Source organism: Mycobacterium sp. MAC_080597_8934 (assembly GCF_000523975.1).
GTDB lineage: Bacteria > Actinomycetota > Actinomycetes > Mycobacteriales > Mycobacteriaceae > Mycobacterium > Mycobacterium avium.
On record NZ_JAOS01000029.1, the window covers coordinates 114,469 to 169,828 of the forward strand.

Consider the following 55,360-nt stretch of genomic DNA (forward strand, 5'->3'; position numbering starts at 1 on the left):
CGGACAGCTCCAGCACCGCGTCCAGCGCGTAGACGGTCGCGGCGATGAACGACAGCTTGCGGGCCACCGCCTCGTGCTCGGCCAGCGGCTTGCCCCACTGCACCCGCTCGCCGGACCATTCGCGCGCGATCTTGAGCGCCCACTTCGCCGACCCGGTGGCGCTCGCGGGAATCGACAGCCGCCCGGCGTTGAGGGTGGTCAGCGCGATCTTCAGGCCGTCACCCTCGCGGCCGACCAGATTCTCGCTGGGCACCCGAACCCGGTGCAGCCGGGTCACGCCGTTCTCGATGCCGCGCAACCCCATGAACTTGTTGCGCCGCTCCACGGTGATGCCCGGGGAATCGGCCTCCACCACGAAGGCGCTGATCCCGCCGCGGTGTCCCTCGGACTTGGGCACCCGCGCCATCACCACCAGCAGCTCGGCGACCACACCGTTGGTGGTCCACAGTTTCACGCCGTTGAGTTCGTAGGCCTTGCCGTCGTCGACCGGGGTGGCCGTCGACGCCAGCCGCGCCGGGTCGGAGCCCACGTCCGGTTCGGTGAGCAGGAACGCCGAGATGGCCCCCGCGGCGCAGCGCGGCAGGAATTTACGCTTCTGCTCGGGCGTCCCGGCGAGCTTGAGCGGCTCGGGCACTCCGATCGACTGATGCGCCGAAAGCAACGCGCCGAGGCTGGGATGAACCGACGAAATCATCATCAGCGCCCGGTTGTAGGCGACCTGGGACATGTTCAGCCCGCCGAATTCGGACGGAATTTTCATGCCGAAACAACCCAGGTCGGCCAGGCCCCGCACATACTCGGCGGGAATTTCGGCGTCGCGTTCGATCACGCTGCCGTCGACCGTGTCCAGAAATTTCCGCAACTGGTCGAGGAACGCGCGGGTGCGGGCCTCGTCGGCGTCCGAGGGTTGGGGGAACGGGTGGATCAGCTCCAACGGAAAGCGACCCAAAAACAGTTCCTTCGCGAAGGACGGTTTGTCCCAACCGGTCTCGCGCGACTCCTCGGCGAGCGCTCTCGCCTGCTCCTCGGTGACCTGCGTTTGCTGTGCCATCGCAGCCTCCCTGCTCGCCGGCCGTCAATGGGGTGTGAGTACCCCGTGCGCGGCCCGCCACCACGGTCAACTGCAAACAGGCGCTGACAAACGATGTGTCAGGCGTCCAGCTCGCGGGCCACCGCCCTGACCACCTCGGAGACCCGGCGCGCGGTCTTGCGGTCGGGGTAGCGGCCCTTGCGCAGCTCGGGTTGGACGGTGCTTTCCAGCAGCGTGATCATGTCCTCGACCATGCCGTGCAGCTCGTCGGGGCTGTGCTTGTGTTCGGCAGGCCCCTCGCGCCGCGCCTTGGTCAGGCTCGGCGGCGGCTCAATCAGCTTGAGGCTCAACGCTTGCGGTCCGCGGCGGCCGGAGGCGATGCCGAATTCCACGCGCTGGCCCGCTTTGAGCCCCTCGACGCCAGCGGGCAACGCCGACGAGCGGACGTACACGTCTTCGCCGTCCTCCTGGGACAGGAAGCCGAAGCCCTTGTCAGCGTCGTACCACTTAACCTTGCCGGTCGGCACTGGTCTCACCTGCTTGTCTGACGAATCAATGAAATAGGCAACACAATAAGCGTCCCGCCTGCGCAGGACGCCGTATTAAGAGTCTGATCCTACTCGGGTGCGCGCCTCGCGAGCACCCCCGTTATTCGTCACTCGGTACGCTTGGTAATACCGCGGAGGAGATATGCGCCTGATTCTCAATGTCATCTGGCTGGTGTTCGGCGGGCTGTGGATGGCCGTCGGATACCTGGCGGCGGCGCTCGTCTGCTTCCTGCTCATCATCACCATCCCGTTCGGCTTCGCGTCGCTGCGCATCGCGTCCTACGCGCTGTGGCCGTTCGGCCGCACCATCGTCGACAAGCCGACTGCCGGCTCCGGCGCCCTGATCGGAAACGTCATCTGGGTGGTGCTGTTCGGCGTGTGGCTGGCGATTGGCCATATCCTCAGCGCGGCCGCGATGGCGCTGACGATCGTCGGCATCCCGCTCGCACTGGCCAACCTGAAACTGATTCCGGTGTCGCTGATGCCGCTGGGCAAGCAGATCGTCCCGGTCGGCTCACCGGTTCCGCACGCTCCGCCGGTGGCCGCATGACGCTGACCGCGCTGGGTCTGCCGACCATGCCGAGCCGCTTCGACGGCCCGGCCGCCGACGGCGCGCTTGCCGCGCCGGCGCCGTCGAGCGGCCCGCTGCGCGACACCTATGGGCGCGTCGCCACCGATCTGCGGATCTCGCTGACCGATCGCTGCAACCTGCGGTGCAGTTACTGCATGCCCGCCGAGGGCCTCGACTGGCTGCCCGGCGAACAGCTGCTGACCTCCGACGAGCTGACCAGGCTGATGCGCATCGCGGTCACCCGGTTGGGGGTCACCAGCGTGCGGTTCACCGGCGGCGAGCCGCTGTTGGCCCGCCATCTCGAAGAGGCGGTGGCCGCGGCGGCCGCACTGCGGCCCCGCCCGGAGATCTCGCTGACCACCAATGGCGTGGGACTGGCCCGCCGGGCCGCCGGGCTGGCCCGCGCCGGACTGGACCGCGTCAACATCTCGCTGGACAGCGTGGACCGGGAACATTTTGCGGCCATCACCCGCCGCGACCGGCTCGCCGACGTGCTGGCCGGCTTGGCCGCCGCCAAAGAAGCGGGTCTGACGCCGGTGAAGGTGAACGCGGTGCTCGACCCCGCCACCGGACGCGAGGACGTCGTGCAGTTGTTGCGGTACTGCCTCGAATACGGCTACCAGCTGCGCGTCATCGAACAGATGCCGCTGGACGCGGGGCACCAATGGCGGCGGGACGCCGCGCTGAGTGCCGACGCGGTGCTGGCGGTGCTGCGCAAGCATTTTCGGCTGCGTCCCGACCCCGCACCGCGCGGATCGGCTCCGGCCCAGCTGTGGCTGGTCGACACCGGCCCGGGAACGCCCGGCGGGAAATTCGGTGTCATCGCGTCGGTCTCGCACGCGTTCTGCTCGACCTGCGACCGCACCCGGTTGACGGCCGACGGGCAGATCCGCAGCTGCCTGTTCTCGACGCGGGAGACGGACCTGCGCGGGCTGCTGCGCGGCGGCGCAGCCGACGACGCCGTCGAGGCGGCGTGGCGCGCCGCGATGTGGGCCAAGCCCGCCGGTCACGGCATCAACGACCCGAACTTCATCCAGCCCGACCGCCCGATGAGCGCGATCGGTGGCTAGCCCGATGGGACGCGCCCCGGTCCAGGCCAACGGCATCTCGGTGACGGTGCGCTACTTCGCGGCCGCCCGGGCGGCGGCGGGCGCCGAGTCGGAGACGGTGGTGGTGCGGCCCGGCACCACGGTGGGCGAGCTGGTCGAGCGGCTCGCGGTGCGCGGATCCCGCCTGGCCGAGGTGTTGAGCCGCTGCTCCTACCTGTGTGACGGGATCGCGGTCCGCGACGAGACCCAGTCGTTGCGGTCCGGTGACACGATCGACGTTTTGCCGCCGTTCTCCGGCGGCTGAAACTGTGAAATATCTCACGTCACGGAATGATAACGGCGCGATCACGCGCCGGTCTCGCCCGTTCTGAGCTGCGCAAACGCTTTGTGTTCCTGCGGTTTTCGCAGATGGCTGCGAGGGAAACGCCGGGTTTCGCCAGACGTGACGAGACCAACAGAAACCGTTAACGTCTCCGAAGGCTCGCCAGCCATCCCGATTGGCGGACCTCCCCTCCCTATCGCGCCGAGCTCCATCCAATAGGCGGGGGCAACCGAACCACATGGATGGAGACGGGGGACCCACCGGTCCACCGTGATCGGACTGGAGCCGCCCGCGGCTCCTAGGGGTGAAGCCGACGTCGTCGCTTCGACGACCACGCCGGCCGGGTGGCCTCTCCAACCCGAACCCGACAGCTGACCTCGCAGGCGCGTGACGAGAGAGGAATACATCGGCGCGTATGAGTGGACGTCACCGTAAGCCCACCACTTCCAGTGTCAGCGTCGCCAAGATCGCCGTTACCGGCGCAGTGCTTGGTGGCGGCGCCATCGCCATGGCCGGCCAGGCGGCCGCGGCCACCGACGGCGAATGGGATCAGGTAGCCCGCTGCGAGTCCGGCGGCAACTGGGGCATCAACACCGGCAACGGCTACCACGGCGGTGTGCAGTTCAGCGCGAGCACCTGGGCCGCGCACGGCGGCGGCGAGTACGCGCCGTCGGCCGAGCTGGCCACCCGGGAGCAACAGATCGCGGTCGCCGAGCGGGTGCTGGCCACCCAGGGCCGCGGCGCGTGGCCGGTGTGCGGGGGGCCGCTGTCCGGCCCGACCCCGCGCGACGTACCCGCCCCGGCCGGTCTGGACGCACCCGGTGTCAACGGCGTCCGCAGGCCCGCCGCGGACGCGCCCCGCCGGCCCGGTGCAGCTCGCCTCCTTCGACCGGCGGCACCTCCGGACGCGCCGGCGCCCGACGCACCGCCGCCGGCTCCCGCCGACCTACCGCCCGCGCCCGCCGACCTGCCGCCCGCGCCCCCGGCCGACGCCACACCACCCGCACCGCCGGCGGACGCACCGGCCCCGGACGGCGACTTCCACGGTTTCGTGCCGGCCGGCATGCCCGACCACGTCTCGGAAGCCGGTTACACCCAGCGTCTGTGGGAAGCGATTCGCGCCCAAGACGTTCAGGGCAACGACGCGCTCGACGCCCTGGTGCAGCCCGCACCCAGCGCCTGACGCGCTAACCCCACCGGGATTCCCCACACGCCCCGAAAACCCTCCTGTCGGGGCGTGTTGGGCACGGCGCATCCAGGTCTCAGGCCGAGCCCACCCATTCGTCGGTGCCGTCGGCGAAGAACTGGTGCTTCCACACCGGCAATCGCGCCTTGACGGTGTCCACCAGCTGTGCGCAGGTGTCGAATGCGGCCTGCCGGTGGTCGGCGGCCACGGCGGCCACCAGCGCCGCCTCGCCGATGCTGAGCACACCGATCCGATGGCTGGCGGCGACGGCCCGCACCCCGCTGGACCGCTGCGCCACCTCGGCCACCACCTCGGCCATGACCTCGCCGGCGCTCGGATGCGCGGAGTACTCCAGCCGAACCACCCGCCGCCCGCCGTCGTGGTCGCGGATCATCCCGACGAACCCGACGACCGCCCCGGCCGACTGATGGCCGACCAGTTCCTCGTGCTCGGCCAGCACGATCGGGTGCTCGGTCACGACGGCGCGGACGACGAGCGTCATCGCGGGTGATCTTTACCGGCGAGCTGGTCGAGGGCGTGGTCGAGCACACCGGCGAGCACGCCCAGGCCGTCGCGCACCCCGCCCGGCGAACCCGGCAGGTTGACGATCAGGGTCTGCCCGGCCACCCCGCACACACCGCGGGACAACACCGACGTCGGCACCTTCGGCAGACCCGATTGGCGGATCGCTTCGGCCAGGCCGGGAATCAGGTAGTCGACGACGGCCACGGTCTGATCCGGGGTGCTGTCGGTGGGCGCGATGCCGGTGCCGCCGGAGGTGAGGATGACGTCGACGTCGTCGTCGATGGCCTTGCGCAGCGCCTCACCGACCGGCGACCCATCGGCGACCACCTCCGGCTGCGCCGACGAAAAGCCTTGCTGGGCAAGCCATTCGGTGATGATCGGCCCGCAGCGGTCCTCGTACTCTCCGGACGACGCACGCGTGGAGGCGATGATGACGCGGGCCGATCGGGTGGTCATGACCGTGTCCACATTCCGGTTTTGCCGCCTTCCTTGCGGAGCACTCGAACGTCGTCGATGCGCGCGGCCGGGTCGACCGCTTTGATCATGTCGTAGAGCGTCAGGCCCGCCACGCTGACCGCGGTCAGCGCCTCCATCTCCACGCCGGTGCGGTCGGTGCTGGTCACCGTCGCGGTGATCTCGATGTCCGACTCGCCCACGGCGAAGTCGACGTCGACCCCGGTGAGCGCCAGCTGATGGCACAGCGGGATCAGGTCGCTGGTGCGCTTGGCGGCCTGGATGCCCGCCACCCGGGCGGTGGCCAGCGCGTCACCCTTGGGCAGCCCGCCGGTCGAGATCAGCACCGCCGTCGCCGCCGAGGTGCGCAGCACCCCGGCGGCGACGGCGGTGCGCTTGCTGGGCGCCTTCCCGCTGACGTCGACCATGTGCGCGGCCCCCCGCTCGTCCAGGTGTGACAGGGCACCCGAGCGGGGTTCTCCCGACGCCCGGGTCGCCGAGGCTGTCGAGGCCTCAGGGGCCCTGGCCATCCGGCGACCTACCGATTGACGACGGTGACCGGGTGCAGGTAGGGCAGCTCGGTGGCGGGCAGCGGGAACACCAGCTCGCCGAACGGCGACAGCGCGCCGGTCCGGTCGGTCACGAGTTCACTGACCGCGTGGTCGTCGGGGTCGGTGGTCGGCCAGCCGTTGTCGACATACCTGTTCTTGCGTGCTTTGCCCTCAGCAATGTCAGCCACGGGTTCCATTCTGACAGGTGGCCTGGCAACGTCGCCGCAAGACCGCAGGTTCGGGGTTCCCAACGGGTCTCGGCCTGGCGCTCGCGGAGGTCTGCTGGCCACCCGTCACCTGCTTTACGCTGGTCAGCAATGACCGACAACACCCCGGACATCCCGCTGGGGTCGTGGCTGGCCGAGTTGTCCGACGAGCGGCTGATCCGACTGCTGGAATTGCGGCCGGACCTGGCCCAGCCGCCGCCCGGCAGCATCGCCGCACTGGCCGCGCGAGCCCAGGCCCGCCAGTCGATCAAGGCCGCCACCGACGACCTCGATTTCCTGCGGCTGGCGGTGCTCGACGCGCTGCTGGTGTTGCAGGCCGACGTCCAGCCGGTGCCCACCGCCAAGCTGCTGGCGCTGATCGGCGAGCGCGCCGCCGAAACCGAGATCCTCGACGCGCTCGACGACCTGCGGCAGCGCGTCCTGGTGTGGGGCGACGGCGCGCTGCAGGTCGCCGCGGACGCGGGCAGCGGCATGCCGTGGCATCCGGGCCAGGTCATCCTCGAGGACTCGTCGCGCAGCGCCGAGCAGATCGCGGCGCTGATCGATGACCTCGACCCGGCGCAGCTCGACGTGCTGGAGAAACTTCTCGAGGGCTCCCCGATGGGCCGCACCCGCGATGCCGCGCCGGGCGCACCCGCCGACCGGCCGGTGCCCCAGCTGCTGGCCATGGGGTTGCTGCGGCGCCTCGACGCCGAGACGGTGATCCTGCCCCGCCACGTGGGGCAGGTGCTGCGCGGCGAGCAGCCCGGCCCCCTGCAACTGAGTGCGCCCGACCCGGTGGTGTCGACCACGACGGCCGAGGACGCCGACGCGGCGGCCGCCGGCGCGGTCATCGACCTGCTGCGCGAGCTCGACGTGCTGCTGGAAACACTGTCCGCGGCACCGGTTTCCGAGCTGCGCAGCGGCGGGCTCGGGGTTCGTGAGGTCAAGCGGCTCAGCAAGACGACCGGCATCGACGAGCAACGGCTGGGCCTGATCCTGGAAGTGGCGGCCGCGGCCGGGCTGATCGCCAGCGGCATGCCCGACCCCGAACCTGCCACCGGCGAGGCGCCGTACTGGGCGCCGACGACGGCCGCCGACCGCTTCGCCGCGCTGTCGACCGCCGAGCGCTGGCAGCTGCTGGCTGGCAGCTGGCTAGACCTGCCCGGCCGGCCGGCCCTGATCGGCGGTCGCGGGCCGGACGGCAAACCCTACGGGGCGCTCACCGACGCCCTGTACTCCACGGCCGCCCCGCTGGACCGGCGGCTGCTGCTCGGCATGCTGTCCGAGCTGCCGCCCGGCGCCGGCGTGGACGCGACCTCGGCGTCGGCGGCGCTGATCTGGCGACGGCCCCGCTGGGCCAAGCGGTTGCAGCCCGAACCCGTCGCGGACCTGCTCCGCGAAGCCCACGCCCTGGGCCTGGTCGGGCGCGGGGCGATCAGCACCCCCGCCCGGGCGCTGCTGGAGGAGGACGCCGACCCCCAGGCCGCGATCGACGCGATGGCCCGGGCGCTGCCCAAGCCGGTCGACCACTTCCTGGTGCAGGCGGATCTGACCGTCGTCGTGCCCGGGCCGCTGCAGCGGGATCTGGCCGAGGAACTCGCCACCGTGGCCACCGTCGAATCGGCCGGCGCGGCAATGGTCTACCGGGTCAGCGAGCAGTCGATCCGGCATGCCCTCGACATCGGCAAGACCCGCGACTGGATGCACGCCTTCTTCGCCGACCATTCGAAAACACCGGTGCCCCAAGGGCTTACCTACCTCATCGACGACGTCGCGCGCCGGCACGGGCAGCTGCGGATCGGCATGGCGGCCTCGTTCGTGCGCTGCGAGGACCCGGCGCTGCTGGCCCAGGCGGTGGCGGCCCCCGCGACCGAGGACGTGGCGCTGCGCACCCTGGCCCCCACCGTCGCGGTGTCGCCGGCGCCCATCGGCGAGGTGCTCGCGGCGTTGCGGGCCGCCGGCTTCGCCCCGGCGGCCGAGGACTCCACCGGCGCCATCGTCGACGTGCGTCCGCGCGGCGCCCGGGTGGCCACGCCGCAGCAGCGCCGGGCCTACCGGCCCGTGCGCCGGCCCAACACCGAGAGCCTGCACGCGGTGGTCGCGGTGCTGCGCCGGGTCACCGCCGCACCGTTCGGCAACGTCCGCGTCGACCCGGCGTTGACCATGACCCTGCTGCAGCGCGCCGCCAAGGAACAAGACACCCTGGTGATCGGTTATCTAGACGCGGCGGGCGTGGCCACCCAGCGGGTGGTGTCGCCGATCAGCGTCCGGGGCGGCCAGCTGGTGGCCTTCGATTCCGCGTCCGGACGGCTGCGCGACTTCGCCATCCACCGCATCACGTCGGTGGTGTCGGCCACCGGCCGATAATGACAAGCAGAGCCAACGATGAGGAGGAGCGGCGCCGAACATGTCTGACGGACCGTTGATCGTGCAGTCGGACAAGACGGTGCTGCTCGAGGTGGACCACGAACTCGCCGGTGCGGCGCGGGCCGCCATCGCGCCGTTCGCCGAGCTGGAACGCGCACCCGAGCACGTGCACACCTACCGGATCACCCCGCTGGCGCTGTGGAACGCGCGGGCCGCCGGCCACGACGCCGAACAGGTGGTCGACGCGCTGGTCAGCTTCTCCCGCTACGCGGTGCCCCAGCCGCTGCTGGTCGACATCGTCGACACCATGGCCCGCTACGGCCGGCTGCAGCTGGTGAAGAACCCCGCGCACGGCCTGACCCTGGTGAGCCTGGACCGCGCGGTGCTCGAGGAGGTGCTGCGCAACAAGAAGATCGCCCCGATGCTCGGCGCCCGCATCGACGACGACACCGTCGTCGTGCACCCCAGCGAACGCGGCCGCGTCAAGCAGATGCTGCTCAAAATCGGTTGGCCCGCAGAGGATCTCGCGGGCTACGTCGACGGCGAGGCGCATCCGATCAGCCTGACCGAGGACGGCTGGCAGCTGCGCGACTACCAGCAGATGGCCGCCGACTCGTTCTGGTCCGGCGGCTCCGGGGTGGTGGTGCTGCCCTGCGGCGCCGGCAAGACGCTGGTGGGGGCGGCGGCGATGGCCAAAGCCGGCGCGACGACGCTGATCCTGGTGACCAACATCGTCGCGGCGCGGCAATGGAAGCGCGAGCTGGTGACCCGCACCTCGCTGACCGAGGACGAGATCGGCGAATACTCGGGCGAGCGCAAGGAGATTCGCCCGGTCACCATCTCGACCTACCAGATGATCACCCGCCGCACCAAGGGCGAGTACCGGCATCTGGAGCTGTTCGACAGCCGCGACTGGGGCCTGATCATCTACGACGAGGTGCACCTGCTGCCGGCGCCGGTGTTCCGGATGACTGCCGATCTGCAGTCCAAGCGGCGCCTGGGGCTGACCGCCACCCTGGTCCGCGAGGACGGCCGGGAGGGCGACGTGTTCTCCCTGATCGGGCCGAAGCGTTACGACGCGCCGTGGAAGGACATCGAGGCGCAGGGCTGGATCGCGCCGGCCGAATGCGTCGAGGTGCGGGTCACCATGACCGACAACGAGCGGATGATGTACGCCACCGCCGAACCCGAGGAGCGCTACCGGCTGTGCTCGACGGTGCACACGAAAATCGCTGTGGTGAAATCGATCCTGGACAAGCATCCGGGGGAACAGACCCTGGTGATCGGCGCGTACCTCGATCAGCTCGACGAGCTCGGTGAGCAGCTGGGTGCCCCGGTGATCCAGGGATCCACCCGGACCAAGGACCGCGAAGAGCTCTTCGACGCCTTCCGCCGCGGCGAGGTGAACACCCTGGTGGTGTCCAAGGTCGCCAACTTCTCCATCGACCTGCCGGAAGCCGCTGTGGCGGTGCAGGTTTCCGGCACCTTCGGGTCACGCCAGGAGGAGGCGCAGCGGCTGGGCCGGCTGCTGCGGCCCAAGTCCGACGGCGGCGGCGCCGTCTTCTATTCGGTGGTGGCGCGCGACAGCCTGGACGCCGAATACGCCGCGCACCGGCAGCGCTTCCTGGCCGAGCAGGGCTACGGCTACATCATCCGCGACGCCGACGACCTGCTGGGCCCGGCGATTTAATCCCTTACCGCCGAACGTGCACTGAGCGCGAGATTTTCGCCGATTTTTCGCAGTGGCTGCACGCTCGTGGACGACCGGGCAGGCGGTTCAGAGCGACAGGATGGTCGCCGAGGCGGTGCCGGGTGCGCCGTACACCTGGGCCAGGCCGACGCGCGGGTTGCCGGGCACCTGACGCTCCCCCGCTTCGCCGCGCAACTGGCGCACCAGTTCGTGCACCTGCCGCAGCCCCGACGCGCCGATCGGCTCGCCGTTGGCGATCAGCCCGCCGTCGGTGTTGACCGGCATCGAGCCGTGGATCTCGGTGGCGCCGTCGGCCAGCAGCTTCTCCTGCTCGCCGTCCGCGCATAAACCGGTCTCGGCCATGTGGATCACCTCGGCGCCGGCGTCGGTGTCCTGCAACTGCGCGACGTCGACGTCCTCGGGTCCGATCCCGGCCGCCTCGTAGGCCGCCCTGGCGGCGTACACCGTCGGCGAGGCGTCCTCGTCCAGCGGCGCCGACGTGGCGTGTACCTCGTAGGCGCCGTAGCGCCGGGTCCGAATCTCGCAGGCGCGTACGTACACCGGCTTGTCGGTGAACTTGTGTGCCAGGTCCGCGCGGCACATGATCACCGCGGCGGCCCCCTCGTCGGGCGCGCAGAACATGTACTGCGTCAACGGGTAGTTGAGCACGGCCGAGTTGAGGATCTCCTCGACGGGAATCTCCTTGCGGCGGAACGCATTCGGGTTCAGCGCGCCGTTGCGGAAATTCTTGTTGGCCACCCGCGCCAACGTCTCCTGCGAGATGTTGTGGTCGTGGATGTACTTGTTGGCCTTCATCCCGAAGAACTTGGTGGTGACGAACTGCCCGTTGTTGGCGTACCACTGCGGCAGTGCCAGCTTGGCGGGGTCGTCGGTGAAGGCGCCGCGCGGATGCTTGTCCAGGCCGATCGCGATGCCCAGGTCGTACTTGCCGAGCCGGATGGTGTCGGCGGTCTGCTGGATGGCGCTGGCCGCGGTGGCGCACGCGTTGAAGACGTTGGTGAACGTGATGCCGGTCAGTCCGACCAGCCGGGTCACCGCGTCGGGGTTGGACACTTCGTAGCTGCCGCCGAACCCGAACTGGATGTCCTTCCAGGCCACGCCGGCATCCGCGAGGGCCAGCTGGACGGCCTCGGCCCCCATCTGCATCGCGGTCTTGTCGAACCTGCCGAACGGGTGCAGGCCCACGCCGATGATGGCGACGTCGTTGGTCATCTCAGGACTCCTTATACCGGCTGGAACGCGAACGTCAGGACCTCGTTGCCGTCGTCGTCGGTGGTGAGCGGCACCATGGTGAGCTCGACCTCCTGGCCGAACTTCAGCTTGGCCGGGTCGTTCTCGGTCAGCCGACCCTCGACGCGAATGACGTCACCGAGCTGGACCAGGCCGACGCCGAACGGCACGAAGTCCTTGCCGGTCGGGCCCGCATAGGGGGCGCCCGGCGGGAAGCCCTGGGTGGTCCAGGCCACCAGCGTCCCGCGGCGCGGCAACAACACCTCGGACATCTCGCCGGAGCTGCACCGCGGGCACCACTGCTGCACCGGGAAGGTGGTGGCCGCGCAGCTGCCGCACCGGCTGCCGATCAGCTGCGGGCTCTCGTCGGGCCAGGTAGAGATCTCGGGGGCGAGCGCCTTCTGCATCGAGGGGTCCTCCAGGATCGTGCACGAATCCGCCAACAAAGCTTGCTCACCGAACCGTATAACAGCTTTCCGAAAAGTGGAAACCTCATTCTCCTGAGGGGTCCCGTCGGCCGTCCGACGGGCCGTCGCGGCGCAGCGATATGTTGGCGCCATGACGGTCACCGTGATACTCGAGCTCAGGTTCAAGCCCGACGAGGTTGCCGCGGGGCGCGAGCTGATGGGCCGGGCGCTGCAGGACACCCGGGCGTTCGACGGCAACGTCCGCACCGACGTGCTGGTCGACGAGGACGACGAGGCGCACTGGCTCGTCTACGAGATCTGGGAGACCGTCGAACACGACGAGGCCTACCGCGCGTTTCGTGCCGGCGAGGGCAAGCTGACGCAGCTTCCGCCGCTGCTGGCCGCGCCCCCGGTCAAGACCCGCTACGTCACCTCGGATATCTGACCCCGCCGCGTCGCGGCCGGACGGTCAGCTCAGCGCGGGAATGATCTCCCGCTCGAACAGCTCGATGCCGGAACGGTCGTAGGCGGCCTCGGGGAAGTAGCAGATGACGTAGTCGCAGCCCAGGTCGCGGAGCCTGGCCAGCCGCTCGATGACCTGTTCGGTGGTGCCCGTCGCCGAGTCCGCGCCGCTGGTGCCGGCGATCATCGCATCGGCGGCGGACTCGCCCACGTAGCCGGCCATGCGGTCGCGGATCCGTCGCAGCCGGTCGTCGACGTCGGCGCGCGAGGCGCCGACGACGGCGTTGACGTTGACCGAACGCACGATGGCGTCGAAGTCGGTGCCCACGTCGCGGCAATGCGCTGCCAGCACCTCGGACTTGTGGGCGAACGCCGCCGGCTCGGGCGTGAAGTTGGTGTACTGCGCGTATTCCGCGGCGATGCGCAGCGTCACCTTCTCCCCGCCGCCGGCGATCCACAGCGGAATCCCGTTGTCCTGCAGCGGTTTAGGCGCGACGATCGCGCCGTCGACCTGGTAGTGCCTGCCGTTGAAGCTGACCTTGCCGTCGCGCCAGGCGTCGCGCATGATCTGCACGCCTTCGTCCAGGCGGCCCAATCGCACACCCGCCGAGGGGAATCCGTAACCGTAGGCGCGCCATTCGTGTTCGTACCAGCCGGCGCCGATGCCCATCTGGATCCGGCCGCCGGAGATGATGTCGGCCGTCGCGGCGACCTTGGCGAGGTAGACCGGGTTGCGATAGCTCATCGCCGTGCACATCTGGCCGAGTTTGATCCGCGAGGTGACCGCCGCGTAGGCGGCCATCAGCGACCACGCCTCGTGGGTGGCTTCTCCGGTGGGCACCGGGACGGTGTGGAAATGGTCGTAGACCCACAGCGAATCCCAGCCGGCGTCCCGGTCCGCGCGCTGCGCCAGGTCGCGCATCACCGCCCAGTGCTCGTCGGGTTCGATGCCGACCAGATCCATTCGCCAGCCCTGCGGAATGAAAAGACCAAAGCGCATACCCCGGGACTCTAGCCGCACCGGCCGCACCGCAACGGTTTTCACCGCCGGGGCCGCTCTCCCAGCGCGTCGAGCGCGGCGGCGACCGACTTGTCGCGCAGCTCGGCCTGCGGCGCGTCGGGGAACTGCACGCAGCAGTCCTGTAACCCGCCGAACGCGACGACGGCGCGCGTGGATTGGGCGAGCGTGGGCCTTTTGCCGAACACCAGCGTGGCCAGCCGTTCCCGCCACGCCAGCACGGTGTCGATCAGGTCGAGGTCGATCAGCGTGGACAACTCGGTCAACAGCAGCACCAGGTCGCGGCGGTGCCGGTAGTGGAAGTCGAAATAGCCCTCCAGCAACTCGCGCGCCTCGGTGTGCTCGCGGCTCTCATGCTCGGCGACGAACCGCTCACCCTCCTCGATCAGCGGGACCAGGATGCTGCGCACCAGGTCCTCGCGGGACGGAAAGTGGTAGTACAGCGCGGGTTTGGTGATGCCCAGCCGGTCGGCGATGTCCTGCAGGCTGGTGCGCTGCACCCCGCGTTGGGAAAACAGTTCTCGAGCGACCTGTTGGATGCGCTCTCGGGTGTCCGACCGGGGCCTGCCCACCCCACCAGCTTAACTGACTTACCGATAAGTAAACCGGATGCTAGGCTTACCGAACGTTAAGTAAATCCGGGAGGTGGCCATGCGGATACTCATCTCGGGCGCCAGCATCGCCGGCCCGGTGCTGGCCTACTGGCTGACCCGTTACGGCTTCGAGGTCACTGTCGTCGAGCGTGCGCCCACGCTGCGCAAGACCGGCGGCCATGCCGTCGACCTGTTCCGCCCCGCCATGGAGATCTCGGCGAAGATGGGCGTCCTGCCCCGCATCGAGGACCTGGCCACCGGAACGACCCGGCTGACGCTGTATCGCGAGGGCCGGCCCCAGCCCAGCCGGATCGATCTGACCAAGATCTACGCGGCCAGTTCGGACCGGCACGTGGAGATCATGCGCGACGACCTCAGCGAGGTCTATTACGACGCCGCCCGCGACGACGTCGAGTATCTGTTCGGCGACTCGATCACCGCCATCGAGCCCGACGGGACCGTGACGTTCGAACATTGCGCGCCACGCACATTCGACGTCATCGTGGGCGCCGACGGGCTGCACTCCAACGTCCGCCGCCTGACCTTCGGCGACGAGGCCGGCCTGACGCGCTTCCTGGGCGGCTACCTGTCGGTGGTGTCGGCGCCCAAGACGCTGGTCGGGCCCGGCGAGATGGTCGGCCACGTCGGGGTCGGCCGGTTCGCCGGGATCTACACCGCCGATCATCTGGACGACGCCCGGGCGGTGTTCTTGTTCCGCAGCGCAGCGGAATTGGCCTACGACCACCGCGATACGGCGCGGCAGAAGGAGTTGCTGCGCGAGGCGTTCGCGGGGATGCACGACGAGGTGGACGGGTGGCTGGCCGAAACCGAACGCACCCCGACCTTCTACTTCGACTCGATCACCCAACTGCGCACCGACCGGTGGTCGCGCCGGCGGGTCACCCTGGTGGGCGACGCCGGATACTGCCCGGGCCCGGCGGTGGGCGGCAGCACCAGCCTGGCCGTGCTGGGCGCCTACGTGCTGGCGGGCGAGCTCGCCCGGGCCGACGGCGACCACCTGCGCGCCTTCGCCGCCTACGAACTGCAGATGCGCGAATCGGTGCGGCGCAGCCGATCCTTTGCCCGCGCCGCCGCCCGCGGCGTCATTCCCGGTTCCCGCGCCGGGGTGTGGGCGTTAACCCGTGGCGCCCAACTGGTCTCGGCGATGCCGACGTCGTTGGCCCGGGCGCTGGCCAAGCTCAACACCAAGGGCGTCCGGATGCACGATTCGATGCCGGTGCCCGACTACGCCGGCAGCGACGTCTGACAACATGGTGTGCGACGAAAGGTGACCGCTCGTGGAACTGACCGGTGTTGGAATCTGGAGCAGCCAGCTGCGCTACGGCGATCCCGCCGAATCCGCCGACGCCGCAGCGGAACTCGACGAACTGGGCTTCCCGGCGCTATGGATACCCGATGTCGGCGGGCCGGTGTTCGATGCGGTGGGCCATCTGCTGGGGGCCACCAAGCGGACAGTGATCGCCACCGGGATCCTGAACCTGTGGATGCACTCGCCGGCCGAGGTCGCCGAGTCCTACGCCACGCTGACCGCCGAGCACGGAGACCGCTTCCTGCTGGGAATCGGCGTCAGCCACGCACCGCTGATCGATGCCGGCCAGCCGGGGCGCTACCGCAAACCGCTGGCCGCCACGGCGAGGTTCCTGGACGGATTGGACGGGGCGCCGCGACCCGTTCCCATCGAGCGGCGGGTGCTGGCCGCCCTCGGCCCGAAGATGCTGAAGCTGTCCGCCAGCCGGGCCGGTGGGGCCCACCCCTACCTGGTCACCCCCGACCACACCGCTTCCGCCCGTGCGACTTTGGGGCACGGCCCGCTGCTGCTGCCGGAACAGACGGTGATCCTGACCGACAGCGCCGACGAGGCGCGCCGGATCGGAACCGATTGGCTGCGCGCCTATTTGGCGCTGCCCAACTACGCCAACAACCTGCTGCGCAGCGGATTCTCCGAAGACGATCTGTCCCAGGTGAGCGATCGGCTCTTCAACGCGATCATCGCCTGGGGCGATGAAGAGGCCGTCATGCGCCGGGTGGCCGAGCATCGTTCGGCCGGCGCCGACCATGTCTGCGTCCAGGTGCTGCTGGCCGACCCGAGGGCATTCCCGCGGGAGGAATGGCGGCGCATCGCCGCGGCCTCCCGATAACTTCCGGAGCCGATGACCGGCCGTGCCGATCGGGCCTAGGGTGGGCTATGGCTTCCAAACAGACGCTGTTCCGGATCTTTTACCGCATCGGCTTCACCCCGTGGGACGGTCATCCGCTGGCGCAGAGCCTGCGTGATCTGGTCGAGGGCACCGGCGACGCCGCGGCCCTTCCCGCCGGGAAGGCCCTGGAAATCGGGTGCGGCACCGGTGACTGCGCGATCTATCTGGCCCAGCACGGCTGGAACGTCACCGCCGTCGACTTCGTCGCCAAGCCCCTCGAGCGGGCGCGGGCCAAGGCCGGCGCGGCCGGCGCCGCGGTCGACTTCGTGCAGGCCGACGTGACGCGGCTGGGCCAGGCCGGCATCGGCACGGGCTTCGAATTGATCGTGGACAACGGCTGCCTGCACAACATGAGCGACGCCGACCGCGACGCCTATGTCCGGGAGATCACCGGGGTGGCCGCGCCGCAGGCCCGGCTGCTGATCGTCGCGTTCGTGCCGGGCGGGCGGTTCGGGGTGCGCGGCGTCGAGGACGCCGAAATGCAACGCCGGTTTACGGCCGACTGGACGCTGCTGGCGGCCGGGCCCGAACGCGAGCTGGACGGCGCCGAGAAGACCCCGGCGCGCTACTACCTGTTCCAGCGCCGGTAGCCGGCGAGCAGACGCGAAAGTCCCCCAAAACCCGGTGTTTTGGGGGACTTTCGCGTCTTTTCGCGCTAGGTGATGCGCTAGCTGGTGAGCGACGCCGGCGGCAGGAAGCGGTCGCCGTAGCGGGCGGCCAGCTCCTTGGCCCGGGCCACGAAGGCCTCCTTGCCGATGCCGTGTGCACCCTCGTAGCCGACGATGAACTGCGCGCTACCACCGGTGTACGGCGGGAAGCCGATGCCCATGATCGAGCCGATGTTCGCGTCGGCGGTGGAGGCGAGCACCCCCTCGTCCAGGCACTTCTGCGTCTCCAGCGCCTCGGCGAACAGCATCCGATCGATCATGTCCTGCAACGGAATACTGGTGCTGCCGGAGTTGAACGTCTCCTGCAGGCCGGGCCACAAGCGGGTGCGCTTGCCGTCCACGTACTCGTAGAAGCCGGCGCCCTTCAACCGCGACGGCCGGCCGATTTCGATCATCTTCTCGACGACCGCCTCGGCAGGGTGCGGCTCGTAGGTGCCGCCGGCGTCCTCGATGCCCTTGCGGGTGGCGACGGCGATCTTGTGCATCAGCTCCAGGTTGAGCTCGTCGGACAGCTGCAGCGGCGGCGCCGGGTAGCCGGCTTGCGAGCCGGCGTGCTCGATGCTGGCCGGCGCCACGCCCTCACCGAGCATGGCCAGCGCCTCGTTGACGAAGGTGCCGATGACGCGGCTGGTGAAGAAGCCGCGGCTGTCGTTGACCACGATCGGGGTCTTGCCGATGGCCAGCGTGTAGTCGAACACGCGGGCCAGCGCCTCGTCGGAAGTCTTCTCGCCCTTGATGATTTCGACCAGCGGCATCTTGTCGACCGGGGAGAAGAAGTGGATCCCGACGAAGTCCTCCTGCCGCTTGACGCCGGTGGCCAGACCGGTGATCGGCAGCGTCGAGGTGTTGGAGCCGAGCAGCGCGTTGGGCTCGACGATGTCCTCGATCTCCTGGAAGACCTTGTGCTTGAGTTCCTGGTTCTCGAACACCGCCTCGATCACGAAGTCGACGCCCTTGAAGTCGGCGGCGTCGGCCGTCGGGGTGATGCGGTCCAGCAGCGCCTTGCTCTTCTCCTCGGTGGTCTTGCCCCGCTGAAGTGCTTTGGCCTCAAGCTTTTCCGAGTAGCCCTTGCCCTTCTCGGCGGCCTCGAGGCTGACGTCCTTGAGCACCACGTCGAAGCCGGCCTTGGCCGAGACGTAGGCGATGCCGGCGCCCATCATGCCCGCGCCGAGCACACCGATCTTGTTGATCTTGACCGGCTCGATGCCCTCGGGGCGGGAGCCGCCGCCGTTGATGTGCTGCAGGTCGAAGAAGAACGCCTGGATCATGTTCTTGGCGACCTGGCCGGTGACCAGCTGGGTGAAGTAGCGGCTCTCGATGCGGCTGGCGGTGTCGAAGTCCACCTGAGCGCCCTCGACGGCCGCGTCCAGGATGGCACGCGGTGCGGGCATCGGGGCGCCCTTGAGCTGCTTCTTGAGCAGCGCCGGGAACGACGGCAGGATGCCGGCCAGCGCGGGGCTGGACGGGGTGCCGCCGGGCATCTTGTAACCCTTTTTGTCCCAAGGCTGTTCGTGGGCGTCGGGGTTGGCCTTGATCCACGCCTTGGCGGCGGGCACCAGTTCCTCGACGCTGCCGACCAGCTCGTCGACCAGGCCGATCTCCTTGGCCTTGTCCGGCTTGAACCGGGTGCCCTGGCTCAGGATGTTCATGAACGCGTTCTGGATGCCGAACATCCGCACGGTGCGGGTCACCCCGCCGCCGCCGGGCAGCAGGCCCAGGGTCACCTCGGGCAGGCCGACGACCAGCCCCTTGACGTCCGCGGCGATCCGGTGGTGACAGGCCAGCGCGATCTCCAGCCCGCCGCCCAGCGCCGCGCCGTTGATGGCGGCCACCACCGGCTTGCCGAGCGTCTCCAGCGCGCGCAAGTCGCGCTTGACGGCCTCGACGGTGTCGAACGCCTCACCGGCGTTCTCCGGGCCGAGGTTGATCATGCTCTTGAGGTCGCCGCCGGCGAAGAACGTCTTCTTGGCGCTGGTGATCACCACACCGGTGATCGAATCCTTCTCTGCCACAAGGCGTTCGACGGCGTTGTGCATCGATTCCTTGTAGTGCTCGTTCATCACGTTGGCCGACCCGGTCGGGTCGTCGAGCGTCAGCGTGACGATGCCGTCGGCGTCCTTGTCCCACTTGATGGTGTTCTCTGCCATGGTCTTAAACCCTCTCGATGATGGTGGCGACACCCATGCCGCCGCCGATGCACAGCGTGATCAGGGCGCGACGCGCGTTGCGGCGCTCGAGCTCGTCGACCATGGTGCCGGTGATCATGGCGCCGGTGGCGCCCAGCGGGTGGCCCATCGCGATGGCGCCGCCGTTGACGTTGAGCTTCTCGTCGGGAATGTTGAGGTCCTTCTGGAACTTCAGCACCACCGACGCGAACGCCTCGTTCAGTTCGAACAGATCGATGTCGTCGATCGTCAGACCGGCCCGGTCGAGCACCTTGCGGGTGGCCGGGGTGGGTCCGGTGAGCATGATGACCGGGTCCGAGCCGCTGGTCGCGGTGGCCACGATGCGGGCCCGCGGGGTCAAGCCCTGCGACTTGCCGGCCTTTTCGCTGCCGACCAGCACCAGCGCGGCGCCGTCGACGATGCCCGAGCTGTTGCCGCCGGTGTGGACGTGGTTGATCTTTTCGACCCAGTGGTACTTCTGCAGCGCCACGTCGTCGAAGCCGCCCATCTCGCCGACACCGTCGAACGCGGTCTTCAGCTTGGCCAGGCCCTCCATCGTGGTGTCGGGCCGCATGTGCTCGTCGTGGTCGAGGATGACCAGACCGTTCTGGTCACGCACCGGCACCACCGACTTGGCGAAGTAGCCTCCCGACCAGGCGGCGGCGGCCTTCTGCTGGCTGCGCAGCGCGTAGGCGTCGACGTCCTCGCGGGAGAAGCCCTCGAGGGTGGCGATCAAATCGGCGCCGATGCCCTGCGGCACGAAGCCGATCCGGTAGTTGGTCTCCGGGTCGGTGGCCCAGGCGCCGCCGTCGGAGCCCATCGGGACCCGGCTCATCGACTCCACACCGCCGGCCAGCACCAGGTCGTCCCAGCCGGAGCGCACCTTCTGGGCGGCGGTGTTGACGGCCTCGAGGCCCGAGGCGCAGAACCGGTTGAGCTGCACGCCGCCGGTGGTCTCGGGCAGGCCGGCGGCCAGCACCGCGGTGCGGGCGATGTCGCCGCCCTGGTCGCCGACCGGCGAGACGACGCCCAGAATCATGTCGCTGATCAGCGTCTCGTCCAGGTCGGGGTAGCGCCGGCGCAGCTCGTCGACCAGGCCTACCACCAGGTTGAGCGGCTTCACCTCGGTCAGCGAGCCGTTCTTCTGCTTGCCCCGCGGTGTGCGGATGGCTTCGTAGATAAAAGCTTCTTCGGACATGACGACTTCCTGTTCTGGCCTGTTCTGGCGAATAGGGTGCGAATCCGTCTTCAAGACAAGGTTCCGGCCCCACCCTAACAGGGCCCCCGTCCAACCTGTTGGTTGGGCACTTCCGCGCAGGTCAGCGAGGCCTTGGCTCTTTCTCGCCGAGGCCCAGGCGCCGGCCCGCTGGGGCTGTTTCCCGCCGAGGCCCAGGCGCCGGCCGGGCTCTTTCCCGCTGAGGCCCAGGCGCCGGCCCGCTGGGGCTGTTTCCCGCCGAGCGTGAAACTAATTTCACGCTCGGCGCCGAACGTGAAACTAACTTCACGCTCGCCGGGGAGAGCCGAGCCGCTCGCCGGGGAGAGACGCTCGCCGAGGAGAGACGCGCGCCGGGGAGAGACGCTCGCCGGGCAGAGCCGCGCGCCGAGGAGAGCCGCGCGCCGGGGAAGCGGCGGGGCGGCGACCCGCCGGGCCTAAGCTCGACCACCATGACGGTCTCGCGACTGCGCCCGTACGCCACCACGGTGTTCGCCGAGATGTCGGCGCTGGCCGCGCGGGTGGGGGCGGTGAACCTCGGCCAGGGCTTTCCCGACGAGGACGGGCCCGCGGAGATGCTCAAGGCCGCCCAGGAGGCGATCGCCGACGGCGTCAACCAATACCCGCCCGGGATCGGGATCGCGCCGCTGCGGCATGCCATCGCGGCCCAGCGACACCGCCGCTACGGCATGGAGTACGACCCCGACACCGAGGTGCTGGTGACGGTCGGGGCCACCGAGGCGATCGCCTCGGCGGTGATCGGCCTGGTCGAACCCGGCTCCGAGGTCCTGCTCATCGAGCCGTTCTACGACTCCTACTCGCCGGTGATCGCGATGGCCTCCGCCGAGCGGGTCGTGGTGCCGCTGGTCCCCCACGGCCGCGGCTTCGCCCTGGACGCCGACGCACTGCGGCGGGCGGTGACGCCGCGAACCCGCGCGCTGATCGTCAACTCGCCGCACAATCCGACCGGCACGGTGCTCGGTGCCACCGAACTGGCGGCCATCGCCGAGGTCGCGGTGGAGTCCGACCTGCTGGTGATCACCGACGAGGTGTACGAGCATCTGGTCTTCGACGACCACCGGCATCTGCCGCTGGCCGGCTTCGACGGCATGGCCGAGCGCACGATCACCATCTCCAGCGCGGCCAAGATGTTCAACTGCACCGGCTGGAAGATCGGATGGGCTTGCGGCCCAGCACATCTCATCGCCGGAGTGCGCGCCGCCAAGCAGTACCTGAGCTATGTCGGGGGTGCTCCGTTCCAGCCAGCGGTGGCGTTGGCGTTGGAGACGCAGGACGCCTGGGTGGCTGATCTGCGCGACCGTCTGCGGGCCCGCCGAGACCGGCTGGCGGCCGGACTGATCGACATCGGGTTCGAGGTGCACGACAGTGCCGGCACCTATTTCCTGTGCGCCGATCCGCGCCCGCTGGGCTACGACGACAGCGTGGCGTTCTGCGCGGCGCTGCCGGAGAAGGTCGGGGTGGCCGCGATCCCGTTGTCGCCCTTCTGCGACCCGGCCGGGGCGCACGGGCCGGCCGATGTGTGGAATCACTTGGTGCGCTTCACCTTCTGTAAACGCGACGATACCCTCGACGAGGCGATCCGGCGGCTGGCCGCGCTGCGCGGCGCCGGCTAAGTCAGTCAGCCCGGCCGAACGCCTCCGGCACCATCACCCGCTTGCGCAGCCCTTCCAGCGCGGCGTGCAGGATCTTCTTGCGGGCCCGCCTAACCCAGAACTCCGGTAGCGGCACCCACGGTTCGACCGTGATGGTGAAGCGCACCCGGGTCTTGTCGTCGCCCAGCCGGCTCAGGTTGTACTCGCCGTGCTGACCGTGTTGCTGGGCCGTCCTGTCGGCGTCCCACACCATCCAGTCGGGGCCCCAGTGGTATTCGAGCAGTTCGGTGTCATGGATTCCGACCACCGCGATCGTGACCCGCACGTGGTGCGGCCTGCCGTCGGGATGCTTGTCGATGACCTCGACCCGCTTGTGCACCGACGACCACGACGGCACCGCGTCCATGTCGGCGAGCGCCTCCATGATCACCTCCGGAGGCGCGTCGATGACGATTTCCGACGACGCTTGCACGGCCACGGCCGACTATTCCGCCTCCCCCGAATCCCTCAAATCCTTGGCGCGCATCACCAATTCCTGCAATCCCTTCATCGCGGCGTCGAGGACGTTCTCGCTCGCCCGCCTGACGATGAACGCGGGCATGGGGCGGCCGGGTTCGACCGTGACGTCGAAGCGGACCCGGGTCTGGCCGACGCCCTCGGGTTTGAGGTTGTACTCGACGTGCTGACCGTGTTGCTGCGAGGTGCCTTTGGCGTCGTAGACCACCCAGTCGGGACCCCAGTGATATTCCAGGATCTCCTTGTCGACCAGCCCCAGGATCTTGATGGTGGTCTTGACGTGGTGCGGCCGGCCGTCGGGATAGCGGTCGATCACCTCGATGTGTTTGTGCAGCGGTGACCACGACGACAGGACGCCGACATCTGTCAGCGCCTCCATGACCACTTCTGGCGGCGCGTTGACGACGAATTCGCGTGATGCTTTTACGGCCACTGAGATGAACTTAGCAACGCCGCTGCCGGTGCGGAACGGTTCGACGTAACCGGCGCTCTACCAGTTGATTTCGTCCAGCGGCGTGGTTGTCGCGGGCGGTCGCCCGACCGGCCGGGCGGGGGTGTGCGAAAAGCGTGGGGCGGGCGCGGCCTGGTCGACGCCGTGGGCGGTGATCACCGTGGACCGCGCCCGCAGGTGCTCGCTCGCGGCCGCCTCACTCCAGGTCAGCACCGGGGTGACGCACGCGTCGGTGCCGGCGAACACTCGCGCCCATTCATCACGGGTTCGGGCGGCGAACCGCTGGGTGAAGACCTCGCGCATCCGTGGGTAGGAATCCCGGTCAAGCTGGCCGGGCACCTCCTCCGGTGACAGGCCGAGCCCGTCGAGCAACGCCGCGAAGAATTGCGGCTCGATGGCGCCGACGGCGACGTACTTGCCGTCGGCGGTCTCGTAGCAGCCGTAGAACGGGGCGCCGCCGTCGAGCAGGAACGATTCGCGCCGGTCGCGCAGTGCGCCAGTGGACTTCATCGTCCACATCATCTGGGCCAGCAGGCTGACCCCGTCCACCATCGCCGCGTCGATCACCTGCCCGCGGCCGGAGCGTTCCCGTTCGTAGAGCGCGGCGGTGATGCCGAGCAGCACCAGCATCGAGCCGCCGCCGAAGTCGGCCACCAGGTTCAGCGGCGGGAGCGGCGGACGGTCGGCGTGGCCCAGCGCCGACAGCACGCCGGTCTGCGACAGATAGTTGATGTCGTGGCCGGCCGTCTGCGCCAGCGGCCCGTGCTGCCCCCAGCCGGTGATGCGCGCGAAGATCAGCCGCGGGTTGACGGCCGCGCAGTCGTCGGGACCGATGCCGAGTCGCTCGCAGGTGCCGGGGCGGAAACAGTCCAGCAGCACATCGGCTTTGGCGGCCAGGTCCAGCAGCGCCTGCGGTCGGCCTTTGACGTCCAGGTCGACGATCCGCTTGCCGCGGTGCAGCAGATCGCGGTCCTCCGACGGCATGGCCGCCACGCCGGGCCGGCGCACCCGCACCACGTCGGCCCCCAGATCGGCGAGCACCATCCCCGCATGTGGCCCCGGGCCGATGCCGCCCAATTCGATGACCCTCACCCCGGCCAGCGGCCCTCCGCTGCTCACCGCGTCTACTTCCCCTTCTTCACCTCGAGCACCCGCTGACGCAGCGCCTTGGTCGCGGAATCGATGGTGCCCTTCACGGCGCGCTTGAGCACGAACCCCGGCAGCGGCACGTTCGGGTCCGCGACAAGCTCGAACTTGACCAGCGTCGCGTCGCCCTGCGGCACGAGGGTGTACTTCCCGTCCTGCGCCTTCTGCTGCGACGAGCTGACCAGCGTCCAGCTCACCACGTTGTCCGCCCACGTATAGGCGACGACCTGCTCGTCGGTGATCCCGGCGACCTTGACCTTCATCCTGACCTGGCTGGGCCGCCCGTCGTCGCCGGTCGCCAGGACCTCGGCGCTCTGGTGCGGCTCCGACCATTGCGGCATCGATTCGAAATCGGCGATGACGTCCAGAATCTCCTCCGGACTGGCTTCGATGACGATGTCGCGGGATTCTTTCAGTGCCATGGCCCGCACGATACTGGGACGGCGTCGCGCCCGGACGGGATTCGACCGAGCGTACCGTCGTGCCTGTGACTGATGCTGCGACCGAACCCGCATACACCGTCGGTGACTACCTGTTGGACCGCCTCGCCGAACTCGGCGTCTCGGAGATCTTCGGCGTCCCGGGTGATTACAACCTCGAGTTCCTCGACCACATCGTCGCCCACCCCAGGCTGCGCTGGGTCGGCAACGCCAACGAGCTCAACGCCGGCTACGCCGCAGACGGATACGGCCGGCTGCGCGGAATGTCGGCGCTGGTAACGACATTCGGGGTCGGCGAGCTGTCTGCGGCCAACGCGGTGGCGGGCAGTTACGCCGAGCAGGTGCCGGTGGTGCACATCGTCGGCGGCCCGTCGAAAGACGCGCAGGGCACCAGGCGCGCGCTGCACCATTCGCTGGGCGACGGGGACTTCGAGCACTTCTTCCGGGTCAGCCGCGAAATCACTTGCGCTCAAGCAAATCTCATGCCAGCGACCGCGCGCAGAGAGATCGACCGGGTGCTGTCGGAGGTGCGCGAGCAGAAGCGCCCCGGTTACATCCTGCTGTCCACCGACGTGGCCCGCTTCCCCACCGAGCCACCCGAGGCTGCGCTGCCCCGCTACACCGGCGGCACCAGCCCCCGCGCGCTGGCGATGTTCACCGAGGCCGCCGCGGCACTCATCGGCGAGCACCGGATCACCGTGCTGGCCGACCTGCTGGTGCACCGGCTGCAGGCGATCAAGGAGCTCGAGGCGCTGCTGGCGGCCGACGTGGTGCCGCACGCCACGCTGATGTGGGGCAAGAGTCTGCTCGACGAGAGCTCACCGAACTTCCTGGGCATCTACGCGGGCTCGGCCAGCGCGCCGGCGGTGCGCACCGCGATCGAAGAGGCGCCCGTATTGGTCACCGCCGGGGTGGTGTTCACCGACATGGTCAGCGGCTTCTTCAGCCAGCGGATCGACCCGGCCCGGACCATCGACGTCGGGCAGTACCAAAGCAGTGTGGCCGGAGAGGTGTTCGCGCCGTTGGAGATGGGCGAAGCGCTTCAGGCGCTGGCCGCGATCCTCACACGGCGCGGGGTCTCCTCGCCGCCGGTGGCCTCGCCGCCGGCCGAGCCGCTGCCGCCGCCCCCACCCCGCGAGCAACCGCTGACCCAGAAGATGGTGTGGGACCGGGTGTGCACGGCCCTCACACCGGGCAACGTGGTGCTGGCCGACCAGGGCACCTCCTTCTACGGCATGGCAGACCACCGGTTGCCGCAGGGAGTCACCTTCATCGGCCAACCGCTTTGGGGCTCAATCGGTTACACGCTGCCCGCCGCGCTCGGCGCCGCGGTGGCGCACCCGGACCGCCGGACGGTGCTGCTGATCGGGGACGGCGCCGCGCAGTTGACCGTCCAAGAGCTCGGCACCTTTGCCCGCGAAGGGCTTTCCCCCGTCATCGTGGTGGTCAACAACGACGGCTACACCGTCGAGCGGGCGATCCACGGCGAGACGGCGCCCTACAACGACATCGTCGGGTGGAAGTGGACGGAGGTCCCCAACGCGTTGGGCGTCACAGATCACCTGGCGTTCCGGGTGCAGACCTACGGCGAACTCGATGACGCGTTGACCGCCGCCGCACGGCACCAAGACCGGATGGTGCTGGTCGAGGTGGTGCTGCCGCGGCTCGAGATCCCGCGGCTGCTGGTCGAACTCGTGCGACCGACCTCACCGGACGGCAGCCCGCGCCGCTAGATCGAGTTCGGCGTTCGATTGCCGGACGAGGATCGCAGGATGGCCTGCACGGTGCGCCGGCAGCGGCCGCAATCGGCGCCGGCTCCGCATGCCCGGGCGACTTCGTTGGTGGTCGACGCGCCGCACTTCACGGCCTCGGTCACGGTCTGGCTGGTGACCCCGTTGCACAGGCACACGAACACCGGCGGATCCTCAGTCCGCCCGGATGCGCATCATGTCGAAGAAGCGGCCGACGAACAAGGGCGGGTAGGCGCCGATGCCCGCCCCGGACATCCATTGGGCCGCGGCGTCGGGATGGTCGATCCACTCCCGCGCGCTGTCCTCGTCGGGGAACTCCTGCAGGATCAGTACTTCATGGTCGTCGTCGAAGGCCTGGAACACCCAGGTCTTCCGGATGCCGGCTTGCGCGAATCTGTCGATGGCGGAACTGACTTCGGAGGTCAGCAGGGCGACGTCGTTGACCGAGGCGATCGCGGCCACCACGACGCCGGGCGCCCGCGGGTTCGTCGGCGGTCGGGTGATGAACCGGTCGACGATCTCGCCGGCGAACACCGCGGGGATGTCGTCGACGCCGGCCTCGTCGAACCAGTCGAAGAACACCCGCGACCGCAGCAGTTCGACGATCGGCTCCCGGCTGTGCACGCCGATCATCACCAACACCCGGCCGTAGTCGTGCGTCGAGGTGTAGACGAGCACGTGGTGCGCGCCGATATCGGCGAGCGCCGCCTTGTTGCGTTCCAGCAGCGGCCACACCCGGGTCGGATCCGGCACCCGGTAATCGGATGCGATCACCATCGAATGAATATCGCCGTTGTTCAACGGAGTTGGTCTTTCATGACTTTCCCGGTGGCGTTGAGCGGCAACGCGTCGAGAAACTCGACGGTCCTTGGCACTTTGAATCCTGCCATCCGATCTCGACACCACGCCAGCAAGTCACTTTCGGACACCTCGGCGTTCGCCACCACGAATGCCTTGCCCACCTGGCCCATCCGTTCGTCGGGCACGCCGATCACGGCGGCCTGCGCGACGGCCGGGTGGTTGAGCAGGAAGCCCTCGATCTCGGCGGGGTAGGCGTTGAAGCCGCCGACGATGAACATGTCCTTCTTGCGCCCGACGATGCGCAGCCGCCCGGTCTCGGTGAAGGTGCCCAGGTCCCCGGTGTGCAGCCAGCCGTCGGCGTCGATCGCCTCGGCCGTGCCGGCGGGATCGTCGAGGTAGCCCTGCATCACGCCGTAGCCGCGCACCAGCACCTCGCCGTCGTCGGCGATGCGCACCTCGACCCCCTCGCACGGCACGCCCGCGGTGGTCGCCACGTCCTCGAAGGAATCGCCGGGCCGCGACAATGTCACGTTTCCGGCCTCGGTCAGTCCGTAGCCGGTCATCAGCGTCTGGAACGGCAGCTCGTCGTGGATGCGACGGACGAGTTCGACGGGGATGTCGGCGGCGCCGGTCACGCCGGCCCGCAACGTCGCCAGCTTGGACTTGTCCGGCACGGTCAGCAACGAGTGGTACAACGTCGGCGGGCCGGGTAGCAGCGTAATGCGTTCTCGTTCAATGAGATCCACCACCGTGTCGACGTCGAACACCGGGACCGGCAGCATCGTCGCGCCGCGCAGAAACGACGTGATGAGCCCGGCCTTCAGACCGAAGGTGTGGAAGTAGGGGTTGATCTGCAGGTAGCGGTCGCCCTCGCGCAGATCCGCCAGCGTCGCCCACTCGTCGTACATCCGCAGCGTCTGGCGATGGTTCATCATGGCGCCCTTCGGGCGGCCGGTCGTGCCGGAGGTGAAGATGATGTCGGAGATGTCGGTGCCGTTCACCGGCCGCGAGAACGGGGAGCCGCTGGACAGGAAGTCGGACTTGATGTCGATGACCGGGATCCCCGCCGGCGCGGCGTAATCCTGTCCGAGGAAACCCTTTTGGACCAATACGGCCTTGACCCTGGCCCGGACGATGATGTCGGCGGCCTCCTCGGTCTTGAACCGGGTGTTGACCGGCACCAGCACGCCGCCCGCGGTGAGCAATCCGAACGCCGCGATGATCCACTCGGCCGAATTGGGCGCCCACACCGCGACGCGATCGCCCTTTTCGACGCCGAGCTCAGCGAAAGCACCTGCGGCGCAACGTATTCGCTCGACGACCTGCTGGAAAGTCAAGCGCAGCGGACCGTCGACGACTGCTTCCGCGTCGCCGAAGCGGTCCGCCGCGCTCAAGACCATCTCGGGGATGGTCTGCCACGAACTCACACCGTGACGAGTCGACCGAGGTTGCCGCCCATGATCTTGGCCTGGTCCTCGACGGGCAGGTGCGACAGCGCGTTGACGTAGTAGGTCGGCTCCGCCAGCCCTTCGGGGTGCGGCCAGTCCGAGCCGTACAGGACCTGATCCACGCCGACCAGGTTGACCAGGTCGTCGATGCCGTCCTCGAAGAACGGGCTGACGTGGATGCGGTTCTTGACCATCTCGACGGGGTCGCTGGGGAAGGCTTCCGGGGCTTTCCGGAAGACCTCGGCCAGCCCGTCCAGCAACGGCGTCATCCACTTCGAACCGGCCTCGACGATCGCCACCTTCAGCTTCGGGTGACGGTAGAGCGCGCCGTGGATCACCCACGACGCCACCGAGTCCTGGATCGGCCGCCACTCGTTGAGGATGCCCATGGCGTTGGTCTGGAACGGCAGCATCTCCTGGTCGGCGCCGTCCCACTCGGAGGTGTAGCGGGAGTAGCCGCTGTCGGACGAGTGCATGCCGACCAGCACGTCGTACTCGACGACGCGCTCCCAGAACGGGTCGAACTCGGGCAGCGCGAACGACCGGGGCCCGCGGAAGCCGGGGACCGGCGCCGGGCGGACCAGGATGGCGCGGGCGCCCCGCTTGACCACCCACTCCAGCTCCTCGATCGCCTTCTCCACGATCGGCAGGGTGATGACCGGGGTAGTGAAGATCCGGTTCTGGTAGTTGAAGCCCCACACCTCGTCGAGCCACTGGTTCAGCGCGTGGATGAGGACGTGGATGGCGACCGGGTCGTCGCGCAGCCGCTCCTCGATCAGGCTGGCCAGCGTCGGGAACATCAGGGTGCGGTCCAGGCCCAGCTCGTTCATCTTCTCCAGGCGCGGGCCGGGCTCGAAGAAGGCCGGGATCGCACGCATCGGCTCACCGAACAGCTCGCGCTTGCTCTTGCCCTCGGGGTTGCCGTATTTGAAGTACTCCTCCCAGGCACCCGGGCGGGCCACCACCTCGAAGGTGGGGTTGGGGATGTAGTTGCTGATCACGCCGCGCAGCGCGATCTTGGTGCGCCCGTTGATCTGCACGTACTGGACGAAGTCCTTGTACTCCTTGGGCAGGAACTTGGTCAGCGCTTCCGGCGGCTCGTAGAGATGGTTGTCCGCGTCAAAGATCGGAAACGGGACGTCTTCCCGGTGAGACAGTTGCCCCATGAAATCCTCCTTCGCAATTTGCGAGAATTGTATTCTCTACAGGTGCCCAACCGCAACGTGGCCCCCGCTGGGACGACGATTCGGCGAGGTCAGCAGGTCACGACGATCTTGAAGGTGGCCGTGGCCGGTTCACCGGGCTTGTCGGTCTTGTAGCCGTCGGCGGTGCCGCTGATGGTGAACTTGTCTCCCGTCATGCTCATGTCGGCGCTTCCGCTGCCACCCCGCGAGTACATGCCGCTGAAACCACTCAAGTTCTGGATGTGCACCGACTCGACGACCGGCGGCTGCGCGTTTTCGTCGACGGCCACCTTGGCGCCGGAGAAGTCGGCCCCGATGTCGATCATGCGTCTCCACTCCAACTGCCGGCAGGTGACGATGTGGAAGTTTCGGTCCTTGCCGTCGACGGTCACCGATGCCGTGCTGGAGAGCTGGGCCGGCGGCCGCGACGTGCATGCTCCCAGCAGGGCGACGGTGAGGGCCGCGCCGGCCGCCACGAATCGGTTCCGCACCGAGTCACCTCCCGCCTCGCCGATGAAAGTTCCTGGGCCTGCAGCGATGATGTTATTCTCGCGAAAAGAGAATGCCAATATCGGGCCGGTGCCAAGGAGCGACAACGCATGGTGGACCTCGAGATCGACGATGGGCTGGCGGTGCTCACCATCGATCGCCCGCATGCGCGCAACGCCATCGCGCTGGACACCATGGACCAACTGGAGAAGGCGCTCGACGCGGCCGCGGGCGCGCAGGCGCTGGTGATCACGGGCGCCGGCGACCGCGCTTTCGTGTCCGGCGGTGATCTCAAGGAGCTGAGCGCGCTGCGCACCGAGGAGGATGCCGCGGCGATGGCCCGACGGATGCGGGCCATCTGCGACCAGCTGGCCGACTTCCCCGCGCCCGTCGTTGCCGCCCTCAACGGCCATGCCTTCGGCGGCGGCGCCGAGGTCGCCGTCGCCGCCGATATTCGGGTGGCGGCCGACGACATCAAGATCGCCTTCAACCAAGTGGCGCTGGAGATCATGCCGGCCTGGGGCGGAGCCGAGCGGCTGGCCGCGCTGGTCGGACAGAGCAGGGCGCTGCTGCTGGCCGGTTCGGGAACCGCGCTCGACGCGGTCGAGGCCGAACGAATCGGCCTGGTGGACCGGGTGTTGCCGCGCGACGTCTTCGACTCGGCGGAGCAGGGCTGGCGGTCGATCGCGCGGTCGTTGGCGCGCCGCCCGGCGGCCGAGATAAAGCGGGTAATCCGCGGGGTTTCTCCCGAGGAGGCGATAGCATCCTTTGCACGGCTATGGGTTGCCGACCCGCACTGGCAGGCCGCGGAACGGGTCATGGCCCGCAACACCAAACCTCGCCCGGCAGCCGGAGGAGCGTCATGACCATCAATCCGAGGACGGCCATGTGCGTCGGGTCCGTCGCGTCGCTGACTTCTCTGTTAGTGGCATCGGGTGTGCTGGTGGGCGCCGGACGGGCGCATGCCGACGACCCGCCGGTCATGCACCACGTCAAATACACCGTCACCGCACAGAACCCGATCTACACCAGCATCTATTACCTGGACCATGAGCCGGCCATTTTCGCCGACTACAGCCACAACCCCTATTCGTTCACGCCGCACGTCGACGTCGACCTCGCGCCGGGCAAGCCGTGGAGCTACGAGCTGGATCTGTCTAAGCCCGAGGTGTACGCGATGGTCGTGGCCAGCACGGGCACCGAACCCGGCACGCCGGGGCTTCACTGCGATCTGACGGTCGACGGAGCCGTCGTGGTATCCAAGGACGGCCCTAAGGGCGTGCTCTGCTCGATCCGGCCCTGGTGAACCGTCCAGGACGACGGCACACCCGCGATCGGCTTCGGCTCACCTTCCAGCCGGCGCAGGTAACTCTCGACCAGCTGCACGGTTTCGGCGTGCCCGCTCGACATGCCGATCGCCTGCTCGAGCACCAGGAACCGGGACAGGCTGGTCATCAGCACGGTCCACACCACCGGCGGCACGTCCTTGTTCTGCACCCCGTAACGCTCCAGCGCGGCGGCCACCGCCCGTTGTTGTTCGTCGCGGAAACGTTCTGCATAGTAAGCGATTTCGGCCCGCATGTCTTTACGGTGGTTGGCCAGCGCCATGAATTCCATCGATATCTGGGTGAAGGCGGGATCCGTGCCGAACCGCCACACCGCCCACAACGGCTGATCGGACTGCAGCGCTTGCGCCTGCACCGCAAGGCCTTCCTCGGCACGGCGGCGGAAAACCTCGAGGAACAACTCCTCCATGGTGCGGAAGTAGTAGTGCACCAGTTGAGGTTTCAATCCCGCCCGGCTCGCCAGGCGCCGCGAAGTCACCGCCGCATAACCCTCTTCGAGCATCAACCGCTCGGCGGCATCGAGCAGCAGACCACGGTTTTTCGCGTCCGGCGCCCCGATCCTGCGGGCTCCCGAAGAGGCCCCGGACGAGGCTCCCGAAGAGGCCGATGTCATGTCCCTGCTCCGTACTGTGTGCCATCCCTGCCGACCCCACGGATCGTATCGTGGCGCGGCGTTGCGATCTTGACCCTGACATTACCGCCATGCTAAGCAGGTGCTCAGCACATTTTCGATCTCGCAATCGGGCGGCGGTACGGCTTGCCGCCGAACACCACCGGTAAAACCCAGCCCAGGGGGACGCACTCCGATGAGCAATTTCGACTCGATCGACTTCTTCACCGATCCGTCGCTGGTCCCAGATCCGCACCCGTACTTCGACTACCTGCGCAGCCAGAACCCGGTGCTGCGGCTGCCGCACTACGGCGTCGTCGCGATCACCGGCTACGAAGAGGCCACCGAGGTCTACAAGGACCCGGAGACGTTCTCCAACATCGTCGCCCTCGGCGGGCCCTTCCCGCCGCTGCCCTTCACGCCCGAAGGCGACGACATCAGCGCCCAGATCGATGCGCACCGCAGTTCGTTCCCGATGTTCGAGCACATGGTCACCATGGATCCGCCGGAGCACACCAAGGCCCGTTCGGTGCTGGCCAAACTGCTGACCCCGAGCCGGCTGAAGCAAAACGAGGAGTTCATGTGGCGCCTCGCCGACCGCCAGCTCGACGAGTTCCTGCACAACGGTGAATGCGAGTTCATCGCCGAATACTCAAAGCCGTTCGCCACCTTGGTGATTGCCGACCTGCTCGGCGTGCCCGAGGAAGACCACACCCAGTTCCGCACCGTCTTGGGCGCCGACCGTCCCGGCGCGCGGGTGGGCGCCCTGGACCACGAGACGGTCGGCATCAACCCGCTGGAATGGCTCGACGACAAGTTCTGCAACTACATCGAGGAGCGGCGGCGCGAGCCGCGCGCGGACGTGCTGACCTTCCTGGCGGAGGCGAAATATCCGGACGGATCCACGCCCCCGGTCATCGAGGTCGTCCGCTCGGCGACGTTCCTGTTCGCCGCCGGTCAGGAGACCACCGCCAAGCTGCTCAGCGCGGCCCTGCAGGTGCTCGCCGACCGGCCCGACATCCAGCAACAGCTTCGGGAGGACCGCAGCCTCATCCCCGCATTCATCGAGGAGTCGCTGCGGATGGAGAGCCCGGTGAAAAGCGATTCCCGCTTGGCGCGCAGGGCGACCACCATCGGCGGCGTCGACATCCCCGCCGGCACGGTGGTGATGATCCTGCCCGGGGCCGCCAACCGCGACCCGCGCCGGTTCGAGAACCCACACGAATTCGACTTGCGGCGCAAGAACGTTCGCGAACACATGGCGTTCGCCCGTGGCGTCCACTCCTGTCCGGGCGGGCCGCTGGCCCGGGTCGAGGGACGGGTGTCGATCGAGCGCATCCTGGACCGGATGCCGCACATCGAGATCAACGAAACTCACCACGGTCCGGCCGGCGACCGCCGCTACACCTACGAGCCGACCTACATCTTGCGGGGGTTGAGCGAACTGCACCTGACGTTCACCACCGCGGACGCCGTCGCGCCGGTGGGCTGAATCAAACGGTCATCCCGATGAAGTAGCAGCCGAGCATCGCCGCGGCCATGATCACCACCCAGGCATCGGTGAGCCGGCACAGCAGCACCGGCGCGTTGCGCACCTCCATGAACTCGCGAAAGATGATGCGCACCTTGACGAGTGCGATCACGATGACGCTCGCGGTGACCACCGCGCCGGCCTTGCGGGATCCCCCGGCGGAATGATCTATCCCCAGGTAGGCCAGCGTCAGCGCCGACAGCACCAGCCAGACGATCATCAACCGCTTGTTGAATTTCACCGTTTACCTCACCACATACAGCAACGCGAAGATGAGCACCCACAGGAAATCGACGGTGTGCCAATAGGTCGCGCAGGTTTCGACGAGCTCCTGCGAGCGGCGGGCCGGGCTGCGCAGCTGGTAGACGACGACGCCGAGCGCGACGAACCCGATCAGCAGATGCACGAAGTGGATGCCGGTGAGAAAGAAGTAGTAGGTGAAGAAGTCGTTGCTGTCCAACCCGTTTCCGGTGCGCACCAGGCGGGCCCACTCGAACACCTTGAAGAACAAAAACACCGCGGCGAAGGCGGCCGTGATGTACACGTCGCGCAGCGCCGCCCGGTAGACACCGGCCCGCGCCGACTGCACGCAGCGCGCCACCGACCACGAGCTCAGCAGCAGCACCAGGGTGTTGAACACGCCGATCCGCAGGTCCAGGTGCGCCTGGGAGTGCAGAAACAACTCGGGGTTACGGGCGCGATAGAACAGGTAGAAACCGAAATACGCGGTGAAGACCAGGGTTTCGAACAGCACGAAGGCCCACATGTCCGGCTGCCCCGGCACGAACCGGGTTGTCGCGCGCCGCTCGGCCAGCCCGGTCATGACGTCACGCCCCTTTCCCTGGGCGCCGGATCGTCGGGCAGCGGGCCAGTGCCGAAATCCTCGCGGCGGATCATCTGGAACAGCATGACGATGAAAGTGACCTGGTAGATGCCGAACACGACCATGTCCAGCCACCAGGCGATCTGGCCGTCCCAGGCCAGCACGCTGCGCCGGAAGATCCAGCACGGCGCTACGACGACCTCGGTCAACGCGTTGCACAGGTTGAGGTAGCCGAACCACTTGGGGAACACCCGGTTCTTGTCGAGCAGGATCGCGACCATCCAGATCAGCGAGCCGATCAGGAACACCCCCATGGTCCCGTCGAAAGACAGGAAGGCGAAATCGTAGAGCCAGCCGAGCACTTCGCGGTTGCGCTCGGGACGCAGTGTTCCGACGATCAGCGCGATGCACAGCAGCAACATGCCGGGGACCGCGGCCAGCGAGTAGATGACCAGGTACGAATAGCCGAAAGCACGGCTGACGGACATGCGCCGCATGGAATACGCGATGAGGGCGTTGTTGACCGCGGTCATGCCGGTGATGGCGAAGATGACGCCGAAGCCGAACGGGATACCGAGGCGGCGCTCGGAGAACCAATGCGCTTGGGTGGCAAGGTCCCAGGTGGGCTGTGGTGGCGGCTGGACCTGCGCCACGATGAAGAACATCGGGAAGAACGCGGCGTAGAAGACGACGAGCACCGTCCACGCCAGCCACAGCTCCCGTTTGGGGCCATGCCTCAGCTGCCAGAAGATGCGCTGATGCAGCGGGCCTGTGGACGTTGCCGGAGTCAGCACGGCGCTCATGCGCTCACCAATTCATCTGCACGCCCGGTGTTCTCGGCGCGCTCCCGGTAGATCGCCCGCCCCAACACGATGCCCATCACGACGATCCACACCGCGATGGCGACGTTCTTCACCCAGAACGACAGCAAGCCGTCCCACGCCAGCGGGCCGGTCAGCGATACCCCGACGAAGGCCGCGGGCACCAGCGCGGCGGCCACCAGCAGGTTGAAGTGGGCCACCCAACGCGGGAACACCGGACGCGGCTGGTCATCGAAATAGATTGCCAGAGCGAGGATTACGCTTTGCCCGATCAAGAACGGCACCACGATGGTGAAGGTGATCCAGCCGAAGTCGTTGAGCAGCTGGGTCAGTTCGGGGCTGCGTTCCGGCCGGAACGCAGCCAGCAACCAGCAGACGTTGGCGACCAGGAACAGGGTCGGGCCGCCGGCCGCGCAGCCGAGCATGGCGTAGGAGAAGATCGGCGTCCGATGCGCCATGCGACGGATCTGCAGCACGATCAGCGTCAGGATCGGGACAAGGCACACGCCGAACCAGTTGAAAAGGATCATGCTGTACCGGATTTCGGGCAGGTGGGCCGGATCGCGGTAGAACGCGGCAACCTGGTCGGCCGGCAGCGACGGTGACATCGGCGGATTGAAGCCCGGAAAGAGGAAAAACGAGGCGATCCACAGGACCAAGGCAACCGGCAGTGTCCAGAACAGGATCAGCTCGCCGTCGACCCGGCGCGGCCCCCGCGCGTGGCCACCGTCGACGTCGGACATCGGTACTCCCTCCCGAACGAAGTCGGCCATTACTCGACTCGTCAGCGAAGCTAGCCGATCGGCTAGCCTCGGTCAATAGTCGTCGTCTAGTCTCGGTGCGTGGGCACGGCACGGCAGGCGGTCAGCGATGAGCAGTTCTGGCTCGTCGAGCACAGCCCTGCCCGGACGCGGGTGCTCGACGCCGCCCTGGATCTGTTCGCCGCGAACGGTGTCAGCGGTACGTCGCTGCAGATGATCGCCGACGCGGTCGGCATCACGAAAGCCGCTGTCTACCACCAGTTCCGAACCAAGGAGCAGATCGTCATCGCCGTGACCGAGCGAGAACTGGGCCGGCTGGTGCCGGCGCTCGAGGAGGCCGAAGCGCAAGATGACGGGCCGCAAGCCCGGGACGCCTTGTTGGTGCGGGTGATCGAGATGGTGGTTCGTGATCGCCGATTGGTGCGCACGCTGCAGTTCGATCCCGTGGTCGTCCGGTTGCTGGCCGAGCACGAGCCGTTTCAACGGTTCATGGATCGCCTGTATCGGGTGCTGCTGAGCGATGCGGGTCTCGACGGGCGGATCGAGGCCGCCATGTTCTCGGGCGCGCTCAGCACCGCGGTCATGCATCCGCTGGTCGTCGACATCGACGACGAGACATTGCTGGACCGGGTCACCGATCTAAGCCGCCGCCTGCTCGGCCTGCCTCGCAAGCCCGTCGAGTAACGCGGCTACGTGTCGGCGCGGATCCAGCTCATGATGCCGTCGTGCGGATAACACACCAGGAACAGACCGTCGGGCGCCTGCGCGACGTAGTTCTGATAGTTCTGGCACTCGGTGTTTTCTTCCTTGACTCCCGCCATCGGCGGTGACCGGAACCATCTGGGCTGGTATCTCCTCGGCGAGCCGCAGAACATCAGCCGTCCCGGCTGCGCGCCGGGGGGTACGACGCTGTCATCGACACCGAAGACGTAATAGGTGGTGTTATCGCATGGAGCGCCCAGAACCTGGTGCGGCATGATGCCCGGAGTGCAGGCGGGGTAGTCGCACACAGTCGGCCCCGCCAAGGACGGTGGCGCCGCCAGCACGCCCGCGCAGAGCAACGCAGCAACCAGGGCCACGATTGATCGCACCCGATTACTCTGCCATACCTGAAAAGAAAATTCTCCTGCTTGGAGAAGATGACGCGGGACCGGTCGCCGTCACCGTCGTGCCGCAGCCGACGCCAGTGCGTCCCACGCGCGGTGCAGTGCGCATTTCCGCATGTGAGAGCCGCCCGGGAAGCCGGCCGACGAGGGCGTCGAGCTCAGGCCCGAGTGATAAGCTGCTTCTCCGTGCACCATCCGGAGGGGACTGACGCCGACCGGTTCGACGCCGCCTCGACGCCCACCCCGGAAGTGGACGCCGAAGACGAAGTCGCTAAGGCCGAGGCGCGCGCCGCAGCGGCGCGGGAACGCCTGTCGAGGCTGCGCGCAGCGGCCGGAACCACCGGCGACGACGCCGCCGCCGAAGACGTCGAACAGCGTGCCACGAAGTCGGCCCGGGGCCGGCTGCGCCTCCCGCGGCGCCCCGGACGGCCGCGCTGGCTCCGCCTTCCGGGGCGCAGGGCAATCGCCGCCGGCGCCGGGATCCTGCTCGCCTCGGCATCGCTCGGCGCGAGCGGCTACATGGTCTGGCAACACCGGGTCGCCGCACACAACCGGCAGCTGTCGGACGAGTACGCCGCCGCGGCCCGGCAAGATGTCGTGCTGCTGATGTCGCTGAACGCCCAGCACGCCAGGGAGGACATCCAGCGCGTCATCGACGCCTGCACCGGCGATCTCAAGAAGCAATTGGAAGCGACGTCAGGCCTCATGTTGCAAAAGGCAGAGGAGTCGAAGGCCAGCAGCAAGGCAACCGTGGAAGCCGTCGGCGTCGAGTCGATGAGTCACGACTCGGCGGTCGTGCTGGTCGCGGCGAAAACCGATGTCACCAACGCGGACAACACGAACCGGCCACCCGTCGTGTGGCGGATCAGCGTTGGCCTCACGCGCGACGGCGGTCAGCTCAAAATGTCGAAAGTCGATTTCCTGCAATGACTGTCGAGCATGGTTCGTCGCTGGACGACGTGGAGACCACCGACAGGACGGAATCGCCGTCCGCGGGATCTGCTCGCGCCGGTAGGCTTGCCACCATCAAGCTCTGGGCCGGCCGGTGCGCGGCGCGGTGGCGTTCCATTGTCGCGACGGCGTTGGTCGCCGGCGCGGTCGGCGTCACCGTCAGCCTGTACTTCGTTCTGTACCGGCCGGATCAGCGCGTCGGCGACGCGGCCGCACACCGGGCAGTGCAAGCGGCGTCGGACGGTGCCGCGGCGGTGCTGTCCTATGCGCCCGAAAGCTTGAACCGTGATTTCGCGAAGGCGCAGTCGTATCTCACCGGTGATTTTCTCGCCTACTACACCAAGTTCACCGAGCAGATCGCGGCGCTGGCGCAGCAGAAGCAGGTCACCGAAACCGCGAAGGTGGTGCGGGCCGCCGTCTCGGAGTTGCATCCGGACTCGGCCGTCGTACTGGTGTTCATCAACCAGACGGCCACCAGCAAGCAGAAGCCCGAACCGCAGACGACCGCGAGCAGCGCCCGCGTGACGTTGACGAAAGTCAAGGGTTCCTGGCTGATCTCGAAGTTGGATCCGCTGTCGTGACCGCGTCCGTCTTTGGCTCAATCGATTCCGCGCCGCCGGCTCCGGTGTTATTCTCAGCCCGCGAGAACGCCGGCAACCGACGCCGAAAAGCTGCCGTAGGCACTGTCGGTTCATTCCCGCCGAGGAGCACCTGATGCGTTCAGTTCGAACTCTCACCACCGCAACGCTGGTCGCTGCCACCGCATTCGGCGGTCTCGGCGCCGCGGCCACAGCAGGGGCGACAACCAAGGAAGAAGTGGCCGTCAACGGAACGTTCCGCGCCACGTCCATCGGCGACTGGGCCCAGCGCAACGACCAGTACTTCGAAGAGCCGACGGTCGTCCAGACCTGGACCATCAGCTCGACGTGCGACACCTTTCAGGAATGCCATGGCACGGTGACCAGCGACCTGGGATGGACTGCCCCCCTTTATATGAGCGACGGGCAGATGTGGAAGGTGAAACACGAGGTGCCGAATTGGGAGCGGTGCGAGGACGGCACCGCGTTCACCGGGCAGCAGACCTTCTATTTCTACCCGGTGAACGAATACGGCGGCTATCAGCTCGGGTCATCGACCTTCGCCGGGAAGGACAAGACGGTCGGCCCGAGCGGCGCGTGCGGGCAAAACCAGTGGCTCGACATCGCGATGCCGCTGCGCCTGGACAAGCTGAGCTGAGCGAGCACCGCGGCCCCAATACGCTTACCCTGCACTGCTTTTGGTGCGTAGCGCCTTGACCGCTGCGCGGTGTTACGTGGGCAGCATGTCCTTCCATGTCTTGGGCGCTTTCTGGGTCACCAAATCCGACTGCTGATACAGCTTTCCGTCCGGCCCGACGTAACGACCGGTGCGCGGATCGTATTTGGCCACCACGACCGACGGCGCGGGCTTGGATGCCTTGCCTGCGAACGCGCTTGGCGCGGCCTGGGGCGCTGCGCCGTCGACCTGATCCGGTGCCGCGGGCGCCGGTGGTGGCGGTGGCGGCGGGGGAAGTTCCGTCGGCGTCGGGACGTCGAGCGGCGCTATGGGCGGCAGGTCGGCCGACATTCTCGACATGGGCGCCAGCGCCGGTGGTCCCGACGACGGCACCGGCGGCACGGCCGCCCCGACCGAACCCGGTGGCGGATTCTCCCCTCGAGGCCCAGCCGGCGCACCGCGCGGCACGGCCCCCGGCGGCAGCGGCGTCCCCTCGACGGGTCCGAAGATCCTGTCGTTGACGGTGACCCGGTCATCGGGCGGGACGCCCTGAGCAAGCAGATTCGGATCCAGTGGGTAGGGACCCAGGACATGCTGTTTCATCGCCAGCGGCATGAAAGGCTGGTCGCTGTTGCAGATTTCGACGGTGGGCGCCCGCTTGCCCGGGTGTCCCATGCAGGGATAGTTGCGGGCACCGCGGACCGAGAGCGGCGAATCCTGCGGCAGTTTGCAATACAACCCGTCCGGCGTGTCGATGTCACTGAGGTCGTCCGGGGATCGCCAGGTGTTGGGAGGCATGAAGCCGACGGTGCAGATCGGCGGGTCGTCGATCGTCAGCGCGAAGTCACCCTGGGCGGTGCCCTCGGGATGGTTCGGGGCCGCGGCCGCCTGCTCGATGGCAACCGCGGACGGCAGCAACACCAGCAGTTGCTCGAGCGAAGGATGGTAGGTGATGCCGATCTGACCGATGGTGGTCAGGTTGGCGAGCAGCACCGGCAGCGTCGGCTTGATCTGATCGAGCAGTCGCGACGCTTCGTTCGCGGTCTCGGGACCCTTTTCCAGGATGGTGCGGAAGTGGGAATCGTTGTTCACCATCACATCCGAGATGCCGGCGAAGCTACGCGCCCAGGTTCTGATCGAATCGGTGGTTTGTGCCTGGGTATCCAGCAACGGCCCGGTGTCTTCGGTGAGGGCGCGGGTGCGATCGACGACGCCGTTGGCGTCGCGGGACAACGTCTGCGAGGAGTCGATCAGCGATCCAAGGTCGTAACCGGAACCATTGAAGCCCTGGAACGACTCGTCGAGCAATTGGCCGAGTTTGGTCTTCGGGATGCTTTGGACCAGGGCATTGACCTGATCCAGCATTGGCCCGACCGGCTGCGGAATCTTGGTGTCTCGCATGGCGATCACCGATCCGTCGTGCAGGTAGGGCGGTGAATTGGTCCTCGGCCGCAAGTCCACGTACTGCTCACCCACCGCGGACACGCTGAGCACCTCCGCGGTCAGGTCCGCGGGGACCTTCGGTGAAGTGCTAAGCGACAGAGTCGCTTTCACACCGCTCGGGGTCAGCCCCACCGCGGTGACCTTACCGAGCTGAACCCCGCGGTAGGTCACGTTGGAAAACCGGTACAGGCCGCCGGTGGCCGGCAACTCCAGCGTCACCGTCATCCGGCCGATGCCCAGCAGGGTCGGCGCCTGAATGTAGAAGAGCGCCATCGAGATCACGCCGATGGTCCCGGCGATCAGGAAGATCGCCAGCTGGATCCGGACGAAGCGCGTCAGCATCTATCCGCCACCTTCCGTCGGTGCCGTTGCCGCAGGCGGTGTTTGGCCGAGACCCGCGTCGGGCAGCGATGCCGCGCCGGGCGGAGGTCCGGGCAGCGGTGCCGCGCCCGGCGGGGGCCCCGGCAGCGGAGCCGCGCCCGGCGGAGGCCCCGGCAGCGGATCACCCACGATCTGCCTGGGTCCCGGACCGACCCACGGCGGCCGCAGCGGGTCGTGCAGCGGATCGTGGGTGTATTGCAGGTAATACGGGTCGCCGGGCTCCGGCACCAGCGGCTGGTCCAGCTGGCCCCAGTGGGTTCCCAACATCAGGCCACGCTTGAGCCGTGGGATCGACAGGTCCAAATCAACGTGCAGGTTGAAGTAGTCGCCTCGCACCGCCCGGTCGACGAAGTTCTGGGTGAACGGGAATACGAACCCCGCCGCGATCGCGGTGCCGAACTCCGGTCCGACGTCGGCGAGCGCGCGGATGGTCGGCTCCAGGTTCTTGAGGTTCTGCACCAGGTCGGCCTGGGAGTCGTTGACCAACCGGGTGGCGGTGTTGCTGAAGACGCGCAGCTTGTCCAGCGCGGCGGTCAGGCGCGGCCGCTCCTTGATCAGCACATCGAGTGCCGGCGGTACCTTCTGCAGCGCCTGGCTGACAACGTCGCGTTGCTCGGCGAATGTGCCGGCGAGGCGGTTCAGCGCCTGGATGGAGCCGACGATGTTGTCGCGTTGATCGTCCAGCGTTCCGACGAACGTGTCGAGGCGAGTGATCAGGTCACGCACCGCGCCCTCGCGCCCGGACAGCGCGGCGGAGAAGTTGTGGATGATCTCGCCGATCTGTCCAAGCCCTCCCCCGTTGACTACCGCACCCAGCGACGACAGCGTCTGCTCGGTCGACGGGTAGGCCGACGACCGGCTGAGCGGGATGGTGGCACCCGGCTGCAACCGCCCGCTCCCCTGCTGGCCGAGCGGCGTATTGAGTTCGACGTGCATCGACCCCAGCAGGCTGGTCTGGCCGACGGTGGCCACCACGTTGGCCGGGACGACGACATCGCGCTTCACCGAGATCTCGACGTCGGCATGCCAGCCCTGCACCCTCATCTGACCGACGCTGCCGACCACGACGTCGTCGATCATCACCGGCGAATTCGACTCCATCGTGCCGACATTCGGGAGCTCGACATGGTAGATGTTGGCCCCCGGCCCGCGCCCGACCGCGCCGGGCAGCGGTAGTGAATTCAGGCCGTGGAATGCGCATCCCGTGGCGGTCACCATCACGCAACAGCTGATGGCGAACACCCGGCGGGCCGCTACTCGGGCGATCATTGTTGTGGCCCTTGCGCCGGCAGCAGCATGCCGGACACGCCCGGTTCCGGGGGCGGTGGCGGCGGCATCGGTGTCGATGGCGGCGGCGGCAGCGGCATCGCTGCGCCCGGTATCCGCGCAGGCGGCTCCGCCCCCGGCGGTCCCACGGGATCACCGGGCAGGCCGGTGTAGGCCGACACCGCGGGCGGGATCTCGGGCGGTCCGGGCTTCGGGCCCTCGCCGCCGGGGGCGAGGCGCGGTTCGCTGTAGAGGATCTTGGACGGGTCCACCGACTTCTGCAGGAAGATATTGATCGGAATCGGCAGGTTGTTGAAGTTGAGCACCCGCAACCCGGGCCCGAGGAACAGCGAGCACAGCTTGCCCGATTCGACCGCGGTGATGTTCTCGATGGCACCGACTGCCGTGCAGCCGGGCACGGGCAGCGGAACCATGAGGCCCGAGAACGTCGGGTTCGCGAAGTTCATGATCCCGAACCCGCCGACGATGGTTCCGGTGTCGGCGTTGTAGTCGTTGAAGAAGTTGCCCAGCGCGTTCGGCGCCGCGTGCAGGATGTTTTCCAGATCCATGTGGTGATCCACCAAAATCTGTGTGACATCGGCCAACCGGGCAATCTGCTCGCTGGTCTGGTTACGCGTTCCGGCGATGAAACGCTGCACCTCGCCGACCGCCGTCGACAGATCGGTCAGCGCCGCGTCCAGGTCCGACTTGCTGTCATTGACGACGCTGGTGAGCGTGGCCAGTCGGTCGTTGAACTGCACGATCTGGACGTTGCTGTCGCGCAACGCGCCGACGAAGGTCTGCAGGTTTTTGATGATGTCGACGATGTTGCCGCTGCCGTTGGCAAGGATGCGGCCCACGCCCGACAGTTGAGCCAGTGTCTGCCGGAGCTTGTCGCCGTTGCCGTCGAGCGCATTGGCGGCGCTGTCGATGAACCGGCCCACCGACGTCCCCGACACGCCACTCTTGGGCCCCAAATCCGTTGCCAGCCTCATCAATTGGGTCTTGACCTCGTCCCACTCGACCGGCACGGCGGTCCGTTCCACGGGTATCACCGCACCGTCGGGCATGACCGGCCCGCTGTCGCGGTAGGCCGGCGAGAGTTGGACGTAGCGGGCGGACACCAGGTTCGAGGCGACGATAACCGCCTTGGCGTCCGCCGGAATCGGCACATCATGGTCGACCTTGAGCGTCATCTTGGCCTGGGTGCCTTGGGGCTCAATGGATTTGATGTTGCCGACCTTGACACCCGATACCCGCACCTCGTCGTTGGGGTAAATCGCGGTGGCGGTGGTGAAGTAGGCGGTGATCGTCTTTTGCCCGAAAAACGTGTTGCGGACGAGCACGGCGGCGCCGGCGACGATGAGTCCGACCAGGACAACGGCCGCCAGCGCCGCCAGCCTGTTGCGGGGGACCCGGGGGCTCATTGCGACCCTCCGACCCGGCCACCCAACGTGCAGCCGGGGCATACCGGAATCCCGTTGTACGGCCAGGGAATCAGCGACCGAGGAACCGGCGAGGGGTGGCCCGGACCGAGAGCCGTGTCGAAGGTGCGGAATCCCCACAGGTAGTCGAGGAACGGCTGGAAGAGTTGCGGTGCAAGGAAGTTCGGGACGAATGCCGAGTAGGCGTACATGCTCGAGATCGCCTCGCCCACCGTGATCTCGAATTTCTTGAGGCCCGGCAGCGCCTTGCTGATGTTGTCGCGGTTCTTTTCCAGCATCGCGGTGACCGAGTTCAGTCTCTCCAGCGTCGGCGCCAGCTTGCTTTCGTTGTCGTGCACCAACGCCGTCAGCTGCTTGGCCACCGCCGACGTGTTGGCCAGCAGGTCCACGATCTCCTGCCGGCGCGCCACCAGGACTTGGAGCAGCACGTCGGAGTTGAGGATGAGCTTGTTGACCTGCTGGCTGCGTTCGGAAAGAACTCCGGTGACATCGCCGGCGCTCTTGAACAGCTCACCGAGGTTCTTGTTGCGGCTGTTGAGGGTTCGCGACAAGCGAGTGAGCGCGTCGAAGGCCGGCCCCATCTGGGGTGCGATCTGATCGAGCGTCGCAGCCAGCGTGTCCAACGACTGGTTCAGCGCCGTGGTGTTCGTCCCGGCGGTGTCGGTGGTCAAGTCGCTGACCGCTTCGGTCAGCGAGTACGGCGACGACGTGCGCGACACCGGAATCAGTGCCATCGGGTGCATGGTGCCGGTGCCGGCGGACTCCAGCGTCAGCATCCGCTCACCCAGCAGCGTCCCGGTGCGGATGTGCGCGGTGGTCTCCGACCCGAGCAGGATGTTGCCCTTCAGCGCAAAGGTCACCAGGGCGTCGCCGCGATGCAGCTTCACGTCCGACACGGTGCCGACCTTCATTCCCGACACCACCACGGGGTTGCCGGTGGCAAGGCCGCCGGCCTCGGTGAACAGCGCCTGGTACCTGACCATGGTCGCCCACGCGATGAACCGGTCCGGCGACAGTCCCACCAGGATGACCATCACCGCCAGGACGACACCGATGAGCCCGGCCTTGACGAGCCCAGATCCGCGATACTTGAGCATCAGGGTTCCGTGCACCTTCCAGCATCTGAACGGAATATGGGAGCTCGCACCGTCTTGCCCTGAAGGTCCGTGCCGCGCAGCTCCAACATGCATAGGTAGTAGGGGATGGTGGCGCCGTTCGCGCCGAGCCGAACCAGCTTGCGATAGTTCTTGGGCGCCTTGCCAATTGCCGCGTCGAGACGGTCCTTGTCGTTGTCGAGAATCGGCGCCAGCCGATTCAACTGATCGATGGTTCCGGTCAGCGGCGGCCGCGCCTGGGCAAGCAGATCCGCCAGTGAGGCGGTTCCCCGGTCCAGGGCGTCGATGGCGGAACCGATGGTGTTGCGGTCATCGGACAGTCCGCTGACGAGACGCTCGAGGCGATCGACCGCGCCGGAAAACTGTTTGCCGTCTTTGGAGATCGTGCCGATCACGATGTTGAGGTTGTCGATCAGTTGCTGCACGGTTTGGTCGTTGTCGGCCAGGGCATTCGAGAACGACGTCGCCTTGGTGAACAGCGAGTCGAGAGTGCCGCCCTGCCCCTGGAAGACCTGCAGGAGTCCTGAGGTCAACGCGTTGACGTCGCGCGCATTCAGGCCCTGGGTAACGGGTTTGAGCCCGCCGAGCAGCAGGTCGAGATCGAGCGCCGGCGCGGTGCGACTGACGGGAATCTGACCGCCGGCCGGCAGCCGCTTGGGCGAGCCCGGACCGTCGACCAGTTCCAGGTAGCGATCGCCGACCAGGTTGAGGTAGCGGACCGCCGCCCGGGTGCCCTCGGTGAGGACGATGTTGCGGTCGGCGTCGAACTTCACCACGACCTTTTTGTCCGGCTGCAACGAAACGCTGTTGACCGTGCCCACCCGGATCCCGGCGACCCGCACCGACTGCCCCGGCTTGAGCCGCGACACGTCGGTGAACACCGCCGAATAGCCGTTCGTCGCACCCGTGCGGTACTGGCCGAAGATGAAGAACAGGAAGGCGGTCAGCATCGCCATCACAACCGCGAAGATGGCGAACTTGATCAGTGTGGCGCGTGTTCTCATCCGGGCATCCCCACCTGTGCGGAGTTGCGGGGCGGGCCCGCGATCGGCCCGTACAACAGCTGCTTGAGCAGATCGGAGTTGATCAGCAGCTGCGGGTTTCCGTATCCGACCGGGTTGGCCCCGATGTCGGTGATGAATTGCGGCGGGTTGGTGTTGAACGGCAGGGTCGGCAGGCCCATGCACTTGGGGCCGCCGGTGGCCGCGACCTTGGGCAGGTTCGTCGGGTAGCGATAGCGTTCGCCGCCCCAGGTGAGGCTCGCCGAGATGTTGATGCTCGGTTCCGACAGCGGCGGACCGTGCGCGATGGTTATCAGCCCGCCGAAACTGCAAGTGAGCGCCGGCCCGTACTCGTTGGTCAGATCGGTCGTCGGCACGAGTAGATGCAGCACGTTCGTCAGCGGTTGGCGGTTCGTCGACAAGACGTCATTGCCGATGTCGGCCAAGCCGATCGCGCTGATCAGCAGCGCGTCCAGGTTGTGCTGTTCGTCGACCAGTGTCTTGCTGATCCGGGTCGCGTTGGCCGCGGTCTTCACCAGGTCGGGCGCCGCGTCGGCATAGGCGTTCGACACCGTCGGCAGGACGGAGAGGTCATGGCGGAACGCGGGAAGGCTCGGCTCCAGCCGGGCGAGGAACGAATCCAGGTCGCTGAGCGACTGGCCCAGCTGTGGGCCGCGACCACTGAACGCTTGGGCAAGCGCACCCAGGGACTCGTTGAGTTTCGGCGGGTCGATGTGCGACAGCACCGACACCAATTCCTGGAACACCGTGTTGATTTCGACCATGACATGCTGGCCCTGCAGCGTCTGACCGGCGCGCAGCCGCTGGGCCGAGGGTTGGGCGGGTTCCACCAGTTGGATCGACTTGGCGCCGAACACCGTCGACGACGCGATGTCGGCCAGCACGTTGCTCGGGATGAAGTGCATCTGCGACGGGTCCATCGCGAGGTGTATGGCCGCTTGGCCGTTGGGCAGTGATTCGATGGAGGCGACCTTGCCCACCTGCACGCCGCGCATCTTGACCTTGGCGTCCGGGTTCATGACCAGACCGGCTCGTTGCGAAATCACCGTCACCGGAACGGTTTCAGTGAACGAACCCTGAAACAGGCCGACCGCCACGGCGAAGATCAGGCCGATGATGAGGATGGTGGCCAGTCCGAGCAGGGGCGGCAGGTAATTCCGCCCCGCGGGCGGGTGGGCATGGCCCGGCCGCGGGGGTCGACCGGCGATCGCGCCGCGACCGGCTGGCACATTCTGCGTCACTGCCGTTTCACCTCCTCTGCTAACCGGAAAGGTTGAAGTTGCCGTTCGTACCGTAGATAGACAGCGAGACCAACAGCGTCACCGACACCACGACGATGAGCGACGTGCGCACCGCGTTGCCGGTGGCGTTGCCGACACCGGCCGGCCCGCCGGAAGCGAAATAGCCGTAGTACGTGTGGATCAACAGGATGGTCAGCGCCATCAAAATCGCCTGCAGGAAGGACCACAACAAGTCGATGGGGTTCAGGAACGTGTTGAAGTAGTGCTGGTACAAACCCTGTGACTGCCCCAGCAGGAACGTCGTGGTGAACTGACTGGCCACGAACGACAGGATCACGGCGATGCTGTACAACGGCGTGATCGCCAGCATCCCGGCCAGGATCCTGGTGCTCACCAGGTAGGCAACCGGCCGAATTGCCATGCTCTCCAACGCATCAACTTCCTCGTTGATCCGCATGGCGCCCAACTGAGCCGTCACGCCGGCGCCGAAGGTGGCCGCCAGCCCGATCCCGGCGACCACCGGCGCCGCGATGCGCACGTTGATGAACGCGGCCAAAAAGCCGGTCAGCGCCTCGATGCCGATGTTTCCCAGCGAGGTGTACCCCTGAATGGCCAGCGTGCCGCCCGCTGCCAGCGTCAGGAAGCCGACGATCACCACCGTTCCGCCGATCATCGCCAAAGTGCCTGCGCCCATGCTGATCTCGGCGACCAAGCGGACGACCTCGCGCGTGTAGCGGGTAGCCGCGAAGGGCATCCCGGCGAGCGCTTTGCCGTAGAACAGCGCATGATCGCCGATCCCCGCCAGCAGGGCGACCGGCCGCTCGAGTTGGCGGGTCAGTCGTGGGTATGCAGCCCTCAGCGCCACCGACAGCCTCCTACTTCGCCGTCATCTTGATGCCGATCGCCGTGACGACCACGTTGACGACGAACAGGGACATGAACGCATACACCACGGTTTCATTCACCGCGTTGCCGACCGCCTTCGCGCCGCCACCGGTGATCGACAGGCCCCGATAACAGGCGACCAAACCGGCGATGAGGCCGAAAAGAGCTGCCTTGATACAGGAAATGACGACCTCGGGCACGCCCGTCAGCAAGGTGATACCGGCGGCGAACGCACCGGGATTGACGTCTTGCACAAACACCGAAAAGACGTAGCCACCGAGGACGCCGATGATGACGACCAGGCTGTTGAGCAAGAAGGCCACCAAACCGGAAGCCAGCATGCGCGGCGTCACCAGGCGCTGAATCGGATTGATGCCGAGCACTTCCATCGCGTCGATCTCTTCACGAATCGTGCGCGACCCCAGGTCCGCACACATGGCGGTGGCACCCGCACCGGCCACGATCAACACCGTGACCAGCGGGCCGAGCTGGGTGACCGCACCGAACGCGGCGCCCGCGCCGGACAGATCCGCCGCGCCCAGTTCACGCAACAGGATGTTGAGCGTGAAGCTGACGAGCACGGTAAACGGGATGGCTACCAACAGGGTTGGGGCCAACGACACCCGCGCGACGAACCAGGATTGCTCCAGAAACTCCCGCCACTGGAACGGCCGGCGAAACAAGTACTTGACCGCGTCGGCCGACATGGCGAACAAGGCTCCGACGGCCTGCATCGCCCCGGACACGTCGACCTTCAGTCGCAGCGCGGGCAACCCCGTAGACCATCGCTCGGCACGCAAATCCGCCATCGGCCTCAGACCCTTCCCCGCGTTACGAGACCGTCAGTCTTGTTCTTGGGCAACGGCTGCGGTAAATTCAGCAGAATTGACGGCTGTGAATTCGTACCGGCGACGGCGAAATGCCCGGCGGGCAGCTGGTTTTCGGCACCGATGGCCGCTGCTTCGCTCACGCCAGACCTCCGTTCTGTCGCGTGAGTTGGCGCCGCAAAACGAGGGGCTCCACGTCTTGAAGCGTCCGGCGATTATGACTCATGCCGCGTCCAGGCGGAGCGAAAAATGCATAACCGTTATCGCGCGCTCGGCGCTTTGCGCAAACGCGTAAGGCACCCGCGTGCCAACACATGCGACAGTCCGCTCAGGCATGTCAGGGGCTGCTCCAGTCCGGTAGTGCTCAGGTGACGGCGCCGGCCGTCTTGAGTTCGATGATGCGGTCCCAGTCGAGGCCGAGCTCCATCAGGATCTCGTCGGTCTGCTCGGCGAATCCGGGGGCCGGCCCGGTCTGCGGTGCTGCGACGTCGAACTGTACCGGGTTGGCGACGAGCTCCAGCTCGCCCGCCCGCACGATGTACTCGTTCGCCCGGATCTGGGCGTCGTCGGCCGCTTGCAGGGTGTCCTGGACCGGCGCCCACGGCCCGGCGAGGGTGGCGAAGCGCTCGGTCCATTCGGCCAACGTCCGGGTGGCGATGGCCTTGGTCAGCAGTTCCACCGCGTCCGCCGTGTTGGCGGCGATGTTTTCGGCCGTGTCGAAGCGCGGGTCGTCGGCCAGCTCGGGCAGGTCGACATGCCGGCACACGTCGGCCCAGAACTTGGTGGGCTGCATCATCACGAAGGAGATATAGCGGCCGTCGGAGGTCGTGTACAGCCCCACCAACGGATTGTTCGGCGCGCCGTGCACTCCGGGCGGCGGTGATTCCAGCCGCTGGTGCAGATGATTGGTCAGCGCGACGGTGTGGCCCAGCGACCACAGACCGCTGCCCAGCAGCGAGACGTCGACGACGGACGGTTCGCCGGTGCGCTCCCGCTTGAGCAGTGCCGCCGCGATCCCGCCGGCCAGGTTGGTGCCCGAGATGGTGTCACCGTAGGCCGGTCCGGGCGGGGCGATCATTCCCGGCATGCCGGCGGGCGTGATCGTCGCAGCGGTTCCCGCCCGGCACCAGAAGGCGGTCATGTCGTAGCCACCCTTTTCCGATTCGGCGCCCCGGGGGCCGAGCGCGCTCCCTCGGGCGTAGACGATCTTCGGATTGACCGTACGAATGTCGTCGACATCGATGCCGAACTTCTTCCGGTGAGCGGGAAGGAAGCTCGTGAGGAACACATCCGAGCGGCGGGCCAACTCGTAGAGCACTTCCTTGCCCTCCGGCACCGATATGTCCAGCCCGATGCTGCGCTTGCCGCGGTTGGCGTGCTCGATGTTGGGGTTGGGATCGCCCTCGACGCGCAGCATCCCGGTCTGGCGGAGCCCACGCTGCGGGTCACCGGTCACCGCGTGCTCGACCTTGACCACCTCGGCGCCCCACTCGGCCAGCACGGCGCCCGCCGACGGGACGAACCCGTACATGGCGACTTCCAGGACGCGGATGCCTTCCAGCGGCCTCATGCGAGCGCCCCCTCGGCCGGCCCCGCGACAACGGCAAAGGTCTTGCGCTCCAAGAACTCTTCCAATCCCGCAACCCCCATCTCGCGGCCCACGCCGGACTGCTTGAAACCCCCGAACGGGCTGTCGGCGCCAAAGTAATTGCCGCCGTTGATCGAAAAGGATCCGGTGCGGATCCGGCGCGCCACGGCCAGCGCCCGTTCCTGGTCGCCGCTGAACACCGCGCCGGCCAGTCCGTAGATCGAATTGTTGGCGATGCGCACCGCGTCGTCGTCATCGTCGAACGCGATCACCACGAGCACCGGCCCGAAGATCTCCTCTTGGGCGATCTCGCTGTCCGGGTCGACATTGGTCAGCAGCGTCGGCGCATAGAAGAAGCCGGGATCCAGCCGCTTGCCCCCGGTGACCAGGGTGGCGCCGGCGGCCACCGCCCGCTGGACCATGCCGTCGACCTTGTCGCGCTGCCGCTCGTTGATCAGCGGGCCCATGTAGGTCTTGGGGTCGGCCGGATCGCCGTGCCGGACCTTGGCGAAGTTCTGCGCGATCAGTTCGACGATCTCGTCGTGATGCGAGCGGGGCACCAGCAGCCGGGAGGTGAGCGCGCAACCCTGGCCCGCGTGGGTGACCATGCTGAAGGCCGCGAACAGGGCCGCGCCGGCGAAGTCGGCGTCGTCGAGGATGATGGCCGCCGATTTGCCGCCCAGCTCCAGGAAGACGCGCTTGACGGTCTGGCTCGCGGCGGCCATGATCTCCCGCCCGACGGCGGTCGACCCGGTGAAGGTGATGACGTCGACGTCCGGGCTGGTGGTCAGGGCGACGCCCGCGGCCGGGTCCGCCGAACTGAGCACGTTGACCACGCCGGCGGGGATGTCGGTGTGGTTGGCGATCAGTTCGCCCAGCGCCAGGGTGACCAGCGGCGTGTCCGGGGCGCCCTTGAGCACCACGGTGCAGCCGGCGGCCAGCGCCGGCGCCAGCTTGGCCAGCGCCAACTGGTTCGGATAGTTGTAGGCGATGATGGCGCCCACCACTCCGGCGGCTTCCTTTTCCACCCAGCGGTGGTGGCGCAGGCCGCGCGATTCCTTCTCGCCGAGGTCTTCGGTGAACGGATAGCTGCGCAGCAGGTCGGCGTAGAAGCGCACGATTCCGATCGGCTCGTCGAGCTGAGCGCCGTGGGTTAGCGCACGGGTGGCGCCGACTTCGGCGATGGTGAGCTCCCGCAGCTCGTCGGCGTGCTCGAGCAGCGCCCGGTGCAGCTGGTCGAGGCAGCGGATCCGCAGCTCGACATCGGTGGCCCAGTCGGTGCCGTCGAATGCCCGGCGGGCCGCCGCGATGGCCGCTTCGGCCTCGGCCGTGCCGGCGTCGGGGGCGTGCCCGATCACCGCGCCCGTCGCGGGATTGATCGAGGGGAATGTCGTGCCGGCGGTGACCAGCCGGCCGTCGATCAACAGCCGGCGGTCGACATGGGCGGCGGGCGCGGCGTCGGCCGTCGCGGCGGTCGCTGAGCTCCCCGTGACGGGCTCTGCCGTGTCCTGGGCAGGCATTCCGGTACCCCCTGATGTGGTGGCGGTCACGATAATTTCATTCTCTTCCCCGGCGAATCTTACATTCGAGTTTCGATAATTCAAGAAAGTCTCAGGAATGAGATCGAGCTGCTGACCAGCGGCGCGAACGGCCGTACGCTGTGGATCCCGCCCTCTCCGTGCAGGCTGGACGCGGTGTTGTGCGCGTGTTGCACGCCGCTCCGAACGGAGAGTAAGGTTCTCATAATTGTAAGGGAGATTCTTTGTGACTGAAATGGCGTCCTTCGGAGCAGAGGCCTCGAGATGAAGACTGCGGTGGTCACCGGCGGCGGATCCGGCATCGGGCTGGCCGTCGTCGAGCGGTTGCGCGCCGACGGCTTGAACGTCGCCTCCATCGACCTGCGGCCGTCGGATGCGGAGCTGGCTTTCACCGCCGACGTCACCGACCGGTCGCAGGTGGACGCCGCGCTGTCGGCCATCCGCGCCCAACTCGGGCCGGTGACGGTGCTGGTGAACGCGGCGGGCCTGGACGGCTTCAAGAAGTTCAACAACATCACGTTCGAGGACTGGCAGCGGGTGATCGACGTCAACCTCAATGGCGTCTTCCACACCACCCAAGCGGTGTTGCCCGACATGATCGAGGCGGGCTGGGGACGCATCGTCAACATCTCTTCGTCGAGCACCCATTCGGGTGCGCCCTACATGAGTCATTACGTGGCGGCCAAGTCGGCGGTCAACGGCCTCACGAAGTCGTTGGCGCTGGAGTACGGGCCCAAGGGCATCACGGTCAACGCCGTGCCGCCGGGCTTCATCGACACCCCGATGCTGCGCGCCGCCGAGAAGAACGGGTTCCTGGGCGACATCGAGGAGACCATCGCCCGGACCCCGGTGCGCCGGATGGGCACGCCCCAGGACATCGCGGCGGCCTGCGCATTCCTGGTGTCCGAGGAAGCCGGCTACATCACCGGTCAGATCTTGGGCGTCAACGGCGGCCGCAACACCTGAACGGTAGGGATCGGTCAGCGGCGCCCGGCAACAAGCATCAGGTGAGAGGAGACAGCCCGTGAAGGTTTGGGTGGATTCGCAGCGATGCCAGGGCCACACCCTGTGTTCGATGATCGCCCCGGATTCGTTCCAGCTCAGCGACATCGACGGCAGTTCATCGGCGATCGACGAAGTGGTGCCCGCCGACCGCGAGGACCAGGTTCGCGAAGCCGCGCAATCGTGTCCGGAGCAGGCCATCATGATCACCGACGACGCCTGAACCGGCACCGACCAACAGACATCGAGGGAGACGAAGCGTTGAGTGTCGACGACGGCGTCAATGACAGCGACCGCAAGAAGAACCGGTATCACTTCGACCGGCATTCCCCGGACTATCGGTCGCGGTTCAAGGCGATCACCGAGGAGATGCACGCGAAGTGCCCGATGGCGTGGACGGACACCTACGGCGGGCACTGGGTGGCGGCCGGCAGCCACGAGGTCTTCGAACTCGCCCGTTGCCCCGCCGTGTCCAACGACCATGACATCAACGGCGAACGTCGTGGCTACAAAGGCATTTCGATCCCCACGGCCAGCCGCGTCAGCGCGGTGCGCGGCGGCATCCTGGAAATGGACGACCCCGAGCACCGCATCTATCGCACGGTGCTCAACCCGTACCTGTCGCCGGCGGCGGTCAAGCGCTGGGAGCCGTTCATCGACGAGGTGACCCGCGCCGCGCTGGACGAGAAGATCGAAGAGGGCAGCATCGACTTCGTCGACGACCTGGCCAACATCGTGCCGGCCGTCCTGACGCTGGCGATGCTGGGCATTCCGCTGAAGAAGTGGAAGATGTACAGCGAGCCGGTGCACGCTGCGGTCTACACGCCCGAGCACTCTCCCGACATCGAGCGCGTCACCGCCATGCACCGCGAGATGGGCCTCGACATGGTCAACAACATGCTCGAGATCCGCGAGAACCCGCGCCCCGGCATCGTGAATGCGCTGCTGCAGATGCGCATTGACGGGGAGCCCGCGCCGGACCTGGAAATCCTCGGCAACCTGGGGCTGGTCATCGGCGGCGGGTTCGACACCACGACCGCCCTGACCGCCCATTCGCTGGAATGGCTGTCCGAGCATCCCGAACAACGACAGCTGCTCAGCGACGAACGCAAAACGCTGCTCGATCCCGCCACCGAAGAGTTCCTGCGTTACTTCACCCCGGCGCCCGGCGACGGCCGCACCTTCTCCGAGGACTTCGAACTCGACGGCACCGTGTTCAAGGAGGGCGAGCGGCTGTGGATCTCCTGGGCGATGGCCAACCGCGACCCGGCGGTCTTCCACGACCCGGACGAGGTGATCCTCGACCGTAAGGGCAACCGGCACTTCAGCTTTGGGCTGGGCATCCACCGCTGCATCGGGTCGAACGTGGCGCGCACCGTGTTCAAGTCGATGCTCATCGCGGTGCTCGACCGGATGCCGGACTACCGCTGCGACCCCGAGGGCACCGTGCACTACGAGACCATCGGCGTCATCCAGGGCATGCGCAAGCTGCCGGCCACGTTCACCCCGGGCCGCCGGATCGGCGCCGGGCTGGACGAGACGCTGGAGAAACTGCAACGCATCTGCGACGAGCAGGAGCTCGCCCGGCCGATCACCGAGCGCAAGGAGGCCGCCGTCATCGACTAGGGTCTCGACGAACCGTTGACTGTCGCGATTTTTCGGAGTAGGCCCTGTTCAGCGTGACCGCGCCTTATATTCGGGCCACGAACCTGTGCAGAGATGGGAGACGGATCGGTGAAGCCTTTCGCCGTGGGCCTTGCGCTTGCCACCGCCGCGTTGACTCTTACGCCGACCGCGCACGCCGACATCCAGGTCGGCAACTACCGGGTGGACACGGCCCGGGATCCCGGCCACAGCTGGATCTGGGCGATCAGACCCTGCAGCTACGATCGAGGACCGGAATGTCTGACGGTTGAAGCGATTCCGCAACCGAACGGACAAGCGGCGTGGTGGAAGTCGGACGCACATCTGTCCAACGGCCGCTACACCATGGCAGTTGACGTTCCCGACGGTGTGCGCTGCGTGGTCCAGTTCTTTCCCTCGCACGATGTTTACTCGTGGGACCCGG

General features: G+C 67.6%; 61 protein-coding genes and 1 riboswitch (2 of these 62 running past the window's edge). Of the genes, 23 read left to right on the plus strand and 38 right to left on the minus strand.

Translation table 11 applies throughout. The features are described 5' to 3' along the window. Together NF20_RS17465 and NF20_RS17470 are read right to left on the minus strand one after the other, a co-directional pair. Nucleotides 1-1,051: the 5' portion of an acyl-CoA dehydrogenase family protein gene (locus NF20_RS17465; protein WP_033713149.1), read on the minus strand. The gene continues 878 nt to the left of window position 1, outside the view; 1,051 of the gene's 1,929 nt are visible here — the first part of the coding sequence; it begins with the start codon at nt 1,049-1,051; its stop codon lies off the left edge, out of view. 98 nt (nt 1,052-1,149) lie between these two features. After that, on the minus strand, nt 1,150-1,557 hold the full coding sequence (locus NF20_RS17470; protein ID WP_003872914.1) for a cold-shock protein: 408 nt from the start codon (nt 1,555-1,557) through the stop codon (nt 1,150-1,152). A 163-nt stretch (nt 1,558-1,720) separates the two neighbouring features. Here NF20_RS17470 and NF20_RS17475 point away from each other — a divergent pair, with 163 nt between their 5' ends. From NF20_RS17475 to NF20_RS17490, 4 genes are all read left to right on the plus strand, one after another. After that, a complete protein-coding gene (locus tag NF20_RS17475) occupies nt 1,721-2,128 on the plus strand; it encodes a YccF domain-containing protein (protein WP_009975124.1) in 408 nt (135 codons plus the stop codon). Next, nucleotides 2,125-3,219 carry a GTP 3',8-cyclase MoaA gene (gene moaA / locus NF20_RS17480; protein WP_009975123.1) on the plus strand — a complete coding sequence of 365 codons (1,095 nt, stop codon included), beginning with the start codon at nt 2,125-2,127 and terminating at the stop codon, nt 3,217-3,219. Before NF20_RS17475 ends, moaA begins: the two co-directional genes overlap by 4 nt. A 4-nt stretch (nt 3,220-3,223) precedes the next feature. Further along, complete coding sequence (locus NF20_RS17485) at nt 3,224-3,502, plus strand: MoaD/ThiS family protein (protein WP_009975122.1); 279 nt, start codon at nt 3,224-3,226, stop codon at nt 3,500-3,502. Between the two features lie 207 nt (nt 3,503-3,709). Next, nucleotides 3,710-3,922: riboswitch (cyclic di-AMP (ydaO/yuaA leader) on the plus strand. Between the two features lie 13 nt (nt 3,923-3,935). Then, nucleotides 3,936-4,703 (plus strand): transglycosylase family protein, encoded by a 768-nt coding sequence (locus NF20_RS17490; protein WP_033717362.1) that lies wholly within the window; start codon nt 3,936-3,938, stop codon nt 4,701-4,703. 79 nt (nt 4,704-4,782) lie between these two features. Here NF20_RS17490 and NF20_RS17495 read toward each other — a convergent pair whose 3' ends face one another. The 4 genes from NF20_RS17495 to NF20_RS17510 are packed head-to-tail and all read right to left on the minus strand — an operon-like array spanning nt 4,783 to nt 6,423. Further along, the gene (locus tag NF20_RS17495; RefSeq protein ID WP_033713143.1) at nt 4,783-5,208 is read right to left on the minus strand and encodes a molybdenum cofactor biosynthesis protein MoaE; all 426 of its coding nucleotides are present in this window, start codon (nt 5,206-5,208) and stop codon (nt 4,783-4,785) included. Next, entirely contained in the window at nt 5,205-5,687 is a 483-nt protein-coding gene (locus NF20_RS17500) for a MogA/MoaB family molybdenum cofactor biosynthesis protein (protein ID WP_011723883.1), read from the minus strand. Before NF20_RS17500 ends, NF20_RS17495 begins: the two co-directional genes overlap by 4 nt. Further along, complete coding sequence (moaC, locus tag NF20_RS17505) at nt 5,684-6,214, minus strand: cyclic pyranopterin monophosphate synthase MoaC (protein WP_081759541.1); 531 nt, start codon at nt 6,212-6,214, stop codon at nt 5,684-5,686. The genes NF20_RS17500 and moaC overlap by 4 nt, the downstream gene beginning before the upstream one ends. A gap of 8 nt (nt 6,215-6,222) precedes the next feature. Further along, nucleotides 6,223-6,423, minus strand: coding sequence for a hypothetical protein (locus NF20_RS17510; protein WP_011723881.1), 201 nt, complete (start codon nt 6,421-6,423; stop codon nt 6,223-6,225). A gap of 129 nt (nt 6,424-6,552) precedes the next feature. Here NF20_RS17510 and NF20_RS17515 point away from each other — a divergent pair, with 129 nt between their 5' ends. Both NF20_RS17515 and NF20_RS17520 read left to right on the plus strand, forming a co-directional pair. Continuing rightward, nucleotides 6,553-8,811, plus strand: a complete 2,259-nt coding sequence (locus tag NF20_RS17515) for a helicase-associated domain-containing protein (RefSeq protein WP_033713138.1) — start codon at nt 6,553-6,555, stop codon at nt 8,809-8,811. A gap of 40 nt (nt 8,812-8,851) precedes the next feature. Next, the gene (locus NF20_RS17520; RefSeq protein ID WP_033713136.1) at nt 8,852-10,501 is read left to right on the plus strand and encodes a DNA repair helicase XPB; all 1,650 of its coding nucleotides are present in this window, start codon (nt 8,852-8,854) and stop codon (nt 10,499-10,501) included. Between the two features lie 87 nt (nt 10,502-10,588). Here NF20_RS17520 and NF20_RS17525 read toward each other — a convergent pair whose 3' ends face one another. Further along, nucleotides 10,589-11,734 carry a thiolase family protein gene (locus NF20_RS17525; protein WP_011723879.1) on the minus strand — a complete coding sequence of 382 codons (1,146 nt, stop codon included), beginning with the start codon at nt 11,732-11,734 and terminating at the stop codon, nt 10,589-10,591. Between the two features lie 11 nt (nt 11,735-11,745). Continuing rightward, nucleotides 11,746-12,159, minus strand: a complete 414-nt coding sequence (locus tag NF20_RS17530) for a Zn-ribbon domain-containing OB-fold protein (protein ID WP_009975112.1) — start codon at nt 12,157-12,159, stop codon at nt 11,746-11,748. A 151-nt stretch (nt 12,160-12,310) separates the two neighbouring features. Here NF20_RS17530 and NF20_RS17535 point away from each other — a divergent pair, with 151 nt between their 5' ends. Further along, a complete protein-coding gene (locus NF20_RS17535; RefSeq protein ID WP_009975111.1) occupies nt 12,311-12,604 on the plus strand; it encodes a putative quinol monooxygenase in 294 nt (97 codons plus the stop codon). 24 nt (nt 12,605-12,628) lie between these two features. Here the strand turns inward: NF20_RS17535 and NF20_RS17540 are convergent, their stop codons facing one another. Both NF20_RS17540 and NF20_RS17545 read right to left on the minus strand, forming a co-directional pair. Then, nucleotides 12,629-13,621 carry an LLM class F420-dependent oxidoreductase gene (locus NF20_RS17540; protein WP_033713134.1) on the minus strand — a complete coding sequence of 331 codons (993 nt, stop codon included), beginning with the start codon at nt 13,619-13,621 and terminating at the stop codon, nt 12,629-12,631. Between the two features lie 41 nt (nt 13,622-13,662). Beyond that, nucleotides 13,663-14,211, minus strand: coding sequence for a TetR/AcrR family transcriptional regulator (locus tag NF20_RS17545; RefSeq protein WP_075362215.1), 549 nt, complete (start codon nt 14,209-14,211; stop codon nt 13,663-13,665). A gap of 79 nt (nt 14,212-14,290) precedes the next feature. Here NF20_RS17545 and NF20_RS17550 point away from each other — a divergent pair, with 79 nt between their 5' ends. From NF20_RS17550 to NF20_RS17560, 3 genes are read left to right on the plus strand one after another with little or no spacing between them, the layout of a single operon-like run. Beyond that, complete coding sequence (locus tag NF20_RS17550; RefSeq protein WP_031349710.1) at nt 14,291-15,499, plus strand: FAD-dependent monooxygenase; 1,209 nt, start codon at nt 14,291-14,293, stop codon at nt 15,497-15,499. A gap of 31 nt (nt 15,500-15,530) precedes the next feature. Continuing rightward, on the plus strand, nt 15,531-16,391 hold the full coding sequence (locus tag NF20_RS17555) for an LLM class F420-dependent oxidoreductase (protein WP_019732163.1): 861 nt from the start codon (nt 15,531-15,533) through the stop codon (nt 16,389-16,391). A 47-nt stretch (nt 16,392-16,438) separates the two neighbouring features. Next, a complete protein-coding gene (locus tag NF20_RS17560; RefSeq protein WP_019732164.1) occupies nt 16,439-17,041 on the plus strand; it encodes a class I SAM-dependent methyltransferase in 603 nt (200 codons plus the stop codon). Nucleotides 17,042-17,118: 77 nt separating this feature from the next. Here the strand turns inward: NF20_RS17560 and NF20_RS17565 are convergent, their stop codons facing one another. Then, a complete protein-coding gene (locus NF20_RS17565) occupies nt 17,119-19,266 on the minus strand; it encodes a 3-hydroxyacyl-CoA dehydrogenase NAD-binding domain-containing protein (RefSeq protein ID WP_019732165.1) in 2,148 nt (715 codons plus the stop codon). A 4-nt stretch (nt 19,267-19,270) separates the two neighbouring features. Beyond that, a complete protein-coding gene (locus tag NF20_RS17570) occupies nt 19,271-20,482 on the minus strand; it encodes an acetyl-CoA C-acetyltransferase (RefSeq protein ID WP_009975099.1) in 1,212 nt (403 codons plus the stop codon). 467 nt (nt 20,483-20,949) lie between these two features. Between NF20_RS17570 and NF20_RS17575 the strand changes: the two genes are divergently transcribed. Then, nucleotides 20,950-22,131 carry a pyridoxal phosphate-dependent aminotransferase gene (locus tag NF20_RS17575; protein ID WP_019732166.1) on the plus strand — a complete coding sequence of 394 codons (1,182 nt, stop codon included), beginning with the start codon at nt 20,950-20,952 and terminating at the stop codon, nt 22,129-22,131. 1 nt (nt 22,132) lies between these two features. Here the strand turns inward: NF20_RS17575 and NF20_RS17580 are convergent, their stop codons facing one another. Genes NF20_RS17580 through NF20_RS17595 form a run of 4 tightly spaced genes read right to left on the minus strand, consistent with a single transcriptional unit; the run spans nt 22,133 to nt 24,645 of the window. Continuing rightward, a complete protein-coding gene (locus tag NF20_RS17580) occupies nt 22,133-22,588 on the minus strand; it encodes an SRPBCC family protein (RefSeq protein WP_011723872.1) in 456 nt (151 codons plus the stop codon). Nucleotides 22,589-22,594: 6 nt separating this feature from the next. Then, a complete protein-coding gene (locus tag NF20_RS17585; RefSeq protein ID WP_010948974.1) occupies nt 22,595-23,059 on the minus strand; it encodes an SRPBCC family protein in 465 nt (154 codons plus the stop codon). Nucleotides 23,060-23,116: 57 nt separating this feature from the next. Beyond that, nucleotides 23,117-24,196 (minus strand): CaiB/BaiF CoA transferase family protein, encoded by a 1,080-nt coding sequence (locus tag NF20_RS17590; protein ID WP_019732167.1) that lies wholly within the window; start codon nt 24,194-24,196, stop codon nt 23,117-23,119. 5 nt (nt 24,197-24,201) lie between these two features. After that, a complete protein-coding gene (locus NF20_RS17595; protein WP_011723870.1) occupies nt 24,202-24,645 on the minus strand; it encodes an SRPBCC family protein in 444 nt (147 codons plus the stop codon). A 65-nt stretch (nt 24,646-24,710) separates the two neighbouring features. Here NF20_RS17595 and NF20_RS17600 point away from each other — a divergent pair, with 65 nt between their 5' ends. After that, complete coding sequence (locus NF20_RS17600) at nt 24,711-26,396, plus strand: alpha-keto acid decarboxylase family protein (protein ID WP_019732169.1); 1,686 nt, start codon at nt 24,711-24,713, stop codon at nt 26,394-26,396. Here NF20_RS17600 and NF20_RS17605 read toward each other — a convergent pair. From NF20_RS17605 to NF20_RS17625, 5 genes are all read right to left on the minus strand, one after another. Further along, entirely contained in the window at nt 26,393-26,578 is a 186-nt protein-coding gene (locus NF20_RS17605) for a (2Fe-2S)-binding protein (protein ID WP_019732170.1), read from the minus strand. The genes NF20_RS17600 and NF20_RS17605 overlap by 4 nt on opposite strands. Before the next feature lie 10 nt (nt 26,579-26,588). Continuing rightward, nucleotides 26,589-27,215: a hypothetical protein gene (locus tag NF20_RS17610; protein ID WP_011723868.1), complete on the minus strand. Its 627-nt coding sequence runs from the start codon at nt 27,213-27,215 to the stop codon at nt 26,589-26,591. Further along, the gene (locus tag NF20_RS17615; RefSeq protein ID WP_033713195.1) at nt 27,212-28,615 is read right to left on the minus strand and encodes a FadD3 family acyl-CoA ligase; all 1,404 of its coding nucleotides are present in this window, start codon (nt 28,613-28,615) and stop codon (nt 27,212-27,214) included. The genes NF20_RS17610 and NF20_RS17615 overlap by 4 nt, the downstream gene beginning before the upstream one ends. Before the next feature lie 23 nt (nt 28,616-28,638). After that, nucleotides 28,639-29,829: an amidohydrolase family protein gene (locus NF20_RS17620; RefSeq protein ID WP_009975090.1), complete on the minus strand. Its 1,191-nt coding sequence runs from the start codon at nt 29,827-29,829 to the stop codon at nt 28,639-28,641. An 89-nt stretch (nt 29,830-29,918) separates the two neighbouring features. Then, nucleotides 29,919-30,338, minus strand: a complete 420-nt coding sequence (locus tag NF20_RS17625) for a lipoprotein LpqH (RefSeq protein WP_011723865.1) — start codon at nt 30,336-30,338, stop codon at nt 29,919-29,921. 108 nt (nt 30,339-30,446) lie between these two features. On the opposite strand from NF20_RS17625, the gene NF20_RS17630 reads away from it, so the two are divergent. Next, complete coding sequence (locus NF20_RS17630) at nt 30,447-31,202, plus strand: enoyl-CoA hydratase/isomerase family protein (protein WP_003872949.1); 756 nt, start codon at nt 30,447-30,449, stop codon at nt 31,200-31,202. A 71-nt stretch (nt 31,203-31,273) separates the two neighbouring features. Continuing rightward, nucleotides 31,274-31,642: a hypothetical protein gene (locus NF20_RS17635; protein ID WP_016705571.1), complete on the plus strand. Its 369-nt coding sequence runs from the start codon at nt 31,274-31,276 to the stop codon at nt 31,640-31,642. Here the strand turns inward: NF20_RS17635 and NF20_RS17640 are convergent. Further along, entirely contained in the window at nt 31,558-32,295 is a 738-nt protein-coding gene (locus NF20_RS17640; protein WP_003872953.1) for a TetR/AcrR family transcriptional regulator, read from the minus strand. The two genes, NF20_RS17635 and NF20_RS17640, sit on opposite strands and share 85 nt — an antisense overlap. Before the next feature lie 193 nt (nt 32,296-32,488). Here NF20_RS17640 and NF20_RS17645 point away from each other — a divergent pair, with 193 nt between their 5' ends. Continuing rightward, complete coding sequence (locus tag NF20_RS17645; protein ID WP_019732532.1) at nt 32,489-33,784, plus strand: cytochrome P450; 1,296 nt, start codon at nt 32,489-32,491, stop codon at nt 33,782-33,784. 1 nt (nt 33,785) lies between these two features. Here the strand turns inward: NF20_RS17645 and NF20_RS17650 are convergent, their stop codons facing one another. The 4 genes from NF20_RS17650 to NF20_RS17665 are packed head-to-tail and all read right to left on the minus strand — an operon-like array spanning nt 33,786 to nt 36,210. Continuing rightward, entirely contained in the window at nt 33,786-34,043 is a 258-nt protein-coding gene (locus NF20_RS17650) for a cytochrome C oxidase subunit IV family protein (RefSeq protein WP_031344484.1), read from the minus strand. 24 nt (nt 34,044-34,067) lie between these two features. After that, the gene (locus NF20_RS17655) at nt 34,068-34,646 is read right to left on the minus strand and encodes a cytochrome c oxidase subunit 3 family protein (RefSeq protein WP_003872959.1); all 579 of its coding nucleotides are present in this window, start codon (nt 34,644-34,646) and stop codon (nt 34,068-34,070) included. Beyond that, nucleotides 34,643-35,449: a hypothetical protein gene (locus NF20_RS17660; protein ID WP_003872960.1), complete on the minus strand. Its 807-nt coding sequence runs from the start codon at nt 35,447-35,449 to the stop codon at nt 34,643-34,645. The genes NF20_RS17655 and NF20_RS17660 overlap by 4 nt, the downstream gene beginning before the upstream one ends. Continuing rightward, nucleotides 35,446-36,210: a hypothetical protein gene (locus NF20_RS17665; RefSeq protein ID WP_019732531.1), complete on the minus strand. Its 765-nt coding sequence runs from the start codon at nt 36,208-36,210 to the stop codon at nt 35,446-35,448. Before NF20_RS17665 ends, NF20_RS17660 begins: the two co-directional genes overlap by 4 nt. A 99-nt stretch (nt 36,211-36,309) precedes the next feature. Between NF20_RS17665 and NF20_RS17670 the strand changes: the two genes are divergently transcribed. After that, nucleotides 36,310-36,912: a TetR/AcrR family transcriptional regulator gene (locus NF20_RS17670; protein WP_019732530.1), complete on the plus strand. Its 603-nt coding sequence runs from the start codon at nt 36,310-36,312 to the stop codon at nt 36,910-36,912. A 5-nt stretch (nt 36,913-36,917) separates the two neighbouring features. Here NF20_RS17670 and NF20_RS17675 read toward each other — a convergent pair whose 3' ends face one another. Further along, nucleotides 36,918-37,319, minus strand: a complete 402-nt coding sequence (locus NF20_RS17675) for a hypothetical protein (RefSeq protein ID WP_224097168.1) — start codon at nt 37,317-37,319, stop codon at nt 36,918-36,920. 201 nt (nt 37,320-37,520) lie between these two features. Here NF20_RS17675 and NF20_RS17680 point away from each other — a divergent pair, with 201 nt between their 5' ends. The 3 genes from NF20_RS17680 to NF20_RS17690 all read left to right on the plus strand — a co-directional run bounded on the left by NF20_RS17680 (nt 37,521) and on the right by NF20_RS17690 (nt 39,521). Further along, nucleotides 37,521-38,264 (plus strand): hypothetical protein, encoded by a 744-nt coding sequence (locus NF20_RS17680; RefSeq protein WP_019732529.1) that lies wholly within the window; start codon nt 37,521-37,523, stop codon nt 38,262-38,264. Then, nucleotides 38,261-38,866: a hypothetical protein gene (locus NF20_RS17685; RefSeq protein WP_011723858.1), complete on the plus strand. Its 606-nt coding sequence runs from the start codon at nt 38,261-38,263 to the stop codon at nt 38,864-38,866. The genes NF20_RS17680 and NF20_RS17685 overlap by 4 nt, the downstream gene beginning before the upstream one ends. A gap of 133 nt (nt 38,867-38,999) precedes the next feature. Then, entirely contained in the window at nt 39,000-39,521 is a 522-nt protein-coding gene (locus tag NF20_RS17690; protein WP_003872966.1) for a hypothetical protein, read from the plus strand. A gap of 72 nt (nt 39,522-39,593) precedes the next feature. Here the strand turns inward: NF20_RS17690 and NF20_RS17695 are convergent, their stop codons facing one another. From NF20_RS17695 to NF20_RS17740, 11 genes are all read right to left on the minus strand, one after another. Beyond that, nucleotides 39,594-41,324, minus strand: a complete 1,731-nt coding sequence (locus tag NF20_RS17695) for an MCE family protein (RefSeq protein ID WP_019732528.1) — start codon at nt 41,322-41,324, stop codon at nt 39,594-39,596. After that, complete coding sequence (locus NF20_RS17700; protein WP_033717364.1) at nt 41,325-42,632, minus strand: MCE family protein; 1,308 nt, start codon at nt 42,630-42,632, stop codon at nt 41,325-41,327. Beyond that, on the minus strand, nt 42,629-44,056 hold the full coding sequence (locus tag NF20_RS17705) for an MCE family protein (protein ID WP_019685578.1): 1,428 nt from the start codon (nt 44,054-44,056) through the stop codon (nt 42,629-42,631). Before NF20_RS17705 ends, NF20_RS17700 begins: the two co-directional genes overlap by 4 nt. Continuing rightward, nucleotides 44,053-45,171, minus strand: coding sequence for an MCE family protein (locus tag NF20_RS17710; RefSeq protein WP_003872970.1), 1,119 nt, complete (start codon nt 45,169-45,171; stop codon nt 44,053-44,055). The genes NF20_RS17705 and NF20_RS17710 overlap by 4 nt, the downstream gene beginning before the upstream one ends. Beyond that, the gene (locus tag NF20_RS17715) at nt 45,171-46,193 is read right to left on the minus strand and encodes an MCE family protein (RefSeq protein WP_010948961.1); all 1,023 of its coding nucleotides are present in this window, start codon (nt 46,191-46,193) and stop codon (nt 45,171-45,173) included. Before NF20_RS17715 ends, NF20_RS17710 begins: the two co-directional genes overlap by 1 nt. Continuing rightward, nucleotides 46,190-47,452, minus strand: a complete 1,263-nt coding sequence (locus NF20_RS17720) for an MCE family protein (RefSeq protein WP_019732526.1) — start codon at nt 47,450-47,452, stop codon at nt 46,190-46,192. The genes NF20_RS17715 and NF20_RS17720 overlap by 4 nt, the downstream gene beginning before the upstream one ends. Nucleotides 47,453-47,471: 19 nt before the next feature. After that, on the minus strand, nt 47,472-48,317 hold the full coding sequence (locus NF20_RS17725) for an MlaE family ABC transporter permease (protein WP_011723854.1): 846 nt from the start codon (nt 48,315-48,317) through the stop codon (nt 47,472-47,474). A 10-nt stretch (nt 48,318-48,327) separates the two neighbouring features. Continuing rightward, on the minus strand, nt 48,328-49,146 hold the full coding sequence (locus NF20_RS17730) for an MlaE family ABC transporter permease (protein WP_011723853.1): 819 nt from the start codon (nt 49,144-49,146) through the stop codon (nt 48,328-48,330). Nucleotides 49,147-49,151: 5 nt separating this feature from the next. Then, nucleotides 49,152-49,307, minus strand: a complete 156-nt coding sequence (locus NF20_RS27310) for a hypothetical protein (RefSeq protein WP_155256776.1) — start codon at nt 49,305-49,307, stop codon at nt 49,152-49,154. Nucleotides 49,308-49,528: 221 nt separating this feature from the next. Further along, on the minus strand, nt 49,529-50,734 hold the full coding sequence (locus NF20_RS17735; protein ID WP_011723852.1) for a CaiB/BaiF CoA transferase family protein: 1,206 nt from the start codon (nt 50,732-50,734) through the stop codon (nt 49,529-49,531). Next, nucleotides 50,731-52,302: an aldehyde dehydrogenase family protein gene (locus NF20_RS17740; RefSeq protein ID WP_019734234.1), complete on the minus strand. Its 1,572-nt coding sequence runs from the start codon at nt 52,300-52,302 to the stop codon at nt 50,731-50,733. The genes NF20_RS17735 and NF20_RS17740 overlap by 4 nt, the downstream gene beginning before the upstream one ends. A 252-nt stretch (nt 52,303-52,554) precedes the next feature. Here NF20_RS17740 and NF20_RS17745 point away from each other — a divergent pair, with 252 nt between their 5' ends. The 4 genes from NF20_RS17745 to NF20_RS17760 form a co-directional block, all read left to right on the plus strand. Next, entirely contained in the window at nt 52,555-53,256 is a 702-nt protein-coding gene (locus NF20_RS17745) for an SDR family NAD(P)-dependent oxidoreductase (RefSeq protein WP_003877305.1), read from the plus strand. A 58-nt stretch (nt 53,257-53,314) separates the two neighbouring features. Further along, complete coding sequence (locus tag NF20_RS17750) at nt 53,315-53,515, plus strand: ferredoxin (protein WP_003872980.1); 201 nt, start codon at nt 53,315-53,317, stop codon at nt 53,513-53,515. Nucleotides 53,516-53,553: 38 nt separating this feature from the next. Then, nucleotides 53,554-54,918, plus strand: a complete 1,365-nt coding sequence (locus NF20_RS17755; RefSeq protein WP_009975059.1) for a cytochrome P450 — start codon at nt 53,554-53,556, stop codon at nt 54,916-54,918. A gap of 93 nt (nt 54,919-55,011) precedes the next feature. Further along, nucleotides 55,012-55,360, plus strand: partial view of a hypothetical protein gene (locus tag NF20_RS17760; protein ID WP_019734423.1) — the 5' portion only. Its footprint extends 98 nt past the window's final position; the window shows 349 of its 447 coding nt (coding positions 1-349); it begins with the start codon at nt 55,012-55,014; its stop codon lies off the right edge, out of view.

Excerpts from the sequence above, each read along its gene's own strand:
- NF20_RS17730 (WP_011723853.1), bottom strand. The coding sequence starts at position 49,146 with ATGGCGGATTTGCGTGCCGAGCGATGGTCTACGGGGTTGCCCGCGCTG.
- NF20_RS17575 (WP_019732166.1), top strand. The coding sequence starts at position 20,950 with ATGACGGTCTCGCGACTGCGCCCGTACGCCACCACGGTGTTCGCCGAG.
- NF20_RS17630 (WP_003872949.1), top strand. The coding sequence starts at position 30,447 with ATGGTGGACCTCGAGATCGACGATGGGCTGGCGGTGCTCACCATCGAT.
- NF20_RS17520 (WP_033713136.1), top strand. The coding sequence starts at position 8,852 with ATGTCTGACGGACCGTTGATCGTGCAGTCGGACAAGACGGTGCTGCTC.
- NF20_RS17530 (WP_009975112.1), bottom strand. The coding sequence starts at position 12,159 with ATGCAGAAGGCGCTCGCCCCCGAGATCTCTACCTGGCCCGACGAGAGC.
- NF20_RS17540 (WP_033713134.1), bottom strand. The coding sequence starts at position 13,621 with ATGCGCTTTGGTCTTTTCATTCCGCAGGGCTGGCGAATGGATCTGGTC.
- NF20_RS17745 (WP_003877305.1), top strand. The coding sequence starts at position 52,555 with ATGAAGACTGCGGTGGTCACCGGCGGCGGATCCGGCATCGGGCTGGCC.
- NF20_RS17525 (WP_011723879.1), bottom strand. The coding sequence starts at position 11,734 with ATGACCAACGACGTCGCCATCATCGGCGTGGGCCTGCACCCGTTCGGC.
- NF20_RS17595 (WP_011723870.1), bottom strand. The coding sequence starts at position 24,645 with ATGGCACTGAAAGAATCCCGCGACATCGTCATCGAAGCCAGTCCGGAG.
- NF20_RS17690 (WP_003872966.1), top strand. The coding sequence starts at position 39,000 with ATGCGTTCAGTTCGAACTCTCACCACCGCAACGCTGGTCGCTGCCACC.
- NF20_RS17640 (WP_003872953.1), bottom strand. The coding sequence starts at position 32,295 with ATGACATCGGCCTCTTCGGGAGCCTCGTCCGGGGCCTCTTCGGGAGCC.
- NF20_RS17705 (WP_019685578.1), bottom strand. The coding sequence starts at position 44,056 with ATGAGCCCCCGGGTCCCCCGCAACAGGCTGGCGGCGCTGGCGGCCGTT.
- NF20_RS17685 (WP_011723858.1), top strand. The coding sequence starts at position 38,261 with ATGACTGTCGAGCATGGTTCGTCGCTGGACGACGTGGAGACCACCGAC.
- NF20_RS17715 (WP_010948961.1), bottom strand. The coding sequence starts at position 46,193 with ATGAGAACACGCGCCACACTGATCAAGTTCGCCATCTTCGCGGTTGTG.
- NF20_RS17700 (WP_033717364.1), bottom strand. The coding sequence starts at position 42,632 with ATGATCGCCCGAGTAGCGGCCCGCCGGGTGTTCGCCATCAGCTGTTGC.
- NF20_RS17500 (WP_011723883.1), bottom strand. The coding sequence starts at position 5,687 with ATGACCACCCGATCGGCCCGCGTCATCATCGCCTCCACGCGTGCGTCG.
- NF20_RS17535 (WP_009975111.1), top strand. The coding sequence starts at position 12,311 with ATGACGGTCACCGTGATACTCGAGCTCAGGTTCAAGCCCGACGAGGTT.
- NF20_RS17550 (WP_031349710.1), top strand. The coding sequence starts at position 14,291 with ATGCGGATACTCATCTCGGGCGCCAGCATCGCCGGCCCGGTGCTGGCC.
- NF20_RS17495 (WP_033713143.1), bottom strand. The coding sequence starts at position 5,208 with ATGACGCTCGTCGTCCGCGCCGTCGTGACCGAGCACCCGATCGTGCTG.
- NF20_RS17490 (WP_033717362.1), top strand. The coding sequence starts at position 3,936 with ATGAGTGGACGTCACCGTAAGCCCACCACTTCCAGTGTCAGCGTCGCC.
- NF20_RS17710 (WP_003872970.1), bottom strand. The coding sequence starts at position 45,171 with ATGCTCAAGTATCGCGGATCTGGGCTCGTCAAGGCCGGGCTCATCGGT.
- NF20_RS17475 (WP_009975124.1), top strand. The coding sequence starts at position 1,721 with ATGCGCCTGATTCTCAATGTCATCTGGCTGGTGTTCGGCGGGCTGTGG.
- NF20_RS17570 (WP_009975099.1), bottom strand. The coding sequence starts at position 20,482 with ATGTCCGAAGAAGCTTTTATCTACGAAGCCATCCGCACACCGCGGGGC.
- NF20_RS17695 (WP_019732528.1), bottom strand. The coding sequence starts at position 41,324 with ATGCTGACGCGCTTCGTCCGGATCCAGCTGGCGATCTTCCTGATCGCC.
- NF20_RS17615 (WP_033713195.1), bottom strand. The coding sequence starts at position 28,615 with ATGGTCTTGAGCGCGGCGGACCGCTTCGGCGACGCGGAAGCAGTCGTC.
- NF20_RS17565 (WP_019732165.1), bottom strand. The coding sequence starts at position 19,266 with ATGGCAGAGAACACCATCAAGTGGGACAAGGACGCCGACGGCATCGTC.
- NF20_RS17660 (WP_003872960.1), bottom strand. The coding sequence starts at position 35,449 with ATGAGCGCCGTGCTGACTCCGGCAACGTCCACAGGCCCGCTGCATCAG.
- moaC (WP_081759541.1), bottom strand. The coding sequence starts at position 6,214 with ATGGCCAGGGCCCCTGAGGCCTCGACAGCCTCGGCGACCCGGGCGTCG.
- NF20_RS17485 (WP_009975122.1), top strand. The coding sequence starts at position 3,224 with ATGGGACGCGCCCCGGTCCAGGCCAACGGCATCTCGGTGACGGTGCGC.
- NF20_RS17665 (WP_019732531.1), bottom strand. The coding sequence starts at position 36,210 with ATGTCCGACGTCGACGGTGGCCACGCGCGGGGGCCGCGCCGGGTCGAC.
- NF20_RS17515 (WP_033713138.1), top strand. The coding sequence starts at position 6,553 with ATGACCGACAACACCCCGGACATCCCGCTGGGGTCGTGGCTGGCCGAG.
- NF20_RS17650 (WP_031344484.1), bottom strand. The coding sequence starts at position 34,043 with ATGATCGTCTGGCTGGTGCTGTCGGCGCTGACGCTGGCCTACCTGGGG.
- NF20_RS17560 (WP_019732164.1), top strand. The coding sequence starts at position 16,439 with ATGGCTTCCAAACAGACGCTGTTCCGGATCTTTTACCGCATCGGCTTC.
- NF20_RS17620 (WP_009975090.1), bottom strand. The coding sequence starts at position 29,829 with ATGGGGCAACTGTCTCACCGGGAAGACGTCCCGTTTCCGATCTTTGAC.
- moaA (WP_009975123.1), top strand. The coding sequence starts at position 2,125 with ATGACGCTGACCGCGCTGGGTCTGCCGACCATGCCGAGCCGCTTCGAC.
- NF20_RS17655 (WP_003872959.1), bottom strand. The coding sequence starts at position 34,646 with ATGACCGGGCTGGCCGAGCGGCGCGCGACAACCCGGTTCGTGCCGGGG.
- NF20_RS17735 (WP_011723852.1), bottom strand. The coding sequence starts at position 50,734 with ATGAGGCCGCTGGAAGGCATCCGCGTCCTGGAAGTCGCCATGTACGGG.
- NF20_RS17645 (WP_019732532.1), top strand. The coding sequence starts at position 32,489 with ATGAGCAATTTCGACTCGATCGACTTCTTCACCGATCCGTCGCTGGTC.